Annotated in this window: 52 protein-coding genes; 16 read left to right on the forward strand and 36 right to left on the reverse strand. The window is 64.6% G+C overall.

Annotated features, from left to right (window positions below):
- Positions 1-117: 117 nt before the first annotated feature.
- On the reverse strand, positions 118-465 hold the full coding sequence (locus J8I26_RS18490; protein WP_209608579.1) for a hypothetical protein: 348 nt from the start codon (positions 463-465) through the stop codon (positions 118-120).
- Positions 466-647: 182 nt separating this feature from the next.
- Positions 648-1493, reverse strand: a complete 846-nt coding sequence (locus J8I26_RS18495; protein WP_209608580.1) for a ferritin-like domain-containing protein — start codon at positions 1491-1493, stop codon at positions 648-650.
- Between the two features lie 131 nt (positions 1494-1624).
- Here J8I26_RS18495 and J8I26_RS18500 point away from each other — a divergent pair, with 131 nt between their 5' ends.
- Positions 1625-2149 carry a gamma carbonic anhydrase family protein gene (locus J8I26_RS18500; RefSeq protein ID WP_198981054.1) on the forward strand — a complete coding sequence of 175 codons (525 nt, stop codon included), beginning with the start codon at positions 1625-1627 and terminating at the stop codon, positions 2147-2149.
- Positions 2150-2170: 21 nt separating this feature from the next.
- On the forward strand, positions 2171-3103 hold the full coding sequence (gene hslO / locus J8I26_RS18505; RefSeq protein WP_209608581.1) for an Hsp33 family molecular chaperone HslO: 933 nt from the start codon (positions 2171-2173) through the stop codon (positions 3101-3103).
- 168 nt (positions 3104-3271) lie between these two features.
- Here the strand turns inward: hslO and J8I26_RS18510 are convergent, their stop codons facing one another.
- Positions 3272-3988 (reverse strand): pseudouridine synthase, encoded by a 717-nt coding sequence (locus tag J8I26_RS18510; protein WP_209608582.1) that lies wholly within the window; start codon positions 3986-3988, stop codon positions 3272-3274.
- Positions 3981-4808, reverse strand: coding sequence for an RNA methyltransferase (locus J8I26_RS18515; RefSeq protein WP_209608583.1), 828 nt, complete (start codon positions 4806-4808; stop codon positions 3981-3983). Before J8I26_RS18515 ends, J8I26_RS18510 begins: the two co-directional genes overlap by 8 nt.
- Before the next feature lie 276 nt (positions 4809-5084).
- On the opposite strand from J8I26_RS18515, the gene J8I26_RS18520 reads away from it, so the two are divergent.
- From J8I26_RS18520 to J8I26_RS18535, 4 genes are all read left to right on the forward strand, one after another.
- Positions 5085-5882 (forward strand): inositol monophosphatase family protein, encoded by a 798-nt coding sequence (locus tag J8I26_RS18520; protein WP_209608584.1) that lies wholly within the window; start codon positions 5085-5087, stop codon positions 5880-5882.
- Between the two features lie 139 nt (positions 5883-6021).
- A complete protein-coding gene (locus tag J8I26_RS18525; protein WP_209608585.1) occupies positions 6022-6549 on the forward strand; it encodes a VOC family protein in 528 nt (175 codons plus the stop codon).
- Positions 6550-6771: 222 nt separating this feature from the next.
- Positions 6772-8328 (forward strand): DEAD/DEAH box helicase, encoded by a 1557-nt coding sequence (locus J8I26_RS18530; RefSeq protein ID WP_209608586.1) that lies wholly within the window; start codon positions 6772-6774, stop codon positions 8326-8328.
- Between the two features lie 45 nt (positions 8329-8373).
- Positions 8374-8859: a GNAT family N-acetyltransferase gene (locus J8I26_RS18535; protein ID WP_209608587.1), complete on the forward strand. Its 486-nt coding sequence runs from the start codon at positions 8374-8376 to the stop codon at positions 8857-8859.
- Positions 8860-9105: 246 nt separating this feature from the next.
- On the opposite strand, the gene J8I26_RS18540 is transcribed toward J8I26_RS18535, so the two are convergent.
- The 7 genes from J8I26_RS18540 to J8I26_RS18570 all read right to left on the reverse strand — a co-directional run bounded on the left by J8I26_RS18540 (position 9106) and on the right by J8I26_RS18570 (position 16358).
- Positions 9106-10239: an ABC transporter ATP-binding protein gene (locus J8I26_RS18540; RefSeq protein WP_209608588.1), complete on the reverse strand. Its 1134-nt coding sequence runs from the start codon at positions 10237-10239 to the stop codon at positions 9106-9108.
- Positions 10236-10886: an ABC transporter permease gene (locus tag J8I26_RS18545; RefSeq protein ID WP_209608589.1), complete on the reverse strand. Its 651-nt coding sequence runs from the start codon at positions 10884-10886 to the stop codon at positions 10236-10238. Before J8I26_RS18545 ends, J8I26_RS18540 begins: the two co-directional genes overlap by 4 nt.
- Positions 10887-10899: 13 nt before the next feature.
- On the reverse strand, positions 10900-11790 hold the full coding sequence (locus tag J8I26_RS18550) for a glycine betaine ABC transporter substrate-binding protein (RefSeq protein WP_209608590.1): 891 nt from the start codon (positions 11788-11790) through the stop codon (positions 10900-10902).
- Between the two features lie 102 nt (positions 11791-11892).
- Positions 11893-12606 (reverse strand): ABC transporter permease, encoded by a 714-nt coding sequence (locus tag J8I26_RS18555; protein WP_209608591.1) that lies wholly within the window; start codon positions 12604-12606, stop codon positions 11893-11895.
- Positions 12607-13211: 605 nt separating this feature from the next.
- A complete protein-coding gene (locus J8I26_RS18560) occupies positions 13212-13910 on the reverse strand; it encodes a DUF4197 domain-containing protein (protein ID WP_209608592.1) in 699 nt (232 codons plus the stop codon).
- Between the two features lie 124 nt (positions 13911-14034).
- Positions 14035-15369, reverse strand: a complete 1335-nt coding sequence (locus tag J8I26_RS18565; protein ID WP_209608686.1) for an MFS transporter — start codon at positions 15367-15369, stop codon at positions 14035-14037.
- A gap of 197 nt (positions 15370-15566) precedes the next feature.
- Positions 15567-16358: a helix-turn-helix transcriptional regulator gene (locus J8I26_RS18570; protein WP_209608593.1), complete on the reverse strand. Its 792-nt coding sequence runs from the start codon at positions 16356-16358 to the stop codon at positions 15567-15569.
- A 149-nt stretch (positions 16359-16507) separates the two neighbouring features.
- On the opposite strand from J8I26_RS18570, the gene J8I26_RS18575 reads away from it, so the two are divergent.
- Both J8I26_RS18575 and J8I26_RS18580 read left to right on the forward strand, forming a co-directional pair.
- Positions 16508-17422, forward strand: coding sequence for a DMT family transporter (locus J8I26_RS18575; protein WP_209608594.1), 915 nt, complete (start codon positions 16508-16510; stop codon positions 17420-17422).
- A 63-nt stretch (positions 17423-17485) separates the two neighbouring features.
- Positions 17486-17890: an NINE protein gene (locus tag J8I26_RS18580; RefSeq protein ID WP_209608595.1), complete on the forward strand. Its 405-nt coding sequence runs from the start codon at positions 17486-17488 to the stop codon at positions 17888-17890.
- 199 nt (positions 17891-18089) lie between these two features.
- Here J8I26_RS18580 and J8I26_RS18585 read toward each other — a convergent pair whose 3' ends face one another.
- From J8I26_RS18585 to J8I26_RS18625, 9 genes are all read right to left on the reverse strand, one after another.
- Positions 18090-19085 carry a DNA ligase gene (locus J8I26_RS18585; RefSeq protein WP_209608596.1) on the reverse strand — a complete coding sequence of 332 codons (996 nt, stop codon included), beginning with the start codon at positions 19083-19085 and terminating at the stop codon, positions 18090-18092.
- Between the two features lie 108 nt (positions 19086-19193).
- On the reverse strand, positions 19194-20528 hold the full coding sequence (locus J8I26_RS18590; protein WP_209608597.1) for a hemolysin family protein: 1335 nt from the start codon (positions 20526-20528) through the stop codon (positions 19194-19196).
- Positions 20529-20639: 111 nt separating this feature from the next.
- Positions 20640-22292: a sulfite reductase subunit alpha gene (locus tag J8I26_RS18595; protein WP_245200405.1), complete on the reverse strand. Its 1653-nt coding sequence runs from the start codon at positions 22290-22292 to the stop codon at positions 20640-20642.
- A gap of 7 nt (positions 22293-22299) precedes the next feature.
- The gene (locus J8I26_RS18600) at positions 22300-23319 is read right to left on the reverse strand and encodes an FAD:protein FMN transferase (protein ID WP_209608688.1); all 1020 of its coding nucleotides are present in this window, start codon (positions 23317-23319) and stop codon (positions 22300-22302) included.
- Positions 23320-23440: 121 nt separating this feature from the next.
- Positions 23441-24271 (reverse strand): DUF4198 domain-containing protein, encoded by an 831-nt coding sequence (locus J8I26_RS18605; protein ID WP_209608598.1) that lies wholly within the window; start codon positions 24269-24271, stop codon positions 23441-23443.
- A gap of 64 nt (positions 24272-24335) precedes the next feature.
- Positions 24336-24881: a DUF2271 domain-containing protein gene (locus J8I26_RS18610; RefSeq protein ID WP_209608599.1), complete on the reverse strand. Its 546-nt coding sequence runs from the start codon at positions 24879-24881 to the stop codon at positions 24336-24338.
- A gap of 70 nt (positions 24882-24951) precedes the next feature.
- Complete coding sequence (locus J8I26_RS18615) at positions 24952-25632, reverse strand: PepSY-associated TM helix domain-containing protein (protein ID WP_209608600.1); 681 nt, start codon at positions 25630-25632, stop codon at positions 24952-24954.
- A 163-nt stretch (positions 25633-25795) separates the two neighbouring features.
- Positions 25796-26779 (reverse strand): alpha/beta hydrolase-fold protein, encoded by a 984-nt coding sequence (locus J8I26_RS18620; RefSeq protein WP_348635342.1) that lies wholly within the window; start codon positions 26777-26779, stop codon positions 25796-25798.
- Positions 26780-26908: 129 nt separating this feature from the next.
- Entirely contained in the window at positions 26909-28987 is a 2079-nt protein-coding gene (locus J8I26_RS18625) for a TonB-dependent receptor (RefSeq protein WP_209608602.1), read from the reverse strand.
- A 273-nt stretch (positions 28988-29260) separates the two neighbouring features.
- Here J8I26_RS18625 and J8I26_RS18630 point away from each other — a divergent pair, with 273 nt between their 5' ends.
- Both J8I26_RS18630 and J8I26_RS18635 read left to right on the forward strand, forming a co-directional pair.
- Positions 29261-30049 (forward strand): response regulator, encoded by a 789-nt coding sequence (locus tag J8I26_RS18630; protein ID WP_209608603.1) that lies wholly within the window; start codon positions 29261-29263, stop codon positions 30047-30049.
- A complete protein-coding gene (locus J8I26_RS18635) occupies positions 30046-31395 on the forward strand; it encodes an ATP-binding protein (RefSeq protein WP_245200406.1) in 1350 nt (449 codons plus the stop codon). Before J8I26_RS18630 ends, J8I26_RS18635 begins: the two co-directional genes overlap by 4 nt.
- 20 nt (positions 31396-31415) lie before the next feature.
- Here J8I26_RS18635 and J8I26_RS18640 read toward each other — a convergent pair whose 3' ends face one another.
- The gene (locus J8I26_RS18640) at positions 31416-32087 is read right to left on the reverse strand and encodes a glutathione S-transferase (protein ID WP_209608604.1); all 672 of its coding nucleotides are present in this window, start codon (positions 32085-32087) and stop codon (positions 31416-31418) included.
- Between the two features lie 56 nt (positions 32088-32143).
- Between J8I26_RS18640 and J8I26_RS18645 the strand changes: the two genes are divergently transcribed.
- A complete protein-coding gene (locus J8I26_RS18645; protein ID WP_209608605.1) occupies positions 32144-33586 on the forward strand; it encodes a PLP-dependent aminotransferase family protein in 1443 nt (480 codons plus the stop codon).
- 236 nt (positions 33587-33822) lie between these two features.
- Here the strand turns inward: J8I26_RS18645 and J8I26_RS18650 are convergent, their stop codons facing one another.
- The 3 genes from J8I26_RS18650 to J8I26_RS18660 form a co-directional block, all read right to left on the reverse strand.
- Positions 33823-34125 carry a helix-turn-helix domain-containing protein gene (locus J8I26_RS18650; protein ID WP_209608606.1) on the reverse strand — a complete coding sequence of 101 codons (303 nt, stop codon included), beginning with the start codon at positions 34123-34125 and terminating at the stop codon, positions 33823-33825.
- A 10-nt stretch (positions 34126-34135) separates the two neighbouring features.
- Complete coding sequence (locus tag J8I26_RS18655) at positions 34136-36463, reverse strand: FdhF/YdeP family oxidoreductase (RefSeq protein ID WP_209608607.1); 2328 nt, start codon at positions 36461-36463, stop codon at positions 34136-34138.
- Between the two features lie 395 nt (positions 36464-36858).
- Entirely contained in the window at positions 36859-37347 is a 489-nt protein-coding gene (locus J8I26_RS18660) for an Lrp/AsnC ligand binding domain-containing protein (RefSeq protein WP_209608608.1), read from the reverse strand.
- A gap of 105 nt (positions 37348-37452) precedes the next feature.
- Between J8I26_RS18660 and J8I26_RS18665 the strand changes: the two genes are divergently transcribed.
- On the forward strand, positions 37453-38799 hold the full coding sequence (locus tag J8I26_RS18665; RefSeq protein ID WP_348635343.1) for a D-amino acid dehydrogenase: 1347 nt from the start codon (positions 37453-37455) through the stop codon (positions 38797-38799).
- Between the two features lie 438 nt (positions 38800-39237).
- A complete protein-coding gene (locus tag J8I26_RS18670) occupies positions 39238-40434 on the forward strand; it encodes a DNA topoisomerase IB (protein WP_209608610.1) in 1197 nt (398 codons plus the stop codon).
- Between the two features lie 151 nt (positions 40435-40585).
- Here the strand turns inward: J8I26_RS18670 and J8I26_RS18675 are convergent, their stop codons facing one another.
- From J8I26_RS18675 to J8I26_RS18695, 5 genes are all read right to left on the reverse strand, one after another.
- Positions 40586-41854 carry an MFS transporter gene (locus J8I26_RS18675; protein WP_209608611.1) on the reverse strand — a complete coding sequence of 423 codons (1269 nt, stop codon included), beginning with the start codon at positions 41852-41854 and terminating at the stop codon, positions 40586-40588.
- Positions 41855-41993: 139 nt separating this feature from the next.
- Positions 41994-42647, reverse strand: coding sequence for a DNA oxidative demethylase AlkB (gene alkB / locus J8I26_RS18680; protein WP_209608612.1), 654 nt, complete (start codon positions 42645-42647; stop codon positions 41994-41996).
- Positions 42644-43552 carry an alpha/beta hydrolase gene (locus tag J8I26_RS18685; RefSeq protein ID WP_209608613.1) on the reverse strand — a complete coding sequence of 303 codons (909 nt, stop codon included), beginning with the start codon at positions 43550-43552 and terminating at the stop codon, positions 42644-42646. Before J8I26_RS18685 ends, alkB begins: the two co-directional genes overlap by 4 nt.
- 83 nt (positions 43553-43635) lie before the next feature.
- Positions 43636-44772, reverse strand: a complete 1137-nt coding sequence (gene ada / locus J8I26_RS18690) for a bifunctional DNA-binding transcriptional regulator/O6-methylguanine-DNA methyltransferase Ada (protein WP_209608690.1) — start codon at positions 44770-44772, stop codon at positions 43636-43638.
- A gap of 122 nt (positions 44773-44894) precedes the next feature.
- Positions 44895-45413, reverse strand: a complete 519-nt coding sequence (locus J8I26_RS18695; RefSeq protein WP_079214318.1) for an Lrp/AsnC family transcriptional regulator — start codon at positions 45411-45413, stop codon at positions 44895-44897.
- A 248-nt stretch (positions 45414-45661) separates the two neighbouring features.
- Here J8I26_RS18695 and hppD point away from each other — a divergent pair, with 248 nt between their 5' ends.
- Positions 45662-46756 carry a 4-hydroxyphenylpyruvate dioxygenase gene (gene hppD, locus J8I26_RS18700; protein WP_209608614.1) on the forward strand — a complete coding sequence of 365 codons (1095 nt, stop codon included), beginning with the start codon at positions 45662-45664 and terminating at the stop codon, positions 46754-46756.
- A gap of 229 nt (positions 46757-46985) precedes the next feature.
- Positions 46986-47330 (forward strand): FlxA-like family protein, encoded by a 345-nt coding sequence (locus J8I26_RS18705; protein WP_209608615.1) that lies wholly within the window; start codon positions 46986-46988, stop codon positions 47328-47330.
- 62 nt (positions 47331-47392) lie between these two features.
- Here J8I26_RS18705 and J8I26_RS18710 read toward each other — a convergent pair whose 3' ends face one another.
- The 7 genes from J8I26_RS18710 to J8I26_RS18740 form a co-directional block, all read right to left on the reverse strand.
- On the reverse strand, positions 47393-48775 hold the full coding sequence (locus J8I26_RS18710) for an MFS transporter (protein WP_209608616.1): 1383 nt from the start codon (positions 48773-48775) through the stop codon (positions 47393-47395).
- A 230-nt stretch (positions 48776-49005) separates the two neighbouring features.
- Complete coding sequence (locus J8I26_RS18715; RefSeq protein WP_209608617.1) at positions 49006-49845, reverse strand: transporter substrate-binding domain-containing protein; 840 nt, start codon at positions 49843-49845, stop codon at positions 49006-49008.
- A 150-nt stretch (positions 49846-49995) separates the two neighbouring features.
- Positions 49996-50700, reverse strand: coding sequence for an ABC transporter ATP-binding protein (locus J8I26_RS18720; RefSeq protein WP_209608691.1), 705 nt, complete (start codon positions 50698-50700; stop codon positions 49996-49998).
- Positions 50700-51476 (reverse strand): high-affinity branched-chain amino acid ABC transporter ATP-binding protein LivG, encoded by a 777-nt coding sequence (livG, locus tag J8I26_RS18725; RefSeq protein WP_209608618.1) that lies wholly within the window; start codon positions 51474-51476, stop codon positions 50700-50702. Before livG ends, J8I26_RS18720 begins: the two co-directional genes overlap by 1 nt.
- 8 nt (positions 51477-51484) lie before the next feature.
- Positions 51485-52711 (reverse strand): high-affinity branched-chain amino acid ABC transporter permease LivM, encoded by a 1227-nt coding sequence (locus J8I26_RS18730; RefSeq protein ID WP_209608619.1) that lies wholly within the window; start codon positions 52709-52711, stop codon positions 51485-51487.
- A 42-nt stretch (positions 52712-52753) separates the two neighbouring features.
- Complete coding sequence (gene livH, locus J8I26_RS18735) at positions 52754-53680, reverse strand: high-affinity branched-chain amino acid ABC transporter permease LivH (protein ID WP_209608620.1); 927 nt, start codon at positions 53678-53680, stop codon at positions 52754-52756.
- A 101-nt stretch (positions 53681-53781) separates the two neighbouring features.
- Positions 53782-54903, reverse strand: a complete 1122-nt coding sequence (locus J8I26_RS18740) for a branched-chain amino acid ABC transporter substrate-binding protein (RefSeq protein ID WP_209608621.1) — start codon at positions 54901-54903, stop codon at positions 53782-53784.
- A gap of 481 nt (positions 54904-55384) precedes the next feature.
- Between J8I26_RS18740 and J8I26_RS18745 the strand changes: the two genes are divergently transcribed.
- Positions 55385-56137 (forward strand): phosphodiester glycosidase family protein, encoded by a 753-nt coding sequence (locus J8I26_RS18745; RefSeq protein ID WP_245200414.1) that lies wholly within the window; start codon positions 55385-55387, stop codon positions 56135-56137.
- Positions 56138-56484: the final 347 nt, after the last annotated feature.

Genomic DNA, 56484 nt, shown 5'->3' on the forward strand with positions numbered 1-56484 from the left:
GAGTCCTGTGCAATACAGGACTCAGTCCTTAGCGCCTTAACCGGCTAATGACCGTCCAACTTTATGGGGTCAGTTCAGAGGGGAGGCTTTTTTGCAGATGATGCGCTGCCGAAGAACTTACTTTTTGGAGGCGTCCTGAATCTGCTGACCGGCTTCCTGCACTTTCTCGCCCGCCTTCTGAGTCAGCTCCTTGGCGCCTTCCTTGGTCTTTTCGTAGGCTTCCTTGGCGTCGGCCTTGGCCTTGTCCATCGCCTCGCCCAGCTTGCTGCCGGTGTCAGAGCTCTGCTCCTTGGCCTTGCCGGTGGCGGCTTCGATCTGCTTGCCGGCTTCCTGCACGGCGCCGTCGATCTGCTTGCCCAGCGCTTCCGCCGGGCCCGGCTCTTCCTTCTTCTGGCACGCGGCCAGCAGCGCCGCTGCGGCGCCTGCCATTACCAGGCCGGCCAGCAGTTTGGACATCTTGTTCATGTTGTCATCCTTTCCTGAAAAGCGATCCCCGGTGGATCGAAAACCCGGCGACGATAGCACAGCAGTCGCACAATCCGGCCAGGCAAGAAAAAGCGTTACAAAAATCGCCGCGAGCCCAGCGAGGCCTCGGGATCATGCGAGGACGGCAGCGAATGAAAAAGGCGATTCGAGGAAAGCATGGCCTAGCCGGCAACATCCTTGAACATCAGCAATTCTTCATCCGAGAAACCGGCCGCGCGGCGCGCCTCCAGGTTGAACGGCCCGCGCAGCGGCGGCGCCTTGTAACGCACGCACAGCTCGGCAAAGGTCGAAATGGGATCGAGGCCGCGCTGCTCGCACAGCCAGTTGAACCAGCGGTTGCCGATCAGCACGTGGCCGACTTCGTCACGCATGATGATGTCGAGGATTTCAGCAGCGGCGATGTCGCCGGCCTGGGCCAGTTTGGCGCGCACCGGCGGCGCCGCGTCCAGCCCGCGCGCCTCCAGCGTGCGCGGCACCAGCGCGATGCGGCCCAGCACGTCGGCGCCGGTCTTCTCGGCCATTTCCCACAGGCTGTTGTGGGCGGTGAAATCGCCGTAGGCATAGCCCAGGTGTTGCAGATGGTCAGCCAGCAGCGAGAAGTGGTAAGCCTCCTCGGCCGCGACCTGCAGCCAGTCGGCGTAAAAGTCGCGCGGCATGCCGGGGAAGCGCCACACGGCGTCCAGCGCCAGGTTGATGGCGTTGAATTCGATATGCGCCAGCGCATGGATCAGCGCCGCCCGCCCCTCGGGCGTAGCCATCGAGCGCAGCTTCACCTGCAGCGGCGACACCAGCTCCGGCCTGGCCGGACGGCCGGGAATGCCGGCGGCCGGCACCCCGGCTGCGATATCCGCCTCCTCCAGCGCCAGCTCCCCGGCATGCCAGGCGCGGTGCAAGGCCTTGACCATGGCGCACTTGGCCGGCGGCGCAGTTTCTTTCAGGCAAGCCAGCGCGCCTGCGCGCAGGCCGGCAAATGAAAACTCTTCAACTGGGGAGGGGACGTGATCCAAGGATGCTTCTTTCAAGGGACGGTAAAATATGCGGTTGATGACGCCGGCTTTGCCACCATATACAAGGGCAAGCGGCAAAGGCGGATTGCCAACAGGCAGGAACAAAGGCTGAACAAGGAGACAATTTTATTATGGCCATCTACCAATTGGAGCAGGACATCCCCGAAATCCATGACACCGCGTTCGTGGCCGAATCGTCGACCGTGGTCGGCAAGGTGAAGATGGAGGCACATTCCAGCGTCTGGTTCAACGTTGCCATCCGCGGCGACAATGAGCTCATCACCATCGGCGAGAACAGCAACGTGCAGGAAGGGGCCGTGTTGCACACCGACATCGGCTACCCGATGGTCATCGGCAAGAACGTCACCGTGGGCCACCAGGCGATGCTGCACGGCTGCACCATCGGCGAGGGCGCGCTGATCGGCATTCAGGCGGTGGTGCTCAACGGCGCCAGGATCGGCAAGAACTGCCTGGTCGGCGCCGGCGCGCTGGTGACCGAAGGCAAGGAGTTCCCCGACAATTCGCTGATCATCGGCGCCCCCGCCAAGGCGGTGCGCCAACTGAGTGAAGAAGATATCGCGCGCATGCACGCCGGCACCGACAGCTACGTGCAGCGCGCGCAACAGTTCAAGGCCAAGCTCAAGCGCATTGCCTGAGCCGCCAAGCAAAAGGAAACAATGAAAGACACGCTGCAAAAATTCCTGGTCGACACTGCTCCCGTACGCGGCGAGCTGGTCGAAATCTCCGACACCTGGCAACAGGTGCAGGCGCGCCGCGACTATCCGGTCGCGGTCAAGACGCTGCTGGGCGAAATGCTGGCGGCATCCGCCCTGCTGTCGGCCAACCTGAAGTTCGACGGCATGATCGTCATGCAGATCCACGGCGACGGCCCGGTCAAGCTGCTGGTGGTGGAGTGCGACTCCGAGCTCCAGCTGCGCGCCACGGCCAAGCTGGCCGACGATGTGGTGATTGCCGACGATGCCACGCTGACCGAGCTGATCAACGCCCACGGCCACGGCCGCTTCGTGATCACGCTCGACCCCAAGGAAAAGCTGCCGGGCCAGCAACCCTATCAGGGCATCGTGCCGCTGGACGGCGACAGCGTGGCCACCGTGATCGAGAACTATATGCTGCGCTCCGAGCAGCTCGACACCAAGCTGTGGCTGGCGGCTGACGACAAGGTTTCGCGCGGCCTGCTGCTGCAGAAATTGCCCGGCGAAGGCGGCATCAACGCCCCCACGGCCAAGGCCGAAGGCAGCGACGAGGACACCTGGAATCACTTCGTCATGCTGGGCAACACCCTGCGCCGCGAAGAGCTGCTGTCCACCGACATCGCCACCCTGATGCACCGCCTGTTCTGGGAAGAGACCGTCCGCGTGTTCGACCCGGCGCATCCCAGCTTCCATTGCTCGTGCTCGCGCGAGAAGGTCGGCAACATGCTGAAGATGCTGGGCCGCGAAGAAGTGGAGGACGCGCTCACGCAGATGGACAAGCTGGGCATCAACTGCGATTTCTGCGGCCAGCACTACGAGTTCGACGCCGTGGACTGCGCCCAGCTGTTCGCCGGCGATGTGGCCAGCAGCACCGAGGCCGGCGACGTACGTCACTGAGCATTTCGCTGCCGCAAAAGAAAAACGCCATCGTAAATACGATGGCGTTTTTTATTGCCGGCGAGGTATAGCGAACGACGCTGGGTCCCGGCCTGCGCCGTTATGCGGAGACCGAATCAACCGCATGACAGCAAACCGGGGCAAACCGCGAAAGCCCGAAGACCGTCATCAGTCCGGCACCAGCAACGCCATCTGCTGCGCATCGAGGTAGATCCACTCCCCCTCTTCCAGCTCCAGCGTTTCCAGCTTCAGCCCGCCGATGGCGGTGCGGCTCAAGGCGCTGCAATGGTTGCCGGCGGCGGCCAGCATGCGCTTGACCTGGTGGTACTTGCCCTGCTCCAGCACGATCTCCAGCAGGTTCTCGCCCAGCTTGCGGCAGCGCGTGGCGGCCAGCGGCGCCGGTTCGTCGTGCAGCTGCACGCCGGCCAGCAGCTGCGCCACCAGCGCGTCGGTCACCGGCTCGGCGGTGGTGGCCGCGTAGACCTTGGGCACGTGACGCTTGGGCGAGGACTGGGCGTGGATGAAGGCGCCGTCGTCCGACATCAGCAGCAGGCCGGTGGTGTCGTGGTCGAGCCGGCCTACCGGCTGCACGTCGCGCCAGGTGAACTGTTCCGGCAGGATGGTCAGCACGCCGGGATGGTGGCTGGGCTTGCGCGAGCACTCGATGTTGGGCGGCTTGTTGATGGCGATGTAGACGTGCTCGCGGTACTCCCATTCTTCCTCGAAGATGGTCAGCACCAGGCCGTTGGTGTCGGGCGTGGCGCGGTAGTCGTCGACCACCTCGCCATTGATCGCCACTTCGCCGTCGTCGATCAGTTCGCGGCAGTATTTGCGGGAGCCGAAACCCTGCGATTGCAGGATGCGGTCCAGGGTCAGCTTAGCCATGCTCCGGGCCTCCTTCTTCGTTCTTGCGGGCCTTCGCTTGCTTGGGCTCCAGGATCTGGCGGGCGATGCCGCGCAGGATGTTGACCTCCTCGGTCTCGAGCTGGGCGCGCGCGAACATGCGCTTCAAGCGCGGCATCAGCTTCTTGGGGTTGTCCGGATTGAGAAAATCGATGGCGACCAGGGCCTCTTCCAGATGCGCGAACATGCCCTCGATCTCGGCCACGCCGGCGCTGCTGCCCTGAAAGCCGACCTCGCCCGGCGCGCGCGCATCGCCGCTGGTCTGCATCGGGCCGCCGCGCAGCTCCAGCTCGGTCATGCGGCATTCATAGGCCAGTACCTGCACCGCCTGCGCCAAGTTCAGCGAGGAGTAATCGGGATTGGCCGGGATGTTGATCAAGGCCTGGCATTTCTGCACCACCTCGTTGGGCAGGCCGAAACGTTCGTTGCCGAACAGCAGCGCGGCGTTCAAGCCCTGGTCCTGCGACAGCTGGCCGGCCAGTGCGCGCGGCGCCACCACCGGCGGCGAGAATTCGCGCAAACGGGCGCTGACGGCGGCGGCGTAGTTGCAACCTTGCAACGCTTCTTCGACGCTGTCGACCACGCGTGCGTTTTGCAACACATCCAGCGCGCCGCTGGCGAAGGCCACCGCCTCGTCCTCCTTCACGGCGTCCGGAAAGCGCGGATTGACCAGCACCAGCTCGGAAAAGCCCATGGTCTTGATGGCCCGCGCGGCCGAGCCGATATTGCCCGGACTGCTGGTATTGACCAGCACAAAGCGCAGGCGGCTAAAAAGAGAGTGTTCGGATTCTTGCTTGTTCATTTAAAATAGCGGGATTCGCGCCCGGAAGACCGATGTTGGCAGACCGCCAACCCGCCCTTTCCCGGCAAGCCCGCAAGCATACAGCCTGCGGAGTGCGCATCGCTCATTAATTTCATTGTCGCAATGTCGTTTTACTGCTGTGCTTTCTTTCGCACGCATGGGTTGGCCGTGGCTTCACGACAACGCATTCGCGAAAGGGAGACGGGGTCGACGGTTAGCAACGGTTAGCAAACGCGACGACCTGATCGTCGTCGCAATTTTAACGGAACCATCGGAATGATCATCCCACCCATGCTCAATACGGCGATCAAGGCAGCCCGCCGCGCCGCAACCATCATCAACCGCGCGTCGTTCGACGTGTCGCTGCTGAAGGTCTCCAAGAAGTCCCACAACGATTTCGTCACCGAAGTCGACAAGGCAGCAGAAGACGCCATCATCGACGTGCTCAAGACCGCCTATCCCGACCACGCCATCCTGGCTGAAGAGTCCGGCGCGTCCGACAACCTGCACGATGAAAACGAAAACGTCTGGATCATCGATCCGCTGGACGGCACCACCAACTTCATCCACGGCTTCCCGCAATACTGCGTCTCCATCGCGCTGCAACAGCGCGGCATCATCACGCAGGCGGTGGTCTACGACCCCACCCGCAACGACCTCTTCACCGCCTCCAAGGGCGCCGGCGCCTACCTGAACGAAAAGCGCATCCGCGTGGGCAAGCGCGACAAGATCGCCGACGCCCTGCTGGGTACCGGCTTCCCGTTCCGCGACCTGGACGGCCTGAACGAATACGTCAAGATGTTCAAGGTCATGACCGAGCACAGCGCCGGCCTGCGCCGCCCGGGCGCCGCCGCGCTGGACCTGGCCTACGTCGCCGCCGGCCGCCTGGACGGCTTCTTCGAGAAGGGCCTGAAGCCCTGGGACATCGCCGCAGGCTCGCTGCTGGTGACCGAAGCCGGCGGTATCGTGGGCACCTTCAAGGGCGACTCCGATTACCTCTACAAGGGCGACGTCATCGCCGGCAGCCCGAAGATCTTCGCGCAACAGGTCAACCTGCTGTCCGAATTCGCCTGATGATGCGCGGGCCCGGTCACCGGGTTCGCTGCATCGCGTTCGCTTAATCGGCCGAATTTGCCTAAACTGCTCTCCTGATCATTCGCCGGCAGGCTCCTCCATGTATAGTGAGGCCACCGGCGATGACCGAGGAGACAACATGTCCAGCCCCACCAGCCAGACCGCCCCGCACTCTTCCGACGCGTCCTGCGTCCTGCCCCCGGGCTATCACAGCGTTACCCCTTATCTGATCGTCAACGGCACCGCCGCCGCCATGGACTTCTATCGTCGCGCCTTCGGCGCGGCCGAGATCATGCGTCTGGACGGCCCGCACGGCAAGATCTGGCACGCCGAAATCCAGATCGGCAACGCCCGCGTGATGCTGGCCGATGAATATCCCGAGCTCGGCTTCGTCAGCCCGCAGACGCTGGGCGGCGCCGGCGTCAGCCTGCTGGTCTACGTGGCCGACGTCGACGCCGTGTTCGCCCAGGCCATCGAGGCCGGCGCGGTGCAGCTGCGCGCGGTGCAGAACCAGTTCTACGGCGACCGCTCCGGCACCCTGCGCGACCCGTACGGCCATGTCTGGTCGATCGCCACCCACATCGAAGACCTCAGCACCGAAGAAATCTGCGCGCGCTCGCGCGAGCTGCTGGCGCGGCGTTGCAAGAAAGCCGCCGACCTGTCCTGAACGGCGACGCAAGACACTCCTTTCCCGATGCCAGCGCCGGCCGCCAGCGCGCGCCACGGCCGAGCCGGGAAAATAATTTCCAATCCGGCCCCGGACGACTGTTATACTGCGGCCAGCGCGGCACACCACCAGTCAAGTCCGCCGCCCTCTTCAAGTTTCAACCCCGTCTGCCTGCGACTGGCGCCCACTGCGGCGACAGGCCGAACCCATTTTCAGAGTCTCATGTCATTTTCCGCGCTCGGCTTGTCCGACGAAATCGTTCGTGCTGTTTCCGAACAAGGCTATACCTCGCCCACTCCGATTCAATCCCAGGCCGTTCCTGCCGTGCTTACCGGCGGCGACCTGTTGGCCGGCGCCCAGACCGGCACCGGCAAGACCGCCGGCTTCACGCTGCCGGTGCTGCAACGCCTGTCGGCCATGCCGCGCAACAAGGTCAACGGCCAGATCCCGATCCGCGCGCTGATCCTCGCCCCCACCCGCGAACTGGCGGCCCAGGTTGAAGAAAGCGTGCGCCAGTACGGCAAGTACCTGCCGCTGACCTCAGCCTGCATCTTCGGCGGCGTCGGCATCAACCCGCAAATCGCGCTGTTGAAGCGCGGCGTGGACATCCTGGTCGCCACACCGGGCCGCCTGCTGGACCACATGCAGCAAGGCACGGTCAACCTGCAGAACATTCAGATCCTGGTGCTGGACGAAGCCGACCGCATGCTGGACATGGGCTTCATCCGCGACATCCGCAAGGTGTTGGCAGCCCTGCCGCCCAAGCGCCAGAACCTGCTGTTCTCGGCCACCTTCGCCGACGAGATCAAGAAGCTGGCCGACAGCCTGCTGAACAACCCGGCCCTGATCGAAGTGGCGCGCCGCAACTCCACCGTGGAAGTGATCGCGCAGAAGCTGCACCCGGTCGACCGTGACAAGAAGCATCCGATGCTGGCGCACCTGATCAAGACCCACCAGTGGAAGCAGGTGCTGGTGTTTACCCGCACCAAGCACGGCGCCAACAAGCTGGTCGAACAGCTGGCGCGCGACGGCATCACCTCCATGGCGATCCACGGCAACAAGAGCCAGTCGGCGCGCACCAAGGCGCTGGCCGAGTTCAAGGACGGCAAGCTGACCGCCCTGATCGCCACCGACATCGCCGCGCGCGGCATCGACATCGACCAGCTGCCGCACGTGGTCAACTATGACCTGCCCAACGTGCCGGAAGACTACGTGCACCGCATCGGCCGCACCGGCCGCGCCGGTGCCACCGGCGAAGCGGTATCGCTGGTGTGCATCGACGAGCGCGACATGCTGTACGACATCGAGCGCTTCATCAAACGCGAGATCCCGGTGGAAGTGATCCCCGGCTTCGAACCCGACCCCACCGCAAAGCCGCAGCCGATCCAGCTGCGCAGCGGCCAGGGTCGCCACCAGAACGGCGGTCGCGGCGGCCAGCGCAACGCATCGCGCGGCGGCAACGGCGGCCAGGCGTCCAAGCCCGCGCAGGGCCAGGCCAAACCCGCCCAGGGCGGCCAGGCGCGCAACGCCGGCAACAACGGCGGCGCACGCCAGGGCGGCAACGGTAACGGCAATGGCCAGCAACAAGCCAAGCCCCGCGCTCCCGGCAACGGCGGTCCGAACGGCGGCAACCCGCAGCGCAAGCCTTCGCGTCCGCAAGGCGCGCATGCCGGCGCAGGCAATGGCGGCGGTGGTCAACAGCGCGGCCATGGCCAGCAGCAGCAACGCCAGGGCGGCCCCAAGCCGTCGGCGCTGACGCACAGCGGTCCGCGCAAGTAATCCGCACAGCGCAGTCCTTATCCACCGACAAGAAGAAAGGAAGACATGGGTATTGAAATCATCAAGGCTGACCTCGGCAATGCGGCGCACGCCGAGGCACTGTTCGAGACGCTCAATACCTATGCTTCCGATGCCATGGGAGGCGGCAAGGCACTGCCGCAGTTCGTGCGCGAGAACCTCGCAGCCGAACTGCGGAAGCGCCCCACCGCCCATGTCTTCCTCGCCTTCGATGGCGCAGCGCCGGCCGGTCTTGCGACCTGCATCGAGGGCTTTTCGACCTTCGCCTGCAAGCCGCTGCTCAACATCCACGACCTGGCCGTGATGCCGGCATATCGCGGCCAGGGCATCGCCCGCCGCCTGCTGGCGCGGGTCGAGGAAGAAGCCCGCGCGCTGGGCTGCTGCAAGATCACGCTGGAAGTCCTGGAAGGCAATACCGTGGCGAGCGCGCTGTATCGCTCCTGCGGCTTCGACGGCTATGAACTCAAGCCCGAGACCGGCAAGGCGATGTTCATGCATAAGGTATTTGCCTGAGGCATTGCGCTGCGACTAGGCTGCTGCAGAATAAAAAACGCCCGCATCATCGATGCGGGCGTTTTTCTTTTGCGGACCGGAGCTCCTGACGGCTAACGACGCTGGGTCCCGGCCTGCGCCGGGACGACACGGAGGAGAGAACTGGAACCTTCGGCTGTGCGAGGCCATCCCCAGCCTGTCATCCCGGCGCAAGCCGGGACCCAGTGTCGTTGCACGGCCGTGGTGACACACGCCACGCCAGCAGTATCAAGCCGCCAACGCCATCCCGCGCGACTTGCCCGAGCTGAGGTAACTGGCGATGGAGTCCTGCGTGACCTCGCCGACGTAGCTGCCGTCATTGTCGATCACCGGCATCCAGCTGGTGCTGTGCTTGTACATCTTGGACAGCACCACGCGCAGGTTCTCGTCTGGCGCGGCGTTCATGGTGAACGGGCGCACCTTGTCTTCGGCCACGCCCGCGTTGCCGCGCACGTCGCGGCGGGTCAGGTAGCCCACAGCCCGATTGTCGGCGTCGGTGATGGTCAGGTAGCGCGCATCCTGGTCATCCATCAGCGCCAGCGCCTGGTCGCAGGAGACGTCCGGACGCGCGGTGGCCGGGGTGGTCGCGGCTTCGCCGGCACGCACCAGCAGCAGGCGCTTCAGGGTGCTGTCCTGGCCGACGAAGGCGCCCACGAATTCGTCCTTGGGACGCGCCAGCAAGGTGTCCGGATTGTCGAACTGCACCAGCTTGCCGGCACGGAACACGGCCACCTTGTCGCCCAGCTTGATGGCTTCGTCGATGTCGTGGCTGACCATGATGACGGTCTTGTTCAGCTGGCGTTGCATCTGGAAGAACTCGTTCTGGATCGATTCGCGGTTGATCGGGTCGACCGCGCCGAAAGGCTCGTCCATCAGCAGCACCGGTGCGTCCGCCGCCAGTGCGCGGATTACGCCGATACGCTGTTGCTGGCCGCCGGACAACTCGCGCGGATAGCGCTTGAGGAATTTCTTCGGGTCCAGCGCGACCATCGCCATCAGCTCGGTAGCGCGCTCGTGGCAACGCTTCTTGTCCCAGCCCAGCAGGCGCGGAACGATGGTGATGTTTTCCTCGATGGTCATGTTGGGGAACAGGCCGATCTGCTGGATCACGTAGCCGATATGGCGGCGCAGCTCGACCTCGTCGATGCCGGAAGTATCCTTGCCGTCCAGCAGCACGCGGCCGGAGGTCGGGCGGATCAGGCGGTTGATCATCTTCAGCGTGGTGGTCTTGCCGCAACCCGAGGGGCCGAGGAAGACGCAGATCTCGCCTTCAGCCACCTTCAGGCTGACGGAATCCACCGCCTTGACCTGGGTGCCGTCCTTTTGAGTGTAGGTCTTGCTCAGTTGGTCCAGTTCGATCATTTTTGTACTCCTTTCGGTGTCAGGATTTTCTGCAGTCGCTGCAGCAGGGTGTCGGCGATGATCGCGAGCACGCTGATCAATACCGCGCCGACCACGAGTTTTTGCATATTGCTTTGGCTGATGGCATGCAGGATCAGCACGCCCAGGCCGCCGGCGCCGATCACGGCGGCGATCGCCATCACGCCGATGTTCATCACCACGGCGGTGCGCACGCCGCCCAGGATCACCGGCACCGCCAGCGGCAGGTCGACCATGCGCAGTCGTTGCCAGAAGGTCATGCCGATACCGATGCCCGCCTCCTTGACGCCGGCCTCGATGTTGTCCAGCGCCAGGTAGGTGTTGCGCATGATGGGCAAGAGCGAATAGAGGAACACTGCGGTGATCGCCGGCAAGGGGCCGATGCCGGCGCCGAACTTGGAGAACATCGGGATCATCAGGCCGAACAGCGCGATGGACGGCACCGTCAGCACCACGGTGGCCAGTCCCATCAGCGGGCCGGCCAACCAGCGCACGCGCACCACCAGGATGCCCAGCGGTACGCCGATGATGATCGCCAGGCTGACCGCGATGCCCACCAGCTTCAGGTGCTGCAGCGTCAGCTCGAGGATGTTCTGCCAGTCGGATTGGAGGTAGTCGAAGATATTCATGTCCCTGCCCTCCTCACATCAAGCCTTGTTGTTTCAGGAAATCCTCGGCCACCTTGCTGACCGGCTCCTGGTCGATGTCCACGCGCTTGTTCATCTCGGTCATCTTCTCGGTGTCGATCTTCGCGGCCAGCGCGTTGAGCTGCTCGGCCAGCTTGGGGTTCTTGTCGAGGATTTCCTTGCGCACCACCGGCGTGGCCTTGTAGGGCGGGAAGAAATTCTTGTCATCTTCCAGCAGCTTCAGGTTGAAGCCCTTGATGCGGCCGTCCGACGCGTAGGTCAGGCCGACGAAGAGCTGGTCGTTCTTCAGCGCGGTGTAGACCAGGCCGGGGTCCATCTGCTTGATCTCGCTGCGCTTCATGCTGAAGTCATACAGCGCCTGCATCGGGCCCAGGCCGTCGGGACGCGAGGCGAACTCGTAGTCCACACCCATCAGGTGGGCCTTGTCCTCGTCCTTGTATCGCGCGGCCAGGTCGCTCAGGGTATGGATGCCATATTCCTCGGCGGTCTTCTCCGGCATGGCGAAGGCATAGGTGTTGTTGAGCGCGGATTCATTGAGCCACACCAGGTTCTTGGGCGCGTCGAGTTCTTTGACCTTGGCGTAGATCTGCTCCGGCGGCAGTTTTTCTTCCACGTGGTGGTACACGATCAGCGCGGTGCCGGTGTACTCCCAGACCATGTCGAGCTGGCCGCTTTCCAGCGCCGAGCGCATCAGCGTGGTGCCCAGCCCGTTCTTGAGATCGACCTCATAGCCCTTGGCGCGCAGGTATTGCGCGGTCAGGTCCGACAGCAGCAACTGCTCGGTGAAGTTCTTGCCGCCCACGACGATCTGCTGGGCTTGCGCCGACACGCCGGCGAACAAGCCCGCAGCCAGCGCCAGGGCATATGCGAAATATCTTGGTTTCATGATGATTCCTCTCTGCCGCTTGGCCGCATCGTGTGCGGCCCGCAGCCATTCTTTTTGATGAAAAGGAGGGATGGGCGGCGCCGTTGCCGCCCGCGCATGCCCTCAGGCGCGCAATCCGCGGCGGGCCAGGTAGATGCCCGAGAGCGTCGTCACCAGCGCATCCAGCACCAGCGCCAGCAGCGCCGTGGCGGCCGCGCCCAGCAGCAGCTGGCCGTGGTTGTTCAGGTAGATGCCGGGGAAGATCAGGCCGCCCAGGCTCTCGCCGCCGATCAGCATCGACAGCGGCGCGGTGCCGACGTTAATCGCCAGCGCGGTGCGCACGCCGCCGCCGATGATGGGCAGCGCATTGGGCAGTTCAACCTTGAACAGGATCTGGTGCGGCTTCATGCCGATGCCGCGCGCCGCTTCCTTCATGGAGGCCGGCACGTTCTTCAGGCCTTCGTAGGTATTGCGCACGATGGGCAGCAGCGAAGCCAGCCACAGCGCCAGGATGGTCGGCCAGTTGCCGATGCCGAAGAAGGCCAGCGCCAGTGCCAGCACCGCGATCGACGGAATGGTGTTGCCGATGTTGAAGAACTGGATGAAGGTCTCGGCGGTGCGCTGGGCCGAGGGCCGCGAGAGCGCAATGCCGGCCGGGATGCCGGCGGCCAGCGCCAGCGCCATCGAACAGAACACCAGTTCGAGATGCTTGCCGGTGTAGTACACCAGGTCGTCCCTGTATTGCCGGATGACGTCGGGACCGATCCACCAGACCAATCCCGCGATGACCAGCGCGAAACCTAACGCGCCGGCGAAGACGTGACGAACACGTGTCATGTTACCCCCTGTTGGTATAGCCGGCACGACATGACGCCGCGACGACGGGTTATTGAATTGAGTTGTAATTGGTTCGCTTGCCCTTCGAGGGCGAATCATTTGGATGCGAACCGAAAGCTGCCGGGCAGCGATGAAACCGAAGAAAGCTTCGGCAATGGTGCATACCGGACAGGGATGGGATGTCGTGGAGACGATCGCGCTGCCAGCCGGAAATTTTGGACAACCCGCTAACGGGTCTGGAACTGCTGAGAGTCGTTGTTGAACAAGTTATGTCGCGAAGACAAACGATAGTTTAACGCAATCGCTTAAGACAGTCCAGCAATGTTAAAAAATGAATCCATAACCTGCAGATCTTAAGACCGAGTTTTAGTTCCAAAAAACAATGAAAATGATACAAAACAATCAACAAATTACCATTTCAGATCCGCCGCAATCCCTTGCTCAGCAAGGCATTTCCCAAACGTGTCCAAGCGGCAAGACGAAAAAAACGCCGGCTCCATTGCTGGAACCGGCGCCTCCGATCGCACCGTGCGGAAGGCGCGGATATTGCCGCGCGTATGCCTGAATCTTCCTTGGGTAGTCCTTGGATCGTTCCTAAATCACGCTCATTTGATGGCGCCGAACACCTTGCCGATGATGGCGCTGCCGCTGCCCACCGGATCCTTGCGGATGGCTTTTTCCTCCTCACCGATCATCAGGAACAAGCCATCCAGCGCGCGCTGGGTGACATAGCCTTCGACCGTGCTCTGGTCGCCCGACACCAGGCCGGTCTTGGCGACCTGGCCCATGGTGGCGTTGTAGCGCGCCGAGAGGCCGTTCTTGTCGGTGATCTGCTTGACGATGGGCAGGAACTTGGCCGCCAGCTCACCCGAGGTCTTCTGGCGGAAGAAGTCGGTCACCGAGGTGTCGCCGCCGGAGAGGATGTTCTTGGCGTCGCTCACCGACATCGACTTCACCGCGTTGACCAGGAGCGGCTTGGCCATCGGCACGGCGGCCTCGGCGGCGTGGTTCATGTCCACTACCAGATTGTCGACCTTGTCGCCCTGCCCGGTCATGCGGATGATCGGCATGGCCTGCTCCAGCGCACCGGGCAGCTTGATCTTGACCTTGTCGTTGTTGAGGAAGCCGTTCTGCTGGCCCAGCTTGGCCACGACGGTATTGGCGCCCTTCTCCAGCGCCGCCTTCAGGCCGCTGGTGGCGTCCTGGTTGCTGATGTCGGCGAGGGAAAAGGCGAAGGCGGAACAGCTCGCCAGCATGAGCGCGCCCAGCGTGAGGCGGCGCAGCGGGGAAGAAATCTTGGACATGGAAAACTCCGGTCGATGAAGAAACGGCGTCGCAAACCATGCGACGCCGCTGCGATGATACCGGGCTTGGACGTTGCCGGCCAAGTCCGGTTCAAGGTCGCCGGAATCGGCCTGATTGATTGGCCTACTTGCCTTGCGAGAGTTCGAGGCCGGCGTTGCGCGGCAGCCTGCCGCTAATCGGCACCGAAGCGATCGAGAACAGGCCGATCACCAGGAAGGCCGGCCAGAAGTCGGCTTCGACAATGGTGGCGTGGCCCTGCACATAGCTCGACGCCTGCAGCACCAGGCCGGCGATGGTCACGCCCATACCCAGCGAGAGCTGCTGGATCACGCTGGCCAAGCTGGTGACGCGGCCGGCGTCGCGGGCGTCGATATCGGCGTAGGCGATGGAATTGAGGCAGGTGAACTGCAGCGCCGGGAACACGCCGCCCATCAGCACGATCAGCGCGATCAGCAGGTAAGGCATGTTGATGCTGAACACGCCATACGCCGCCAGCGCGATACCGGCGAACACCGCATTGACCATCAGCACCGTGCGAAAACCGTAGCGGCGCAGCACGCGGGTGGCGATCAGCTTCATGAACAGTGAGCCGAAGGCCGAGGCGCACGTGATCATGCCGGCCTGGAAGGCGGTCATGCCCAGGCCTTCCTGCAAGGCCAGCGGCAGCAGGAACGGCACCGCGCCCAGGCCGATGCGAAACATCGAGCCGCCCACCACGCTGGCATGCAGCGTGGGAATGCGCAGCAGGCGAAAGTCCAGCAGCGGGAAGGCGATCTGGGTCGAATGGCGGTAGTACATCGCCAGTGCGATGACGCCGATGCCGCACATGGCGATCGGCGTGGCGCCGTCGACCAGGTGATTGCCGAACAGCGACAGGCCCAGCATGATCATGGACGCCCCCACCGAGGTCAGCACGAAGCCCTTCACGTCCAGCGGCGCCGGATCGTCTTCGGTGAAATTCTGGATGTAGCGGCCGGCCAGGTAGAGGCCGAGGAAGCAGAACGGGATGTTGATCAGGAACACCCAGCGCCAGTGGAAGTAGGTGGTGATGAAGCCGCCCAGCAGCGGGCCGACCACCGGCCCCAGCAACGCGGGCAGCGTCAGGTAGCTGACCGCCTTGACCAGCTCGGACTTGTCGACCGAACGCGCGATGATCACGCGCCCCACCGGCACCATCATGGCGCCGCCGATGCCCTGCAGGAAACGCGCCGCCACGAAGGTCACCAGCGAGCCCGACACCGCGCACAGCAGCGATCCGCCCATGAACACGATCATGGCCGCGCGAAACACCTTGCGCGCGCCCAGCTTGTCGGCCATCCACCCCGAGATCGGGATGAACACGCCCAGCGCCGCGACATACGCGGTGATGGCGAGTTTCAGGGTGACCGGGTCTTGATTGAGGTCGCGCGAAAGCGCGGGAAGCGCGGTGGCCAGCACCGTGGCGTCCATGTTCTCCATGAACAGGGAACAGCCCACGATCAGCGGAATGAGCAGCGAAGGTCGCACGATTGCAACGGGATGTAGTGGATTTGGCGTGGAGGTCTGCGCCTCCGATGAGCGTCACAGTTTACACCAGTTGACCTTTCCTTGCGGGAAGGCCGCCGCTTGCCGCGGCGAATCGGGCCTGCGGCGTGGCGCACGCGCATCGCTCATGTTCACGGCGCGGGAATTTCATCGTTCCGGAAGAAGCGGCTGGGAACGCTGCCGAAATGCTTGCGAAACATCGCCGCGAAAGCGCTCTGGCTGGTATAGCCGTGGGCCAGCGCGACATCGATCACCTTGTCGCCGCGCGCCAACTGCTCCAGCGCCAGCAGCAGCCGCGCCTGCTGACGCCAGTGTCCGAAACGCATGCCGGTGCCGGCCTGAAAGCGCCGGTGGAAGGTGCGGGTGGCGATCGCCAGGCGCTGCGCCAGCTGCTCCACCGTGACCAGTTGGTCTGGCTCGCGCATCAGGTCTTCGCAGATCCCGCGCAGGCCTGCCTCCGCCGGCAACGGCAGGTACAGCGGCAACACCGGCACCGTACGCAGCTCCAGCACCAGCAGGCGCAGCAGGTGCCAGGCGCGTGAGTCAGGCTCCAGCTGCGCGCCCAGCCCCAGGCCGACGGCCGAGACGATCAGCTCGCGCAGCAGCGGCGGAATGTCCAGCACGCAGCTTTGCTGCGGCAGATTGGGCAACTCGGGGGTATTGATGAAGACGGTGCGCATCTTGACGTCGCCGCGCATGCGCACCTGGTGCTCGACCTCCGGCTGCAGCCAGACGCCGCGGGTGGGCGGCACCACCCAGCGGCCGTCGGCAGTCTCCACGCACAACACGCCCTCGATGGCGTACAGCAGCTGGGCGTGCGGGTGGCGGTGCGGCGCGATCACGTGGCCATGCGGATAGTCGATGGCCAGGGCGCCGCAAGGAGCATTGGCGGCGATCAGGTCCTGGTAGTGGTCGGTGTCCACGTGAATGGTAATGTCACTTTCAAGATAAGAATCGGCATCTTAGCACGCGAAGGACTCCCCAAAGACGGGCAGGATGAGATCCGATGGCGCATGCCCCGAGCCGCGCCATCGCCCTCATCCACTGTTCTCAACGCTCTTTATTCAATGCCATGCCACTGACCTCTTATTTCTACCCCTTCCTCGCCATCGTGCTGTGGGCCGGCAACGTCATCGTCTCCAAGCTGGCCGCCTCGGCCATCTCGCCGGTGGCCATCACCTTCTATCGCCTGATCCTGCTGCTGGCGCTGATGAGCCCCTTCGTGCTCAAGCCGCTGTGGAACAACCGCGCGCTGATCCGCCGCCACTGGTGGAAGCTGGCGCTGTCGGGCCTGCTCGCGATGGCGTTTTTCCAGAGCCTGTCGTACCGCGCCGCTGAAAGCACCACCGCCACCAACATGGCCATCGTCACCGCGCTGATCCCGCTCCTGACGGCCCTGCTCTCGGTGCTGGTGCTGGGGGAGGCGGTGACGCTGGGCATGGCCGCGGGCGGCGTGCTGTCGTTTGCCGGCCTGCTGTACCTGGTCGGGCAAGGCGACATCGCGCAAGCGCTGCGCGGCGGCGTGCATATCGGCGACGCGCTGATGCTGCTAGCGGCGCTGTCGTACTCGCTCTATGGCGTGCTGCTGAAGCACTGGAAGCTGACCGTGCCGGCCTGGCAGGCGATTTACGTGCAGGCCATCGCGGGCCTGGCATTCATGCTGCCGCAGTTCCTGCTGCTGCCGGCCGGCGCCGCGGCGCTGGATGCGCGCACGCTGCCGCTGATCGGCTACTCCGGCATCGGCTCGTCAATCCTGCTGTCTTACCTGTGGATCGAAGGCGTGAAGCGCCTGGGCCCCAGCCGCTGCAGCATCTTCATCAACCTGCTGCCGGTGATGACGGCGGGTTGCGCCATCGTCTGGCTGAACGAGCAAATGCATGCTTACCACCTCATCGGTGGCGGCGTCAGCCTGGCCGGGGTACTCTTGACGCAGATGGTGCAAAAGCCGCTGTTTGGCGCGCGCCACCTGCCGGCCGGGCGCACCTGACGGAACCTGTCAGGCGCATTGCGGCTCTGAAGGCTGTTTCTTTTTATCGACCACGGAGTCCGGATGACCCACGACACACACAGCAAAACCCTCGGCTACCTGCTCTGGATCTTCGGATTCACCGGCGCGCACCGCTTCTACTACGGCAAACCGGTGACCGGCACCATCTGGTTCTTCACGCTGGGCCTGCTGGGCATCGGCTGGATCATCGACCTGTTCCTGATCCCGTCGATGGATCGCGAGGCTGACCGACGCTTCGTCGGCGGCGACGCCAACTACTCGGTGGCCTGGCTGCTGCTGACCTTCCTCGGCCTGTTCGGCGCGCACCGCATGTACATCGGCAAGTGGATCAGCGGCGTGATCTACCTGCTCACCGGCGGCCTGTTCCTGCTGGGCGTGCTGTACGACTTCTGGACGCTCAACGCGCAGATTTCCGAGCGCAACCACGGCCGCGGCCAGGCGGCCTGATCCGGCGCGCATAAAAAAAGCCCGCATCCTTTCGGATGCGGGCACCCCACTCCATTGCTACAACTGCTGCGTCGCCTGTCCCCCACGAGTACAGCAATCTGCGACAAGCGACGAGTAGAAGTATGCTTGTACCGAACTCGTCTGGGTATAAGAAAAGTCTCGAATTAATTCGATTTTTCTCAGCTTTTCCTGACCGCGCTCATTCGCTTCTCTCCCGCAGCAGCACTGCAAAGCGCGGTCTCCCGCCAACATGCAAACCGCGATAGCGATACGTGACCACGCTGCCCAGCGGCGGCGGATCGCGACGCTGGGCGTCGGACAGGCCGCTGCCGATATGAAAGCGCAGCCCCTGGGGCGTCTCCAGCACCAGGGCGCCGACCATGCCCTGATATTTCCCCTTGCCGGCGAGGTACTCGATCACCCTGGCCTCGGCATCCAGGTGCGACTTGAGCTTGAGCAAATCATCGCTGCGCCCGACGCTGTATGACGAGGCGCCGCGATGCAGCACCAAGCCCTCGCCGCCGCGCCGTTCCACGTCTTCCAGCAAGCGTTGCAACGCCTGATGGTTGCTCACTTTGCGCTGGCGCACCGCCACCACCCACGGCTGGCCTATCGTCTCCACCAGCGCTTGCAGGCGCAGCAAGCGCTGGTCGAACGAGCCTTGTTCGGCCGGCATGTCGAACGCCATGAAGCTGATGTCGTGCCAGGCTTGTTCATCCTGGACTTGCCGACGCACCGTGGAGAGCGTCGCCTCGAATTGCCCGCGGCCGCCCCACAACTCGCCATCCAAGGGCCGCGCCGGCCAATCCTGCGTGAACCAGGATGGCGCCTGAATCGTTTCACCACCGCGCCTGTACAGGCGACGGCCGTCCCAGTAGGCGCGAATGCCGTCGTATTTTTCGCTGACCCAGAAGTCGATCAGCGCGATGCCTTCCCGGTAAAGACCGGCCAGCATCAGCGGCGGCCTGCCTGACGCCCATGCCGATGGCGCGCCCTCCACGCCCAGCGCCAGCAAAGCCGGCAGGCGGCGCAGCCAGAGGCGCCGCGCCGGCTCGCCGGCGAGTGCGGATGCGAGCGACGGGGATGGAGATAAAAGACGGAAAAGCCGACGCGAAAGCCGGCTGGAAGATTGATGCGGGTGCTCCGGGTACGTTGGCTGGCCTGTCAGCCGGCGTGGTGCGCGGCGAAGATACATGGCGGACTCCGTTTCATGAAGGTTCCCGCCCTGAGCAGGCCGTCTCATGCGGCCTGCCTCGCCTGTCGTGATGCTGGTGCTGCCGTTGCCTTGGATGTCGCCGACGACTCAGACGCCGGCCGCGTCCCTGGCCGCTGCCGATTCGCCCTTGTCTTGTTTGAAGCGCGTCACCAGCAACTGGTTGATTCTATTGCCCTCGATGTCGACCACCTCGAACTTGAAATCCGAAAACAGCACAAAGTCGGTTTTCTTCGGGATCTTGCGCATCATGTACATGATGAAGCCGGCCAAGGTCTCGTAGCCCACCGGATTGGGATACTCCTCGATGTCCAGCTCGTTCATCACATCGTTCAGGGGCGTCAGGCCGTCCATTAGCCAGGAGTTTTCGTCGCGCCGGACGATCTGCTGCTCCTCCTCGGCCATCGCCAGCAGGTTGCCCATCAGCACGCTGGTGACGTCGGTGATGCTGATGATGCCCACCACCAGCGCGTACTCGTTGACCACGATGGCGAGATCCTCGTCCATCGCCTTCATGCGCTCCAGCACTTCCCACAGGTTCAGGCTGTCCGGAATCGACAGCGGGCTATGCACCAGGCCCTTGTCGGCCAGCGAAAACTGCTCGCCCTTGAGCAGGCGTTTCAGCACGTCCTTGCTGTCGATGTAACCGAGCACGGCGTCGATATGGCCGTCGCACACCAGGAAGCGCGAATGCGGATGGTCGATGATCTTCTGGCGGATGGTGGCTTCGCTGTCGGTCAGCAGGAAGTAGACGATGCTCTCGCGCGCCGTCATGGCCGACGGCACATAGCGGCTTTCCAGCTCGAACACGTTCTCGATCAGGTGATGCTCCTGCGTCAGCAGCACGCCGGCCTGGGCGCCGGCATCGACGATGGCGTGGATCTCGTTGGGAGTCATCACTTCCTGGCGCACCTGCGGCAGGCCGAACAGGGTGAAGATCGACTTCGACAAATTGTTGAAGAACCACACCAGCGGCTTGAACAGCGACTCCAGCAGCAACATCGGCTTGACCAGCGCCACCGCCGCGCGCTCGGGCGCCACCATCGCCAGGCGCTTGGGCATCAGGTCGGCGAACAGGATGAAGAAGCTGGTCACCACCAGGAAGGACATGGCGAAGCTGATGTTTTCCAGCCACGGGCCCTGGTAGAACGGGGAGACCAGCTCGCGCATGTGCGGCGTCAGGGCCGGTTCGCCCACCACGCCGCCCAGGATGGCGACGGCGTTCAGGCCGATCTGCACCACCGTGAAGAAATTGCCGGGCTGCGCCTGCAACGCCAGCACGCGGTCGGCGTTGGACTCGCCCTCCTTTGACATCATCTCGAGACGGATCTTGCGTGCGGCGGCAATGGAGATCTCGGCGCAGGAAAGGAAGGCGCTGACCACGACCAGCAGCAGGATCAGCAAAAGGCTGGTGAATAGGCTCATGTTGTTCTTATCTCTTTGATTTGACGCCCTATTTTCTCGTGCAACGGGGAGAAAACGCAAATCCGGGACAAGAACGGCGGCCGGCGCGGGATAAGCCGCCGCCGGGATGGCTCAATAGACGTCGCGCCGGTAACGTCCCTGCTCGGCCAGCGTGATCAGCGCCTCGTCGCCGAGGATCTCCTGCAGCGCGGCGGCCACGCCCGCGGCCATCCCCTGCAGGCTGCCGCAGACATAGATGGACGCCCCCTGCTCCACCCAGCGGCGCAGCTCGACTGCGGCCTCGCGCAGCTTGTCCTGCACATAGACCCGTTGCGGCTGATCGCGCGAGAAGGCCAGGTCCAGCCGCGCCAGCAAGCCCTGCGCCTGCCAGGCCTCGATTTCTTCGCGGTGGAAATAATCGTGTGCGCGGGAACGCTCGCCGAACAGCAACCAGTTGCGCCTGCGCCCGGCCGCCGCCCGCGCGCGCAGGTGAGCGCGCAAGCCGGCCAGCCCGGTGCCGTTGCCGATCAGGATCAAGGGGCCGGCGTCGGCCGGCGGGTGGAACGCGCTGTTGGCGCGCACCCGCAAGGCGATCTCGCCGCCCTCCTGCGCATGCAGCGTCAGCCAGCCGGAACCGATGCCCGGCCGACCGTCGGCCTGGCGCATGCGACGCACCAGCAGCTCCAGCGCGCCATCCTCGGGCAGCGAGGCAATCGAGTATTCGCGATGCGGCAGCGGCTTCAAGCGCGCCGGCAATTGCTCCGCGGGCAGGCCGCGCAAGGCGGCAAGCGCATCGGCCTCGCGCGGCAACTGGCGATCGGCCAGCGCCTGCGCCAGCGCTGCATCGGCCAACAATCCATCATCCAGCGTCAGCTGCTGCAGGAAGGCCTGCACCTCGGCCCCGCTGTTGCGCGGGCCGATCTCGGCGATGTCGCCGGCCTGCCAGTGCGGCACCGGCAAATCCAGCGGCGTCAGCGCGAGATGGAAGGCCGGATCACCCGCGCTGCCGGGATTCAGGCAGCGTCGCTCGGACAGGCGCCAGCGGGTGTAGGCCGGCGCGCTCCAGTCGGCGTCGTCGCTGCGGCCACACAGCACGCCCAGCTGGTGCTGCCAGTGGCGCAGCGCGCCTTCGTCGCCGTTGTCCACTTCCACCGGGTCGAACATGGGCTGGGCATGACGGCGGCGCAGCCAGGCGTCGATGGCATGGCCGAAGGCGCAGTACTGCGCATAGCTGCGGTCGCCCAGCGCCAGCACGCCGTAGCGCAAACCGGCCAGCGATGCCTGACCGGGTGCCGCCATCCGGCGCGCGAACCCCGAGGCGGCATCCGGCGCATCGCCCTCGCCGGTGGTGCTGGCGATGAACAGCGCCTGCGTCGCCGACTGCAGGTCTTGGTCGCTCACCCGCACCAGCGGCAGCACACGCGCCGCCATGCCGGCCTTGCGCAGGCTTTGCGCCGATTGCAGCGCCAGTTGCTCGGCAAAGCCGGTCTGGCTGGCGAAGGCGATCAATACGCCGGCATCGCCGACGCTGGACGCCGGATCGGCATCCCCCGTCCACAGGGCCTCCTGCCGGCGCTGCGCGCGTTGGTAGTTCACGACGGTGAGCACGCAAAACACCAGGTAGGCCAGCGCCACCAGCGCCGCCAACAACCAGCGGCCCTGTGCATGGTCGGCCAGGTGGCTGCGCGCCACGCCCCAGCTCGCCAGCGCGGCAACGGCCAGCGACAGCAGCCACTGCGACCAGGCGGAAGACATCAGCTTGTCGAGCTTGCCCTGCTTGTTCATCCCGTCCTCACTCCAGCATCGCGGCCATGGCCGGCGTCATGCTTTCGCGGAAATGAGCAGCGCCATCGGCACCGCCGCAGATGAACAGCGCGGCAATGTTGCGGCTGCGTGCGAAGGCCATGCCCTGCTCCTCGCCCAGCACCGTCAGCACCGTGGCCAGTGCGTCGGCCACCATGCACTGCGGGTGCAGCACCGTGACCGAGGCCAGGTCATGCGCCACCGGCCGGCCGCTGCGCGGATCGATGGTGTGGGCGTAGCGCCGGCCGTCCTGTTCGAAATAATGGCGGTAGTCGCCGGAGGTGGCGATGGCCAGCCCGTGCAGGGCAACCAGCATGCCCTCGCCGTCATCCTGCGGCGGCCGCTCCAGCGCCACCCACCACGGCTGGCCGTCGGGCTTCACGCCCAGGCCGGACAGCTCGCCGCCGATCTCGACCAGCCAGCTCACGCAGGCAAGCTCGCGCAAGGCCTGCGCCACCAGGTCCACCGCATAACCCTTGGCGATGCCCGAGAAATCCAGATAAGCACCACCCGGCTGCAGCAGGCTGCGCGTGGCACGGTCCAGGCCCAGGCGCTGCCAGCCGCAGCGTGCTCGCACCTGTTCCAGTTCGGCCGCCTCGGGCAACGAGCGCACGCGATCTTCCCCTTCAGCGACAGGGCCGAAGCCCCACAGGTTAACCAGCGGCCCGATGCTGGGATCGAAGGCGCCGTCGCTGTCCACGGCCATGGCCAGCGCCGCGTCGAGCACGGTGTAGAAGGCGTCGGGCAGTGCATGCCAGCTGCCGGCGGTGGCCCGGTTGAAGCGCGAGAGATGGGAGTCAGGCTCCCAGGTGCTCATCTCGCGGATCACCCGCGCCAGTTGCACCTGTACTGCCGCCTCGATGGCGTCGCTCCTCACGCCCTTGGGCGCCAGCGCATGCACGCGCCAGGAAGTCCCCATGGCGGCGCCGGCCAAGTGATGCTCGGTCACACCCGGCGGCAGCGTGGGCGGGGCATCCATGGAGAGCGGGATCAGTACGCGGTTGGACATCGTCATGCACATTCAGGAGTGGAAGATTCAGGGATGAACATACACAGGCAGGCAAAGGCAGGCCCTGAAAACAAAAACGGCACCCGCAGCGCGGGTGCCTGTGTTCACGTCATGCCGCCGTTCAGGGCAGCACTTCCAGCGTAGCGATGTAGGTCGCGCGGCGCTGGCCCGCCTGCGGCAGCGTGGTCTTCTGGTCGCTCACGCTGGCCTCCAGCCAGTACATGCCGGGGCCGCCCCACTTGACGCTGAACTTGCCCTCGGCGTCGGTCTTGACCTTGGTGTCCAGCAGCTTGTCGCGGTAGCGGATGCCGCCCGGCACCACCTCCACCTCGACGTTGGCGGCCGGCTTGCCGTCGAGCAGCAACTGGAAGTTGGCCGCGTCACCGGCCACCAGGTCGGTGGGATGGGTGATCGGCTGCAGCTCCAGACCGGTGCCGCTGACGGTCAGCGCGGTCCTGGTCGGCTTGCCGGCGGTGGCGAAGGTTTCCACGCGGCTGTTCATCTGGGTCACCTTCAGGTCCTGCGCGTTGGCCGGGATTTCCTTGGCCAGTGCGTCGGCCGCGCCGCGCCAGCGCTTCTGCTGGCCGTCGACCTTGTAGCTGGCGAACACGCCGTTGTTCACCACCGCGATCTTGTAGGTGCCCTGCTGCGACAGCTGCACGTCGAAGCTGCTGCGGTACTTGCCGGTGAAGGCGTTGGCGGCCTGCACGAACTTGCCGTCCGGTGCGGTCACCTGCAGGCCGTCCAGGCGCAGCGGGAAGTGTTCGAAGTAAAACAAGTCGTTGGACACGGCCGCGTCCACCGTGACCCAGGCTTCATTGCCGGACAGCACGGTGGCCGAGGGCAGCAGCCATTGGCGATGGGCGTGGGCCGACAGCGGCAGGCTGATGGCCAGGGCGAGTGCGGCGATCTTCATCGATTTGCCGGCGATGCGTTGCAGGGAGAAAGTCATGTGGGTTCCTCTGGTCTGTGTTCTATGGTTGGTATTGCGCGAATGCTTGCGGGCCGGATCAGGCTCAGGGCTTCAGTTCCAGCGACACCGCGCCGAGCTCGCTGCCGCCTTGCGCCTTGGCGGTCTGGACCGACTTGGGCGGCCACTGGAACGGCAGCTTCACCAGTTCGCGGCCGCCGACTTCGCGCGCGGCTTCCACCATCAGCACGTAGTCGCCCGGCGCCAGGTTGGCGATCGGGCCCTTGCCGGAACCCAGGTTCAGCTTCTGCTCACCGGCCGGGCGCGTTGCGCCGCTCACGCCGTCGACCGGCATCTGCAGCTCGCGACCGCTGCGGCGCCACCACTGGCGCATGTCCTTCAACCACTTCTCGCCCTCCTTGTCCTTTTTTTTGACGTCGTACCAGACCGCCAGGTTGGCCGCCACGCTCTGGTCGGCGCGCTCGATCCAGGCCGCCAGGTAGGGACGATGGTATTCGGCTACGTTCAGCGTGGGGATCTCGATCTTCAGGTTCATCTCGGCCGCGCCGGCCGGGGCCGCCGAGGCGAACAAAGCGGCCATGGCCAGCGCCAGGACGGTGGGTTTCAGCAGTGCGGACTTCTTGTGTGTCATGTGACCTCGCTAAGGGATGCAGTCGATACGGATGAAAACAAATGGCGGCGGCTCGGAAAAATCAACAATCTCAATGGATGAACAGCAGCGCCAGCAACAGCGGCGCGACCAACCCCAGCACCACCAGCGGCCAGGTCGCCGGGCGCTTGCCGGCATGCATCTGCAGCAGGAACAGGCCGGTGATGCAAAACACCAGGCAGGCCACGGCGAACACGTCGATGAACCAGCTCCACGCCGCACCGGTATTGCGTCCCTTGTGCAGGTCATTGAAGTAGGAGATCCAGCCGCGGTCGGTCTTTTCGTACTCGACATGGCCGTCTTCCAGCTCCACCCGCAACCAGGCGTCGCCGCCCGGGCGCGGCAACGAGACGTAGACCTCGTCGGCCGACCACTCGGCCGGCCGCGCGCCCACCGTCACCGACAGCTGCTGCGCGATCCAGTCGCGCACCGCGCCGGGCAGCGGATCCTTGGCCGCGCTCTTGCCGTCGGCCGCCTTGGCCTGCGCCTTCAGCGGCGCCAGCAGCGGCGGCGGCAACTGCGCCTCCTGATGCACGACCTGCGGATGCGCCTCGATCTGCGCGGCGTGGTTCAGCGTCAGCCCGGTCACGGCGAAGGCCAGCATCGCCACCAGGCACATGCCGGAACTGATCCAGTGCCACTGGTGCAGATGCTTGAGCCAGAAGGCGCGGCGCTTCTGGTCAGGAAGTGGACCGGCCCCCTGGCCAGGACCGGCGGCGTTGAGATCCTTCATGGCTTGGCGAGCATGGCGATGGCGTCGACCACCTGTCACAAATAATAATAATTCTCAATTATAACGTCGAGATTGATCAACGCGTCGACTGCGTCGGCTGTTTTACTTTGCGATACATAACGATACAAAGCGCCTCCACACGCGGCCCTGCGTCGAGCACAGCTCAATCAGAAAACGGCGACAAGCCGGCGACAATGCGCAAAGCCGGCTCCAGCGAGGCCGGCAACATCGGTCCGTGCGCCATGCCGGGGAAGATGCGCAACGTCACCTCCAAACCATCGCGCTGCTTCAGCCTGGCGGCAAGATCCGACAGGGCTGAGGGCGGCAGCGATGCGCGCGCGGCGATCGCCGGCGGCGGCGCGGCCTGTGCATTGGCGCCGGGCGCGGCACGATGCTCGCGCCGCTCGGCGTCGCCCGCCATCAGCCACAACCTGACCCCGGCTGCCTTCGCGGCCCGGGCCGGCGCGCCGGCAAAGCGCTTTTCCTCCCCCAGCACCACGCCCTGCTGCCACCATAGCGACGGACTGGCGGCGATGTAGGTCGAGAACAGGCGCGCACGAGTGAACAGCGTATGCAGCACGAACAATCCGCCGTAGGAGTGCCCCCACAGCGCCAGGCGGGCGGGGTCGAGCGGCGCCATCGCACGCGCGCGCGGCAGGATGGCTTGCTCGATCAGATCCAGGAACACATCGGCGCCGCCGCCCTTGCGCCCGCGCCCTGCCTCATCGTCGGTTTGACCGGCGGGAATCGGCGGCGTGTAGTCGTAAGCGCGTGCGTTGACGTCGAAGCGCAGTTCGGTGTCGTAGCCGATGGCCACGATCACCGGCGGGCTGCCGGCATCCAGCGCCTGCAACTGGCGCTCGTCGATGGAGGCCAGTGCGGCATTGCCGTCAAGCGCGAGGATGGCCGGGTAGCCGGACGCCGGCGCCGCTCGGCGCGGGATCGCCAGCATCACGCGGTAGCCGCGTTCGCCGTCGGCCGAGCGCAGCGCGAATCGTTCAAAACGGTAAAAGGCCGAGCCGGTGTCGGCGATGGTCGGCCCCAGCTTGCGCGACAGGTCGGGTTGCGCATCGGCGATCGCCGGCGCGAAGGCGCACAGCAAGGCGGCCGCCAACAGGCGGCGGCGCGGAGTGAAAATGTCGGTCACGGCAATATCGTCAGCGGTGAAAGAGATGGAGCAGCACGGAGCAACATGGAACAACGAGGTGCGGCTTTGGGCATGCCATGCCGCTCCGTGCGGATGGGCCGACCGCATGATTGCGTCAGCCCCGCCGGATCAGAAGCGTTGCGTCAGGCTCACCCACAGGCGACGGCCGTCGCCCACGGTGTTGAAGCTCTGCTCGTCCAGGCGCTTGTCGGTGATGTTGTAGATCGCCGCGGCGACGCTGGTCATCTTGCTGATGTCGTAGGTGGTGCCGATGTCAGCCAGCGTGTAGGCCTTGTATTCCTTCACGCCCGAAGACGAGATCGTGGTGCCGGCGGTGCCCACGCGCGCCGCGGCGTTGACTTCCTTGCCGTGGTAGTTGAGCGCGCTCCACAAGGTCCAGGCGTCTGACTGCTTCCAGTCCGCACGCACGTTGAACATGTGCTTGGGCGTACGGGCCAGCGCGTAGCCGTCATAGTTGCCGCCCTTCTGGCGCGAGTCGGTATAGGTGTAGTTCGACTTCAGCGCCAGGCGGCCGGTGGCCTGCCAGCGGCCCGTCAGCTCCAGGCCCTTGATGGTGGCGCGGTCGACGTTGTAGCTGTACCAGAGGCGATAGTTGTTGTTGGCCGACCAGCGCGCGATGGAGCCGTCGGCGTTGTACACCAGCGCGTTGCTGACCTTGTCCTTCAGGTCGGTATAGAACAGCGTGGCGCCGCCGGACAGGCCGGACTTGTTGTCCCACAGCGCGGCCAGCTCGTAGCTGGTGCTGGTTTCCGGCTTCAGGTTGGGGTCGCCGATGATCACGCCGCAGGTGCCGGTGGGGCCGACGGTACAACCGGCGCCGCCGGTGGTGTAGGCGTAACCCGGGGCGATGGTGCGGATTTCAGGCGCACGAAAGCCGCGCGACACGCCGCCCTTGATGGTCAGCTGGTCGGTGCCGTGCCATACCGCATACAGGCGCGGGCTCCAGTGGTTGCCGTAGATCTCGTGGTTGTCCAGGCGCAGGCCGCCGGTCAGCGCCAGCTTGTCGGTCAGCTTCCATTCGTCTTCCACGAACAGCGCCTTTTGCGTGATCTTGAAGTCGCGCACGAGGGTCGAGCTCACGCCCGGATTGACGTCGGTCAGCGTGGCCTCGTTCCATTGGCCGCCCATCACCAGCCAGTGCGCGCCCAGCGGCACCGAGAGCTTGCCGTCCATGACCAGGTTTTCGATCTTGGGCGAGCGCGTAGCCTGGGTAAAACGGTCGCTGCCGACCGGGCTTTCGGTGAAGCTGCGGCGCTGCGCCTTTTCAAACGAGATCGACACATCCGACGTGGCCCAGCCGTAACGGCCGGTGTGCGACAGCGACATGTGGTCGCGCGGGTTCTCGGTATAGGTGTCGGCGGTGGTCGCGGTGGAGGCCAGCGTGTGATAGGACGAACCGTCCCGGCGCACCTGCGAGGTGCCGATCTCGGCCAGGATGTCGTGGTCCTTGTTGGGCGTGAGCGACAATCGCGCGGTGAAGTCGGTGTCCAGCGCCTTGGTGTTGCCGTTGAGGATGCGGTCTTCCTGGCGCTTGTAGACCTTGCCCCACATCTGCAGGCCCAGCACGTCGGTGGCGATCGGGCCGTTCACGTAGAACTGGCCCTGGTAGGAGTCGCCGGAATTGTCGTGCTGCTGCAGCGTGGTGTCGGCCGTGACCGAGCCGCCCCACTTGCCGGCGACCTTCTTGGTGATGATGTTGATCACGCCGCCCATAGCGTCGGAGCCGTACAGCGACGACATCGGCCCGCGCACCACCTCGATGCGCTCGATCGCCTCCAGCGGCGGGATGTAGCTTTGCTCGAAACCGGCGTTGCCGTTGGTGCGCGCGTCACGCGTGCTCTGGCGCTTGCCGTCCACCAGGATCAGGGTATAGGCGCCGGGCATGCCGCGGATGAAGATATCCTTTTCGGCCGACGAGCCGGTGATGGTCACGCCTTCCACATCGGCCAGGGCGTCGGTCAGGTCGCGGAATTGTTTCTTCTTCAGCTGCTCCGGCGTGATGACGCTGATGCTGGCGGGCGCATCGACGACTTCCTGTTCGAAGCCGGTGGCGGTCACCACCACTTCCTTCAATCCCTCCGACGAAGCGGCCTGCGCCAGCGCGCCGCCGGCCATCATGGCCAGGGCGACGGCCACCGCTGCTGCGGCAGCTGCGCGCGCCGGCTTGAATTCCTGTTTCGATTGCATGTTGCTATTCCCCAAGGTGTTGGTCTGATGTCGCCCTTCCTGCCAACACCACGTTTTTCATGGGCGCAGCCATACCCTCACGGGACGCGCAAGTCGCCCGCAAAGCCGCGCCGGTATTGGGTTAGAGGCAGGAAGGAATTTTTCTGAAATTTGCAAATGAGAATTATATTCATTTAAAATTGGAAAAAGTTTGTCAAAGTGTGGCAAGCGGTCCATGTGACTGGAGACAGCGGACCGCCCCAAGCCGCCGGACGCAATACGGGAAGGAACATCATGCAAGCGCAACGTCATATCCTGGTGGTGGACGACCATCTCGACATCTGCGAGCCGCTGGCCGCCTATCTGCGCCGCCAGGGCATGCAGGTCAGCATGGCGCTCAACGCCGCCCAGGCGCGCCGCCTGCTGCAACAGCAAAGCTTCGACCTGGCCGTGCTGGATGTGATGATGCCGGGCGAGGACGGCCTCTCGCTGTGCCGCCATATCGGTGAACAGTTCGGCACGCCGGTGATCCTGCTGACCGCGATGTCTTCCTCGGCCGACAAGGTCAACGGCCTGGAAACCGGCGCCGACGACTACATCGTCAAACCCTTCGACCCGCAGGAACTGGTAGCGCGCATTCGCACCGTGCTGCGTCGTATCCGGCGCAGCCTGCCGCATGCGGCCCCGGCCGCCGAGGCGGTTGCCGGCGCTGTCACGTCGCATGCCGCGCCGGCGCAAGGGCTCGACCAGGCGATCCGCCGCTATGTCTTCGACGAGTGGACGCTGGACGTCGAGCGACGCGAGCTGCGTGACCGCGAGGGTGCGGCCGTGACCTTGTCCAGCGTCGAGTACCGCCTGTTGCGCGTGCTGGTCGAACATCCCAACACCGTGCTCTCGCGCGACAAGCTGCTGGACCTGACCGCCGGCGCCGACGCGCTGGCCTTCGACCGCAGCATCGACAGCCAGGTCAGCCGCCTGCGCAAGAAGCTGGAGCCGGACCCGCGCCACCCCAGCCTGCTCAAGACCGTGTGGGGCAACGGCTACCTGTTCGCCGCCCAGGTCAGCGCCGAGTGCGCCTCATGAAACTGTGGCCGCGCACCATGGCAGGCCAGCTGATCGGCCTGCTGTTGCTGGGACTGGTGGCGGCGCATGCGATCGGCCTGTCGATCTCGCTGACCAATGGCGAGCACATCCATTCCATTTCACGCGACCAGATGATCGAGCACGCCGCCGTCGCCTGGCGCCTGGCCCGCTTGCCCGAAGCGCAGGCCCGACAGGCGCTGGCCAGCGCGCGCGACGACAACGCCGACTACCGCCTGGGGCAGCAGCCCGACGTCAGCGAAGGCAGCGAACAGGGTTACGACCAGGACGTGATCACCGCCAAACTGGGCAAGTTGCTGGCGCTGCCGGCCGAATCCATCCGCGTGAGCCTGGTGCGCCACGATGCGCGCAACGGCGACCTGCGCATCGCCATGCGCACGCCGGACGGCCGCTGGCTCAACACGCTGCAGCATCCGGTGATGTCGCAGGCGTGGATGCGCCCGCTGCGCTTCTCGGTGCCGGTCAGCACCTTGCCGGTGCTGGTGATCGTGTTCCTGTTCGTGCGCCGCATCCTGCGCCCGATCAAGGCGCTCACCCATGCCGCCGAGCGCGTCAGCCGCGGCGAGCAGGTCGATCCGCTGCCCGTCACCGGTCCCGCCGAGGCGCGCGAGGTCACCATGGCCTTCAACCTGATGCAGGAACGCCTGCGCCGCTTCGTGGAAGACCGCACCCGCATGCTGGGCGCCATCAGCCACGACCTGCGCACGCCGATCACCTCGCTGCGCCTGCGCGCCGAACTGGTGGACGATCCGGCATTGCGCGCGGCGATGGTGCGCACGCTGGAAGAGATGCGGGTGATGGTGGAAGAAACCCTGCGCTTTGCGCGCGACGACGCCCGCAATGAAGACACGCGCGAGATCGACCTGCAAGCGCTGCTGCGCGACGTGGTGGAAGAGCAGCTGGCCCAGGGACGCGACGTGCAGCTGCGCAGCGATGTGACCGGCGCCCTGCCCTACCGCTGCCGCCCGGTGAACCTGAAGCGCGCCTTGTCCAATCTGGTCGACAACGCCGTGCGCTACGGCCAGCGCGCGCGGCTGGCGCTCTCCCGCGGCGATGGCCTGGCCTTGCAGATCCATGTCGACGATGACGGCCCCGGCATCGCCGTCGACAAATTGCAGGAGGTGTTCAAACCCTTCGTGCGGCTGGATCCCTCGCGCAGCCGCAACGGCGACACCGGCAAGGATGGCAAGGATGGCGGGAGCGTCGGCCTCGGGCTGGCCATCGCGCGTTCCTGCGTGGAAGCGCACGGCGGCCGGCTAGAGCTGGAAAACCGCGACGGCCGGGAACGCCCGGCCGGCCTGCGCGCGGTGATCAGCCTGCCGGCCTGAGGCGGGAGTGCATCAGTACATCAGCGCAGCAGCTCGTACGGGCCGCCACGCTCCAGCGCACGTTGATAGGCGGGACGCGCGTGGATCGCTTCCAGGTATTTCAGCAAGTTGGGATAGCGACCATCCAGCCCGCCGCGCGAGCGCAGCCCCTCGACCGGGAAACTCATCTGGATATCGGCAGCGCTGAAGTCCTTGCCCGCGAACCAGCCCTCACGCCCCAGCTCATCTTCCATGAAGCGCAGGTGGCGCTCCAGCTGCGGCGCGATGAAGCGCCCCTTGAAGCCGCCCGCGATCAGCTTGGCCACCGGCCGGATCAGCGCCGGCACCGCCATGGGCAGGCGGCTGAAGATCAGTTGCAGCAACAGCAAGGGCATGGCCGACCCCTCGGCGTAATGCAGCCAATAGCGATAGCGCAGCCGCTGCGGCGTGCCGGCCGCGGGCAGCAGACCGCTGGCCGCGCCGTAGCGCTCCAGCAGGTATTCGACGATGGCGCCGGACTCGGCCACGGTCAGCTCGCCATCGGTGATCACCGGCGACTTGCCCAGCGGATGCACCGCGACCAACTCCCGGGGCGCCAGCATGGTCTTGGGGTCACGCTGGTAGAACTTGATCTCGTATTCCAGACCCAACTCTTCCAGCAGCCACAGCACCCGCTGCGAGCGCGAGTTGTTCAGATGATGCACGGTGATCATGGTCGGCGTCCTTTTTTGTAAAATGCGGGCTACAACTCTAACACCAGCCCCTCGCTATGGCCGTCACGCCCCTTTACAAGCTCTTCGCCGACCAGTTGGCCGCCTCCATCCGCGAGGGCGTGCTGCAGCCGGGAGAGCGCATCGCCTCCGTGCGCATCGCCAGCCAGCAGCACAAGGTCAGCGTGACCACCGTGGTGCGCGCCTATGAGCTGTTGGAAAGCCGCGGCATCATCGAGAGTCATCCGCAGTCCGGCTACTTCGTGCGCGAGCAGGCGCAGCCGGTCGACAAGCCCGCGGCCAAACGCGAAGTCCACCAAAACAACCCTGCCTGGCAACAGTCGACCGAGGTCGATGTCAGCCGGCTGGTGCTGGCCACGCTGAAGACCATCCAGCAGGACGGTACCGTGCCGCTGGGTTCGCCCTACCCCAATCCGGCCCTGTTCCCCTCGCAACGGGTGGCGCAATACGCCGGCAAAATCACCCGCAACGCCAGCCAGTCCAGCGTGTTCGATGACCTGCCGCCGGGCCATCCCGACCTGCTGCGCCAGATCGCGCGTCGCTATCTGGAAAACGGCCTGAAGGTCGACCCCGAGGAAATCGTCATCACTGTCGGCGCCACCGAGGCCATCAACCTGTGCCTGCAGGCGGTGGCGCGCCCGGGCGACACGGTGGCGGTCGAGACGCCGACCTTCTACGCCATGCTGCACGCAATCGAGCGCCTGGGCATGCGGGCGCTGGAGATCCCCACCGATCCGCAGCGCGGCATCGACGTCGACGCGCTGGAAGAGCTCACCCGCACCCAGCCGGTGGCGGCCTGCATGGTGATGCCCAATTTCCAGAACCCGCTGGGCTTCCAGATGCCGGACGCCAACAAGGAAAAACTGGTGCGCCTGGCCGAGCGGCTGCAGATGCCGGTGATCGAGAACGCCGTCTACAGCGAGCTCTACTACGGCAACGCGCATCCGTCCTCGCTGAAGAACTACGACCGCGAGGGCCTGGTGCTGCACTGTTCCTCGTTCTCCAAGAGCCTGACCTCGGCCTACCGCATCGGCTGGGCCATGCCGGGACGCTTTCGCGAGCAGGTGGAAAAGCTGAAATTCCTCAACACCCTGGCCACGCCCACCGCGCCGCAACGCGCGATCGCCGAGTACCTCACGCAAGGCGGCTACGAGCGCCATCTGCGCCGCGTGCGCCGCGCCTTTGCGCAGCAGCGCGACCTGATGCGCCACTTCGTGCTGCGCTTCTTCCCGGCCGGCACCAGTGTGTCGGAGCCGGAAGGCGGTTATGTGTTGTGGGTGGAATTGCCGTCCGGAGTGGACGCGATGGAGCTGTACCGCCGCAGCCTGGCGCTGGGCATCACGGTGGCGCCGGGACGCATCTTCGCGGCGACCAACCGCTACAGCCATTTCATCCGGCTCAACTACAGCTACCCGTGGTCGCGGGAGATCGAGCAGGCCTTGAAGCTGGTAGGGAAACTGGTGGAAGAACTGGCGGGATGAATATCAAGCGCCGCAACTAATCGAGCTTGATCAAGGAGCAAGCTCCTATAACGACGCTGGCTCCCTGCTTTCGCAGGGACGACATTTCGGGGCGTACTTGAACCGCTTGCGGTGAAAGCTTCTCCTGCTTGTCGTTCCTGCGAACGCAGGAACCCGGTGTCGTTCGTCGCAAGCAACTCCGGCCAACCAGCACCAAAGTGCTCACGAAGCTGGAGCATCGTCTACAACGGTTAAAATCAGCCGCCAGACGAAGGCATCAACAACTGCGCGCGGCCCGTACCATCCTCATTCAACTCCACCTTGACGACACCCGCCTCCTCCAGCGCGGAGAGAAAGCGGCGCAACGTGCTCATGCGCAGCTGGGTGCGTTTGGACAGCCGCGCCAGCGACAACGGCGCACCGTCGTTGCGTTCGTAGTCGGCTTGCAGCTCGTTCAGGATGGTCAGCACTTCGGCCGGCAAACCCAGCCCGGCCGCATCATCGCCCTCGCCTTGCAATTCGGCGTCGGCGGGATGCAGTGGATGGACGTCGCCGGCCATGATCAGGCGATCAGGCTGCGGCGCGCTGCACCGCCGAGCGGGACAGCAACACCGGGATGGACTTCGAGGTCGGCGTGCGGGCCTTGTCGGCGAAGCTTTCCAGCGGCACCAGCGGATTGGTTTCCGGATAGTAGCTGCCGATGCAACCACGCGGAATGTCGTACTCGACCAGCAGGAAACCGTCGGCGCGACGCTCGATGCCGTCATCCCAGACGCTGACCATGTCGACCCACTCGCCATCCTTCAGGCCCAGCATCTGCAGGTCTTCCTTGTGGATGAAGACCACGCGACGCTGGCCGAACACGCCGCGGTAGCGGTCGTCCATGCCGTAGATGGTGGTGTTGTACTGGTCGTGCGAACGCGTGGTCATCAGCGTCATCAGCTTCTCGCCGTGGATCGCGCGGGCGCGATGGATGGGCGTGTCCTTGGGAATGGCGTGGACGATGAAGTTGGCCTTGCCCGACGCCGTCTTCCAGACGCGGTCGCGCGAGGCGACGCCCAGGTGGAAGCCGCCCGGGTTGGCGATGCGCTCGTTGTAGCCCTTGAAGGCGTCGTACACCTTCTCGATGGCGTCGCGGATGCGCGAGTAGTCTTCGGCGTACCACAGCCAGTCGATCTTCTTGCCGTTGTTGCGCGACTTCATGGTGGCTTCGGCCATGTGGGCGACGATGGCGGTCTCCGACATCAGCTGGTCCGAGGCCGGCTTGTTGATGCCGTAGGACACGTGCACCATGCTCATCGAGTCTTCCACGGTCACGCCCTGCGGGCCGGACTTCTGCACGTCGATCTCGGTGCGGCCCATGGTCGGCAGGATCAGCGCATCCTTGCCGTGCACCAGGTGGCTGCGGTTGAGCTTGGTGGTGATGTGCACGGTCAGGTTGCACGAACGCATGGCGTCGAAGGTGCGGTAGGTGTCGGGCGTGGCCATGGCGAAGTTGCCGCCCAGGCCGATGAAGACCTTGGTCTTGCCTTCCAGCATGGCCATCACGGAGCCGACCGTGTCGTTGCCGTGGTGGCGCGGCGCCTTGAATTCGAACACTTGCTCCAGGCGATCGAGGAAGGCCGGGGTCGGCTTTTCGTCGATGCCCACGGTGCGGTCGCCCTGCACGTTGGAGTGGCCGCGCACCGGGCACAGGCCGGCGCCGGGACGGCCGATGTTCCCGCGCAGCATCATCATGTTCGACAGCAGCTGGATGGTGCCCACGGCATGCTTGTGCTGGGTCAGGCCCATGCCCCAGGTGGCGATGACGGCCTTGCCGCGCACGTAGACCTGGGTCAGCTTTTCGATGTCGTCGCGCGAGACGCCGGATTCGCCGATGATGTCGTCCCAGCTTTCGGCGCGCACTTCGGCGGCGAAATCTTCGAAGCCGGAGGTGTGCTCTTCGATGAATTTCACGTCCAGCACGCGCTCGGCGTTGGTGAACACGGCCACGTCATCGAGCTCGATGGTGCGCTTGATGACGCCCTTGATCAGGGCCAGGTCGCCGCCCAGTTTCGGGTGGATGAACATGGAGCTGATCTGGGTGCTGCCCAGGGTCAGCATCTCGACCTTGCTTTGCGGGTCGGCGAAGCGCTCCAGGCCGCGCTCCTTCAGCGGATTGATGGCGACGATGGCGGCGCCGCGCTTGGAAGCGTGACGCAGCTCGCCCATCATGCGCGGGTGGTTGGTGGCCGGGTTCTGGCCGAACAGCAGCAGCGTGTCGCACAGGTCGAAGTCGTCCAGCAGCACGGTGCCCTTGCCGATGCCCACCGTGCCCGGCAGGCCGACGCTGGTCGGCTCGTGGCACATGTTGGAGCAGTCGGGGAAATTGTTGGTGCCGTACTGGCGCACGAACAGCTGGAACAGGAAGGCGGCTTCATTGCTGGCGCGGCCGGAGACATAGAAGTCGGCCATGTCCGGGTCGGGCAAGGCGTTCAGGTGCTTGCCGATCAGGTCGAAGGCGCCCTGCCAGTCGATGGTCTTGTACTTGTCGGTGGCTTCGTCGTAGACCATCGGGTGGGTCAGGCGGCCGTGCTCTTCGAGCTCGTAGTCGGACTGTTGCATCAGTTCGGCCACGGTGTGCTGGGCGAAAAATTCCGGCGTGACGCGCTTCTTGGTCGCCTCGGCGGCCACGGCCTTGACGCCGTTTTCGCAGAATTCGAAGGTGGAGGTGTGCTCGCGGTCAGGCCATGCGCAACCCGGGCAGTCGAACCCGTCGGGCTGGTTCTGCGACAACAGGGTGCGGATGCCCTTGCCGTCGGCCACGTGTTCCTTGACCAGGTTCAATGCGACGTATTTCAGTGCGCCCCAGCCGCCGGCGGGTTGGTTGTACTGCTCGATTCTTGGTTTAGAAGGCATGATCTCGTTGCGCTCGCGGCGCTCTGTGCGGATTGATTCCAGTGTTCAAAGTCTAGAATAGGCAATCCCCGGCAGGTATGCACAGAAACCCCGGCAGCCACAGAGTACAGTGCGGCGCAAGCGCTCTGCTCAACCGCACTTGTCATTTAGGCATGCCCGCGCGATGAATTTTCGCTTCCGATGCGCGTATCAGCCTTGGTATCCGGTCATTGGCCGTCCAACAAAAGTGGCGCCATCCCTCGCAACCCTCTGCGTCGTTCCGGCGCAGGCCGGTGTCGTTGGTGGCACGAGATTGGCAGCGGAGAAGCGCGGCGAACGACGCTGGGCCCTGACCTTCGTCAGGACGACGTCGAGACCAAGTCCAGCACCTCCTCCTGAGGGGACCGCAACGGAGATCAATCATCCAGCGGCAGCGCCAGCGTCTCCTTGATCTCCTCCATCACCACATAGCTCTTGGACTGCGCCGCCCCCGGCAGTTGCAGCAGGATGTCGCCCAGCAGCTTGCGGTACTCGGCCATGCCGCGGATGCGCGCCTTGATCAGGTAGTCGAAGTCGCCCGAGACCAGGTGGCATTCCTGCACCTCGGGAATGCGCAGCACCTCGCGTCGGAACTGCTCGAACATGTTGCCCGACTTGTGGTTCAGCGTGATCTCCACGAACACCAGCAGCGTCGCCCCCAGCGCCTCCGGATTGACCCGCGCGTAGTATCCGGTGATGACGCCGTCGCGCTCCATGCGGCGCACCCGCTCGATGCACGGCGTGACCGACAGGCCGACCTGCTCGCCCAGCTCCTTCATGGAGATGCGGCCGTCCTTTTGCAGGGCGGCGAGGATGCGGTGATCGAGCTTGTCCAGGGTGCGGACGGACTGCTGCTGGGTTCTCATGGCTTTTTCTCGTCAAAAGGAATTTCGCAATATCATCCGCTGAAATAGAAGACAAATACGCGAACAAACACTGTTTAATCACCAATATCATAGCTGAATCTTCTATTGCAGCATCGCCATCGGGCGCATCAACATCAAACGGGGGTTTTCATGCGGGTTGTCATTCTCGGAAGCGGCGTCATCGGCGTCACCAGCGCCTGGTATCTGGCCCGCGCCGGCCATGAAGTGACCGTGCTGGAGCGCCAGGACGGCCCGGCGCTGGAAACCTCGTTCGGCAATGCCGGCCAGATCTCGCCCGGCTACGCCTCGCCATGGGCTGCGCCCGGCATTCCCCTGAAGGCCATGAAGTGGATGTTCCAGGAGCATGCCCCGCTGGCGATCCGCCCCGACGGCACGCTGCGCCAGCTGCGCTGGATGTGGCAGATGCTGCGCAACTGCAATGCCGCCAGCTACGCCGTCAACAAGGAACGCATGGTGCGCCTGGCCGAATACAGCCGCGACTGCTTGCGCCAGTTGCGCGCCGACACCGGCATCCCCTATGAAGGCCGCCAGCAAGGCACGCTGCAGCTGTTCCGCACGCAGGAGCAACTGGACGGCGCATCCAAGGACATCGCCGTGCTGAAGGAAGCGGGCGTGCCCTACGAGCTGCTGTCCGCAGACGAGCTGGCCCGCGCCGAGCCGGCGCTGGGCAAGGTGCGCAGCAAGCTGACCGGCGGCCTGCGCCTGCCCAATGACGAAACCGGCGACTGCCAGCTGTTCACCACCCGTCTGGCGAAAATGGCCGAGGATCTGGGCGTGACCTTCCGTTACGGCGTCTCCATCGATGCGCTGGCCATGGCCGGCGGCAAGATCGGCGGCGTGGTGTGCGGCCGTGAACTGGTGCAGGCCGACGCCTATGTGGTGGCGCTGGGCTCCTACTCGCCGCAACTGCTGCGCGACGTGCCGGTGCTGCCGGAGATCCCGGTCTATCCGCTGAAGGGCTATTCGATCACGGTGCCCATCACCGACGCTGCCGCTGCGCCCGTCTCCACCATCCTGGACGAGACCTACAAGATCGCCGTGACCCGCTTCGATGACCGCATCCGGGTGGGCGGCATGGCCGAGATCGTGGGCTACGACAAGACGCTCAAGACCAAGCGCCGCGCCACGCTGGAACTGGTGGTCAACGACCTGTTCCCGGGCGCCGGCGACACCACCCGGGCCAGCTTCTGGACCGGCCTGCGCCCGATGACGCCGGACGGCACGCCGGTGGTCGGCGCCACCCCGGTTCCGAACCTGTACATCAACACCGGCCATGGCACGCTGGGCTGGACCATGTCCTGCGGCTCGGGCCAGTTGCTGTCCGACCTGATCTCGGGACGCCGCCCGGCGATCGCCTCCGACGACCTGTCGGTGGCGCGTTACATGGACGGCTTGGGCAGCAGTCAAGCGCCGCGGCTGGCCGGGGCATAAGCCCCGGGGTTCATTTTTTCATCTGGTTTTATCTCTTCTGCATCCCTCGCAGAATGCTTGGCCGGAGCGCAACCCGCTCCGGCCTTTTTTCTTTCGGCGTTCCCGCCCCGCTCCTCCCAAACCACCTCATCGGCCCGCGTCCACATGGCAAGCGGGGTTGCGCCGGCTTGCCGCAGCGACAGGCTTGGCCTACCAGCCGCCGTAGGACAATTCCTACAAGGTTTCCGGCGCGTGGCTGACTTCCTGCACGGCGCGATTTCACAATAATCAGCTTAACCAATAGTCACCCAACATTCATGAGCTTGCGTAATCCCAGCCATGGAACTTCAGCGATCACGGAGCAGCACACCACAGTAAGCGTCCATCACCCACTCGCATTGCCAACCGAACAACAAAAAAACGTGCCGCTGCGAGGTCCAACAAGGAGGAAGCTGCAACATGGAAAATTGCGCCATCGAACGCGACGGCTATCACGAGGAAGCGGCCGACATCGCACGCCAGAACGGCCTGCGCTACATGAGCGATGACATGCCCGGCATCACCCGCCGCCGACACGGCAAAGGCTTTTCCTATCATGATGCCAAGGGTCGCCTGATCGACGATAAGCAAGAGCTGGCGCGCCTGCATGCGCTGGCGATACCTCCCGCCTGGGAAGAGGTATGGATCAGCCCGCACCCCAAGGGCCATATCCAGGCCACCGGGCGCGATGCGCGCAACCGCAAGCAATATCGCTATCATCCGCACTGGCGGCTGGTGCGCGACGATGCCAAGTACGAACGCATGCTGGCCTTCGCCCAAGCGCTGCCGGCGATCCGCCGCGCAGTGCATGAAGATCTGCACCGGCCGGGCTTGCATCGCCAGAAGGTGGTGGCTTCCGTCGTGCACTTGCTGCAAGCCACGCTGATGCGGGTGGGTAATGACGAATATGCGCGCAGCAACAAGTCCTTCGGCCTGACCACGCTGCGCAACCGCCACGTGCGCATCGACGGCAGCGACGTGCTGTTCCGCTTTCGCGGCAAGAGCGGCGTGCAGCACGAGATCAAGCTGCACGACCCCTACGTGGTGCGGCTGATCCGCAAAATGCGCGACTTGCCCGGGCAAGAGTTGTTCCAGTACGTGGATGACGAGGGCGAGGTGCACAGCATCGACTCGGGCGACGTCAACGCCTATCTGCGCGAAGCGACGGGGGAGGATTTCAGCGCCAAGGATTTCCGCACGTGGGCCGGCACCGTGCTGGCGACGCTGGCGCTCCAGGCGTTCGAGGCCGTCGATTCGCACGCCCAGGCCAAGAAGAACGTCGTGCATGCCATCGAGAACGTGGCCAAGCGGTTGGGCAATACGCCCTCGATCTGCCGCAAGTGCTACGTGCACCCGGCGGTGGTGGAAAGCTATCTGGATGGCCGCTTCGCCGAGCTGCTGGAAGAGCGCGTGCAATCACAGCTGGTGCAAGAGCTGCACGCGCTCACGCCGGAAGAAGCGGCCGTGCTGGCCTTGCTGCAGCAGCGCCTGCAGGAAGCGGATGACGATGCCGGTCGCACCCGTCGCCGGTCGGCCCCGTCGCAGCCAAACAAGACGACCGGAGAAAGAAAGCGTCACGCTCCTTCTCATCCAGCCGCGCAGCGTTCTCACGCCTGATTCTAACGATGCCGGGACGACATGTGGAAGATCGACTCCAGCAACGGCGGGTCAAGTGCCGGCGACGGCGATGTCCCGACGCCATATGGAACCCAGCGTCGTTGGTACTACATTCCGATCACCTGAACGGCGTCCGGGCGCACTGCCAAGATCAGGCAGTCCCGGCCGCCTCCTTCTGCATCTTCGGCAAGAACGCCGCCAACAGGCCGATCAGCGGCAGGAATGCGCACACCTGGTAGACGAAATAGATATCGGTCAAGTCGGCCAGCTTACCCAACAAGGCAGCACCGATGCCGCCCATGCCGAACGCAAAACCGAAGAACAACCCGGAAACCGTGCCGATCTTGCCCGGCATCAGCTCCTGCGCAAACACCAGAATGGCGGAGAAAGCCGACGCCAGAATCAGGCCGATGATCACCGAGAGCACGCCGGTCCAGAAAAGGTTCGCGTACGGCAGCATCAGCGTGAACGGCGCGACGCCGAGAATCGAGACCCAGATCACCGCCTTGCGGCCCACCCGGTCGCCGATCGGGCCGCCGGCAACGGTGCCGACCGCTACCGCGAACAGGAACGCAAACAGATGCAGCTGCGCATCCTGCACTGACAACTGGAACTTGCTGATCAGGTAGAACGTGAAATAGCTCGACAGGCTGGCCATGTAAAAGTACTTGGAGAAGATCAGCAGCAGCAGGATGGACACCGCCTGCGTCACCTTGGACTTGGGCAGCGGCACGTAGGCCGCGCCCTTCTTCTTCGGTTTTCCTTTGGCGGCCGCCTGCTGGCGAGCATACCAATGACCGATCTGGCGCAGCACCACGATGGCGACCAGCGCTGCGATGGCAAACCAGGCCACGCTGCCCTGACCGCCGGGGATGATGATCCATGCCGCCAGCAGCGGCCCCATCGCGCTGCCGGCATTTCCGCCAACCTGGAACAGCGATTGCGCCAGGCCATGCCGTCCACCCGATGCCATGCGCGCCACTCGTGATGCCTCCGGGTGAAACACCGATGAGCCGGTCCCCACCAGCGCTGCTGCCAGCAGCAGGACGCCGAAGTTGGGCGCCACGGACAACAGCAGCAAGCCGCACAGGGTCGAGCCCATACCGATGGCCAGCGAATATGGCCTGGGATGCTTGTCGGTGTACAAACCGACCAGCGGCTGCAGCAGCGAGGCCGTAACCTGGAAGGTCAGCGTGATCAGGCCGATCTGGGCAAAGCTCAAATGAAAATTGCTTTTCAACAGCGGATAGATGGCCAGCAACAGCGACTGGATCATGTCGTTGAGGAAGTGCGAAAAGCTGATCGCGCCCAGTACGCGAAAGCCGGTCTTCTCGGCAGGCTGCGGCGCCGACGGCGTGGAAAGCGGGGATTGCGGGGGCGTGGACGGGCTGTCCGGCACGTCGTTGAGTGCTGTCTCCATGGTTCTTCTAGGTGATGTGGCAGGTGGGATGAATTCCGTCGCAGGCTGCATGGGCCGTGGATCGGAGGCAAGCCGCCATTGTATGCCTGCGCGGGACGGCTGTCTTTTGGCGCTCAGCCCCTCCCTCTTTTGCCGGCCTTCAGCGTGCGCGGCGCAACGTCAGGTTGTAGCGGCAGCGGCCGGTGAGCCGGTGATGTCCATCGGGCAAGGTATCGACGCCGTGGAACAGCAAGCGCGCCGGCCCGCCCCAGACCACGACGTCGCCGCTTTCCAGTCGCATGCGGCGCGGCTTGTCGGCGCGCTCCCTGCCGCCGAAGAGAAAGGTGGCTGGCAGACCCAGCGAGATCGAGACGATGGGTTGGAGCATATCCAGCTCGTTCTTGTCCTGATGCAGCGACATGCGCGCGCCCGGCTCGTAGCGATTGATCAGGCAGGCATCCGGCGCGAAATCCCGGAAGCCTGCGGCCTCGGCAGCACGCGCCGCCAGTTCGGCAAGGAACGCCGGCAGCGCCGGCCACGGCCGCCCCGAGAGCGGATCCTCGGCCTGGTAACGATAACCGCGGCGGTCGGTCACCCAGCCGTATTGCCCGCAGTTGCTCATCGCCACCGACATGCGAAAGCCGCCCGGCGTCTCCATATGGCGCAGCGGCGCCGCCGCCAGCACAGACTCGATGGCCGCCACCAATTGCACGGCCGTGGCCTCGTCGACGAAGGCGCTCAGCAGATGCGCGCCCTCCACGATCATCTCCTGCACGGGCGTGCGCTCCAGCGCGGCAAACAGATCGCCCGTCATGGCTTGCCCTCCCCGCCCATCGGCGGTGGCGCGTTGATGAATGCGGCCACCTCGTCCAACGTCGGCGCGATGCCGCGGAAGTGCTTTGCCAGGCTCAGCACCAGCGAGGCGTGCGAAGTGTTGTCGTGATACAGCTCGGCCACCGGGATATCCTTCTCGCGCAGCAGGCGCGCCAGGCCGCCGGTGTTGCGATCGGCCTCCACCAGTTTGTCCTTGTGCGAGGCAATCAGCAGCGCCGGCGGCGCAGCGGCGCTGAGGTGATGGATGGGCTGTGAGTCGGGCGGCGAATCGGGAAACCAGAACACCGGCTTCACGTCGGGGTTTTCAATCGGCAGGAAATCGTACGGCCCGGCCAGGCCGATCCAGCCGCGCAACTGCTGCGGCGAGGCGCCGGCGGCACGCAGCCAGCGGCCGTCCAGCGCCACCATCGCGGCGTTGTAAGCGCCGGCGCTGTGGCCCATGACAAACACCTTCTTCGGGTCGCCGCCGTAACGTGCGATCGAGCGCAGCGTCCAGGCCACGGCCGCTGCGCTGTCCTTGACGAACTCGGGGTAGCGTACCTCCGGATACACGCGGTAATCCGGCAGCACCGCGATGAACCCGCGCGAAGTCAGCGCCTCGCCGACGAAGGCGTAATCCTTGCGGCTGCCGTCGTTCCAGCTTCCGCCATAGAAGAACACTACCACCGGCAAGCCGTCTGCGGCCGTGGGCGAGCGCGGCTGATAGATATCCAGCTGCTGGCGCGGATGCTCGCCGTAGGCGATGCCATCGGTGCGCGTATAGCCCGAGGCAGGCGTGATGGCATTGAGCGCCGTCAGCGGCGAACAGGCGACCAGGCCGCCCAGCAGCACGATGGCCGCTGCAATGGCCGTTGCAGCCAGGCCGGCCTTGCCGGGGAATGTCATGTGCGGCTCCGTGTGTTCATATCGATGGGCAGGCCCTAGAGCCTGTTCAGATTGAATCTGTGAGAGGCGCCGCCCCGGGAAGTTCAACGCTTGCGCGGCTGGCCCGGCGGACTCTCGCGCTCCAGCAGCGCCTGCTTGCGTTCCACGCCCCAGCGGTAACCGGACGGCGAACCGTCCAGCCGCACGATACGGTGGCAAGGGATCAGCAGCGCGATCTCGTTGTTGGCGCAAGCGCTGGCCACCGCCCGCACCGCGGCCGGGCTGCCGACGCGCTCGGCCAGCTGGGAATAGCTCAAGGTGACGCCAGGCGGCACACTGCGCAGCGCCTGCCAGACACGCTGCTGGAAGGCCGTGCCGCGCACATCCAACGGCAAGTCGATACCGCGCTGCGGATCTTCGATGGCGCCCACCACCTGCGCCAGCGTCTGCTCGAACTCCACATCGCCGCCCACCAGTTCTGCCTGCGGGAAGCGGTCCTGCAGCGCCTGCACCAGCACCTCCGCATCCTCGCCCAGGGTGACCGCGCAGATGCCCTTGTCGGTGGCCGCCACCAGCAACTCGCCCAGCCAGCAATGTGCCACCGCGAAGCGGATGCGTTCGCCGTTGCCGCCGCGTCGATAGGCGCCGGGCGTCATGCCCAGGCGCTCGCCGCTGTGCGCGTAGAAACGACCGCTGGAGTTGTAGCCGGCGTCGTACATGGCCTCGGTCACGCTGGCGCTGCCGGGCAGGCGCTCACGCATGCGCTCGGCGCGACGGGCGTCGGCATAGGCCTTCGGCGTGAGCCCGGTGTGGGCCTTGAAGATGCGGTGAAAGTGGTACCGACTCAGGCCCACGGCCTCGGCCAGAGTGGCAAGATCTGGAGCGCCGTCAGCGGCGTCGATCAGGCGGCAGGCCTGCTCCACGGCCTGCGCCTGGCGTTCTTCCAGCGACGGCTGGTCGGGCTTGCAGCGCTTGCAGGCGCGAAAGCCGGCGGCCTCGGCGGCGGCGCAGCTGTCGTGGAAGGCGACGTTCTTGCGCAAGGCCGGGCGCGCCCCGCACGAGGGCTTGCAGTACACGCCGGTGCTGCGCACGGAATAGTAGAACTGGCCGTCGGCTGCCTTCTCGCGTTGTTGCACGGCGGCCCAGCGCGCTTCGTCGCCGGCGTAGCCACTGGCAGGCAAAGCAGGCGCCGCCGCGGGCGTCGGCAAGCGGGCGGAACGGCGTGAGTTCGGGTTGGTCATGGTGTGCATGATGCGCTCCTTTGTTCATTGACGCTTGCAGTCTACGAAGCAGGGAGCGACGCCGCACTCCGGCGCTTGCTTTCGAATTGTCGGATCCGAAGCGACGCCGGGGCGCGGGCGGCTTATTGCGAGAAGCGGATGCGCTGGCGCGACTTGACCGGCTGCATCACGTGCTCCAGCGGCAGCTCATGGGACTGCTTGACCTTCTTCAGGGTAATGTTGGACTTGACGTTGGTCACGCCCGGCAGGCGCAGCAGCTGGGTCATCATGAACTCGGAAAAGGTCGCCAGGTCGGGCGCGACGATGCGCAGGATATAATCAGCCTCTCCGGTGATCGAGAAGCACTCGGTCACCTCGGGCATGGCCTCCACCGCCTTTTCAAACAGCTCGCCGCGGGTCTCACCCTGACGATCCAGCGTCACGGTGGTGAAGGCGGTCACGCCCAGGCCCACCACCGCCGGATCCAGCACGGCGGTATAGCGTTCGATCACGTGGGCTTCTTCCAGGCGCTGCACCCGGCGGCTGATCTGCGAAGTCGACAGATGGACCTTCTGTCCCAGCGCGCTGTTGGTGATATGGCCGTCGCGCTGCAACTCGGTCAACAGGGCCAGGTCGAAGCGATCGACATTGATGATGCTCATTTTTATCTCCAATTTCCCTATTTAAGAATTATTTGTGCATATTATCTATGATATCGCGCAAAAAACAATCACATATTGCGCGTTCAGCACAATAAACTCTGCTCACGAGCTGGGAAGTTTGTCGAACTCCCCGATTCCCACATCGATAGCAACAAGGATCAGCCGGCCGCACCCGCCAGTCCATGCCCAAAAGGCAAGCCTGCGCCCGTCGCGGCGGCATTCCTCCACCCGAGAACGAGGAGACACGCATGGGCCACGCAGACACCAATTTCGCCCCCGCCGCAAGCCGGGATCTGTTCGACAACCCCATGGGCACCGACGGCTTCGAGTTCGTCGAGTATGCCTCCAAGGATCCCACCGCCATCGCCGCAGTGCTGGAGCTGATGGGCTTTACCGCCGTGGCAAAGCATCGCTCCAAGAACGTCACGCTGTACCGCCAGGGCCAGATCAACTTCATCCTCAACGCCGAGCCCGACAGCAATGCCTCCGCCTTTGCCCAGGTGCATGGCGCCTCGGTCAACGCCATGGCGTTCCGTGTCAAGGATGCGGCCTTCGTCTACAAGCGCGCGCTGGAACTGGGCGCTGAGGGCGTGGCCGCCAAGCTGGGCCCGATGGAGCTGAACATCCCGGCCATTCGCGGCATCGGTGGCTCACTGCTGTACCTGGTGGACCGCTACGGCGATGACGGCTCGATCTATGACGTGGACTTCCAGTTCCTGCCCGGCGTCGAGCGCAATCCCAAGGGCGTAGGCCTGACCTACATCGACCACCTGACCCACAACGTGGTGCGCGGCGCGATGGATACCTGGTCCTCGTTCTACACCCGCCTGTTCAACTTCCGCGAGATCAAGTACTTCGACATCGAAGGCAAGCTGACCGGCCTGAAGTCGCGCGCCATGACCAGCCCCTGCGGCAAGATCCGCATCCCAATCAACGAAAGCTCAGACGACAAGTCGCAGATCGAGGAATTCATCAAGCAGTACAACGGCGAAGGCATCCAGCACATCGCGCTGGGCACCGACGACATCTACCAGACCGTGCGCGAGCTGCGCGCGCGCGGCGTGCCGCTGCAAGACACTATCGACACCTACTACGACCTGGTGGAGCGCCGCATCCCGGGCCACGGCGAGGATCTGGAGGCGCTGCACCAACTGAAGATCCTGATCGACGGCGCCCCGACCGCTGGCCAGGGCCTGCTGCTGCAGATCTTTACCCAGAACGTGATCGGCCCGGTGTTCTACGAGATCATCCAGCGCAAGGGCAACGACGGCTTCGGCGAGGGCAATTTCAAGGCCCTGTTCGAGTCCATCGAGCTGGACCAGATGCGCCGCGGCGTGATCTGAGCCTGCAAGGGCCTCTCCCCAGCAAAGGCGGCAACCCGGTCGGGTTGTCGCCTTTTTCACATGTTTCAGGGATTTTTTGCGCTGCCTCAAGGAATCCGGAAGCCTGCCGTTAAACAATCCACGGTTTGAAATTTGGCTGCAAGCGATGCCCGCGCCGGTAGTGCGTGCAGCGCCTGTGTTTGTGCTGTGTTTGTGATTGACCTGCGCCTTCATGCAGGCTGGAGTTGTTATGGCAATCCTTTCCGAACTCGCGGAAAACGAAATGGCAGTGGAACATCCGGTCACCGATACCCTGGACAACGATCCGTCGGAGCTGATCGCCGAATTGAGCAACCGCATCGTCATCCTGCAGCAGCAGGCGCAATCGCTGGCCCGCTTTCCGTCCAACAAGGACGGCAAGCAGCAGCGCAATCTGCTGCAACAGCAGATCCGCTCGCTGTATCAGCAGATCTTCCTGCTGGAACAGCAACATGCCCGCAGCCGCAACCATGGCGACAACTACTTGAGCATGGCCCTGTCGGTCGCCGCCCACACCGCGCACGCCTACAGCCGCGACGTCTTCACCGCCGGCTGAGTAAGCCGCAGCGCCCGAAAAAAAAGCGATCCTGATGGATCGCTTTTTTCATTTCCCACCGCTTACGCCGCGCGCGCGTGATAACGCAGCCGCGACAAGCTGACCACGCAGGCCGCGCCCGCCAGCACCGCCGCGCACCACAACACCATCGCATACGGCTGCGCGTAGAGCGTGAGCATCAGCGCCACCACCGACGCGCCCAGGGTCTGGCCGGTCAGGCGCGCGGTGCCCAGCATGCCGCTGGCGCCGCCGGTGCGCGAGCGCGGCGCCGAGCTGATCAGGGTGCGGTTGTTGGGCGACTGGAACAGCCCGAAGCCCAGGCCGCACACCGCGAACAACAGGCCGATCGTGCCGTCCGACGTGGCGCGGTCGATGCTCAGCAAGGACAGCAGGCCGACGCACATGATCCCCAGGCCGATGCCGCCCAAAAGACCCGACGACATGCGATCCGACAGCTTGCCGGCCACCACGCCGGTCAGCGCCACGGCGATCGGCCAGGCCGTCAGCAGCAGGCCGGCGCGCGCAGCGCTCATGCCGAGGTGATTCTGCAGCATGAAGGGCAGCATCACAAAGGTCGCCATCTGCGCCGCGAAGGAGCAGAACGAGGTGCCGATGGAGAGAGCAAACAGCGGGATGCGCAACAGGTCCAGCGGCAGCATCGGCGCATGCGTGGACTGCAGCTTCAGCAGCACGAACAGGCTGGCCGCGGTCGCCAGCGCGCAGACCAGCACCACGCCCCAGCCCTGCACGTGGCCGACGGCGTCCACCGTATAGAGCAACAGGCCGATGAAGAGCATGCACACCAGCGCGCTCTTCATGTCGTACTTGCGGTTCGACAGCGGGTTGGTCGGCAGCGCCTTCCAGCCGATCAGCAGCGAGACCAGGCCCAGCGGAATATTGATCAGGAACAGCCAGTGCCAGGACGCGAAATGCAGGATGAAGCCGGCCACGGTCGGCCCCAGCGCGGTTGATGCGCCCGCCACCAGCGCGTTGTAGCCGATCGCCCGGCCCAGCAGCCGGGTCGGGTAGATGAAGCGGATCAGGGCGGTGTTCACCGACAGGATGCCGGCCGCGCCCAGCCCCTGCATCACCCGCGCCAGGCTCAGCTGCAGCATGTCGGCGCTGACGGCGCAGGCCAACGACGAGAGCGTGAACAGCACCAGGCCGGTGAGATAGACCCGGCGGTAGCCGATCACCTCGCCCAGCGAGGCCAGCGGCAGCAGGCACACCGCCATGGCGATCTGATAGCTGTTGATGATCCAGATGGCGTCAGCGTCGGTGGCCTTGAGGTCGGCCGCAATCGAGGGCAGCGCGAGGTTGGCGATGGAGCCGTCCATCACGGCGATGACCACCGCCAGTACGACGGTGGCGATGGCAAGGATGCGTTGGTCCGGAGGAAGGCCGTCGGCGTCTTCGTGAGCGCCGTTAGGGGGCTGAACTTGCACTGTCTGCTTTCGGGGGCGGATTTCTTGGGGTGTCACGGAAATGGGCGCGTTGCGCGCTCAGAAGGCTTCTATGCTAACACCGCCGGCTGATGGGTAGCTGACGGCTTCCCACGCAAAGGCGAGCCCGTCCGCCATTCCCGCCCCGGCATTCACTTGCAGGGCAGCGATGGCGCGCCCATGAAAAAGGCGACCCGGAAGAATCGCCTTTTTTCGTTTTTCGCCGTTCCGATTTACTGGAAGGCGGAGATGGGCGTGAGCTTCTTCTCGCGCGGGATGTTGAATTTGGTCTTGGGGCCGAACCACTTTTGCCACAGCGCATCGATCTCGCCCGCCTTCTCCAGCTTCACCAGCGCGGCATTGACCGCCGCCAGCAACGCCGGCTCGCCCTTCTTCACCCCCATGGCCGTCGGCTCCCAGGCCAGGGCGCCTTCAACGAACTTGAAGCGGCCACCGGACTCGTTGACGAAGCGGATACCGGAGGGCATCGAAATGGCCATGGCGTCCACCTTGTCCTGCGCCAACGCGAGGAAGGCGCCCGGGGTATCGGAGAAGGTTTGCAGGACCGCGCGCGGCATCACGCGGCGCACCGCCTGCTCGGGCGTGGAGCTGCGGTTGGCGCTGATGCGCCGCTCCAGCAGATCGCTGATCATGTAGAAACCGGCGTCGGAGCGCACCACCAGCTTGATCGGGTTCTGATAATGCGATGCCGTGAAATCGATCTGCTGGGCGCGCTCGCGGGTATAGCCCAGCGCCGCCACCAGGAGATCGGCGTGCCCCTGCATCAAGGTGGGGATGCGCGCCTCCACGGTGACGCTCTTTTGCTCCATGTTCACCCCGATCTCGCGCGCGACCGCCGCGCACATGTCGACGTCGAAACCGACGATCTGCTGGCTTTGGGGATCCATGAAGCCCAATGGCTCGTTATTGGCCAGCGTGGCGCAGACCATCGATCCGCCGGCCTTGATATCGGCCAGGCGATCGGCATGCGCCGCGGAGGAAACGATCAGCAAGGTCACGGCCAGCGCCGCTCCCCCACCGATTGTCCTGATGCGCCGCAAAATCATTTTCATCCTTTAATTGGTTGAATCACGAGAATAACTTGAAACAAATTTGGATGCCACTTTCGATGATAAACCTCGGCTCCCGGTACGCGAAAAAAAAGCGCATCGTACGATGCGCTTCCTTTCCTGAACCTTACAACCTGAACGACGGCAAGCCGATCAGCCGTGCCCCAGATAAGCCTTGCGCACGTCGCTATTGGCCAACAGGTTGGCGCCCGTGTCGGACAGCACCACGTGGCCGTTCTCCAGCACGTAACCGCGGTCGGCCACGCCCAGCGCCTTGTTGGCGTTCTGCTCCACCAGGAATACGGTGACGCCGCTTTCCCGGATGGTGCGAATGATCTCAAAGATCTGCGCGATCACCAGCGGCGCCAGGCCCAGCGTCGGCTCGTCCAGCAGCAGCAGCCGCGGCTTGCTCATCAGCGCGCGGCCGATGGCCAGCATCTGCTGCTCTCCGCCGGACATGGTGCCGGCGCGTTGCGCCGCGCGCTCCTTCAGGCGCGGGAACAGCCCGAAGACGTATTCCACGCCTTCGTCGATTTCCTTGTCCTTGGCAAAGAAGGCGCCCATCTTCAGGTTCTCCAGCACGGTCAGGCTGGGGAACACGCGACGGCCTTCCGGGGAGATCGCCAGCCCCTTGCGCATGATCTCGTGCGTGGGCAGCTGGGTGATGTCGTTGCCCTCGAAGAGAATGCGTCCGCTTGATGCGCGCGGACGGCCGCACAGCGTCATCAGCAAGGTGGTCTTGCCGGCGCCGTTGGCGCCGATCAGTGTCACGATCTCGCCCTTCTCCACGTTCAGGGACACGCCGTGCAGCGCCTCGATGGCGCCGTAGTGGGTATGCACCTTGTCAAACTGCAGCATCATTCTTCTCCCAGATAAGCCTTGATCACGCGCTCGTCGCTGCGCACCTGCTCCGGCGTGCCGGTGACGATGGGCTTGCCGTGCTCCATCACCAGGATGCGGTCGGAGATGCCCATGATCAGGCTCATGTCGTGTTCGATCAGCAGCACCGCAACGCCGTGCTCGCGACGCAGGCGGTCGATCAGTTGCGAGAGCTCCTGCTTTTCCTGCGGGTTGAGGCCGGCGGCCGGCTCGTCCAGCAACAGCAGGCGCGGCTTGGTGATCATGCAGCGGGCGATCTCCACGCGGCGTTGCAGGCCGTAGGACAGCGTGCCCGCCTCGCGGTTGGCCAGCGCGGTCAGGCCCAGCTGGTCGAGCCAGTAGGCGGCGCGCTGCAGGGCTTCCTTCTCCGAACGGCGATAGGCCGGGGTCTTCAACAGGCCCGACAGCAGGTTGGTGTTGACCTGGTGGTGTTGCGCCACCAGCAGGTTTTCCACCACCGTCATCGACTTGAACAGGCGGATGTTCTGGAAGGTGCGCACCAGGCCGTGCTGCGCCACTTCGTGGCTGGGCCGGCGGGCGATCGAGCGGCCGTCCAGGCTGATGTCGCCGCTGGTGGGCTGGTAGAAGCCGCTGATACAGTTGAACACGGTGGTCTTGCCGGCGCCGTTGGGGCCGATGATGGCGAACACTTCGCGATCCTTGACCGACAGCGACACGCCGTCCACCGCCAGCAGGCCGCCGAAGCGCATCGACAGGCCGGATACCTCCAGCAGGGTTTTCACTTGGTCGCTCATTGCTTGATTCATTGTGGTAACTCCACATGCGGACGGGTGGCAGGCAGCAGTCCTTGCGGACGCCACATCATCATCAACACCATCACCAGACCGAAGATCAGCATACGGTACTCGGCGAAGCTGCGCGCCACTTCCGGCAGCACGGTCAGTAGGATGGCGGCCAGGATCACGCCCAGCTGCGAGCCCATGCCGCCCAGCACCACGATGGCCAGGATCAGCGCAGACTCGATGAAGGTGAAGGACTCCGGCGTCACCAGACCCTGGCGGGCGGCGAAGAAGGAGCCGGCCAGACCGGCGAAGGCCGCGCCCAGCGTGAAGGCGGACAGCTTGACCTTGGTCGGGTTGATGCCCAGCGAGCGGCAGGCGATCTCGTCTTCGCGCAGCGCCTCCCAGGCGCGGCCCATTGGCATGCGCAACAAGCGGCTGGTGACGAAGTAGGTGAACAGCACCATCAGCAGCGCCAGGAAGTACAGGAAGATCACCATGTGGCCGCCCTGGTAATTCAGGCCGAACAACTGGTGGAAGGTGGTGCCGCCCTCGGTCACCGGATTGCGCGCCATCACCAGGCCGAACACGGTCGGCTTGGGGATGCCGGACACGCCGTCCGGACCGCCGGTCAGGCTGGTCATGTTGTTCAACAGCAGGCGGATGATTTCACCGAAGCCCAGCGTGACGATGGCCAGGTAGTCGCCGCGCAGGCGCAGCACCGGGAAGCCCAGCAGGAAACCGAACAGCGCCGAAGCCGCCGCCGACAGCGGCACGCATTCCCAGAACGACATGCCGAAGTACTGGTTCAGCAGCGCGTAGGTGTAAGCGCCCACGGCGTAAAAGCCGACGTAGCCCAGATCCAGCAGGCCGGCGAAGCCGACCACGATGTTCAAACCCAGGCCCAGCACCACGTAGATCAGCGCCAGCGTCATCACGTCGACGTAACCGCGCGAACCGAAGAACGGCCACACCAGCGCCGCCACCAGCAACAGCATCACGGCCGCGCGCTGTTGGCGCGGCTGCATGCTCGGCAGCGCCGGCAGCTTGATACCGGCCGAGGTGCGCGACAGCGTCGGCCTGGCCAACTGGAACAGGAACACGGCGGCCATGGCCACCAGCACCGGCGTCCAGTGCGTGTTGAGCACCACGCGGTAGCCTTCGAGCTGCAGCTGCATGCCCAACAGCGGGATAGTCAGTACGGCGGTCACCAGTGCCGCCGCCACGGCGTTTTTAAAAGTCTCAGGCATCATGCCTCCTTGAATATTTCGTTGTTCCGTACCGGCGCGACGTCAGACCTTCTCGACGTCAGGCTTGCCCAAGAGGCCGGTCGGACGGAACAGCAGGATCAGCACCAGCAGGCCGAAGGACACCACGTCCTTGTACTCCGACGGCAGGTAGCCTGCGGCGAAGGTTTCGGCCAGGCCCAGCAGCACGCCGCCCAGCATCGCGCCGGGAATGCTGCCGATGCCGCCCAGCACCGCCGCGGTGAAGGCCTTGATGCCGGCGATGAAGCCGATATACGGGTTCAGCTTGCCGATGGTCAGCGCGATCAGCACGCCGCCCACCGCCGCCAGCATCGCGCCCAGCACGAAGGTGAAGGAAATCACGCGGTTGGTGTCGATACCCAGCAGGTTGGCCATGCCCATGTCTTCTGCGCAGGCGCGGCAGGCGCGGCCCATGCGCGAACGCGCGATGAACAGCGTGAGCGCCACCATCAGCAGCAGCGTGACGCCGACGATGACCATGCGCGAGTACGGCACGGTAACGGTGAAGTCGCCGCCCATGGTGAACTCGAGCGCGCCCGAGATCAGCACCGGCACCGACATGTCGCGCGCGCCCTGGCCGATCTGGACGTAGTTCTGCAGGAAGATGGACATGCCGATGGCCGAGATCAGCGGCACCAGGCGCGGCCCGCCGCGCAAGGGCCGGTAGGCCACCCGTTCGACGGTCCAGCCGTACAGGCCGGTCACCAGCACGGACACCACCAGCGCGCCGCCCAGCAGCAGCGGCAAGGGATAACCGGACTGCACGCCGATCGCGGTCAGGGTGACCAGGCCGACGTAGGAGGCGATCATGTAAATCTCGCCGTGGGCAAAGTTGATCATGCCGATGATGCCGTAGACCATCGTGTAACCGATGGCGATCAACGCATAGATCGCGCCCAGCGAGAGCCCGTTGACGAGCTGCTGGGTCAGTTGTGGGAGCAATTCATTCATAGGAGGGGAACGACTAAATGTGGAAATGCCCCATTCGTACAGCAATGGGGCATTTCGTGGGTTGACGTCAGGTCAGACGATCGCGCCACCGAGAGCGCTAATTACTTGGCCTCGGTCTTGGTGGCATCCTTGTGCCAGGTGAAGACCACGAACTTGAAGGCCTTCAGGTCGCCCTTCTTGTCGTATTCGACGTTGCCGATCGGGGTCTTGAAGCTGTTGGCGTGGATGTACGCGGCAACCTTGTCCGGATCGGTGGACTTGGAACCGGCAATCGCGTCGGCAATGATCTTCACGCCCGAGTAGGCAGGCATCTGGAACGGACCGTTCGGGTCACGCTTCTGCGCCTGGAAAGCCTTCACCAGAGCAGCGTTGGCCGGGTCGGCGGCGAAGTCGGCCGGCAGCGTCACCAGCATGCCTTCCGAAGCGGGGCCGGCGATGGCGGTGATGTCCTTGTTGCCCACGCCTTCAGGACCCATGAACACGGCCTTGACGCCCTGCTCGCGCGCCTGGCGCATGATCAGGCCCATTTCCGGGTGGTAGCCGCCGAAGTAGACGAAGTCCACGCCCTGCGACTTCAGCTTGGTGACGATGGCGGAGTAGTCGCTGTCGCCGGCGTTGATGCCTTCAAACACCACGACCGGCACCTTGGCCGCGTCCAGCGCCGACTTCACCGAGGAAGCCACGCCCTGGCCGTACGACTGCTTATCGTGCAGTACCGCGACCTTCTTGGGCTTCAACTTCTCGATCACGTAACGGGCAGCGGCAGGACCTTGCTGGTCGTCGCGGCCGATGGTGCGGAAGATGTATTTGTGCGGCTTGGCTTCGGTCAGCTGGGGAGCGGTCGCCGACGGGGTGATCATCACCACGCCTTCGTTTTCATAGATGTCGGAAGCCGGAATGGTGGAACCCGAGCACACGTGACCGATCACGTACTTGATGCCCTGGCTGACGATCTTGTTGGCCACTGCCACGGCTTGCTTCGGCTCGCAGGCGTCGTCCATCAGCACGACTTCGAACTTGTTGCCATTGGCGCCGCCGGCGGCGTTGATCTGCTCCACGGCGGTCAGCGCACCGGCCTTGACCATATCGCCATACTGGGCGACGGCGCCGGTCATCGGGCCGGCGATCGCGATCTTGACGGTTTCGGCGTGTGCGGCGCCCGCGAAGGCGGCAACTGCGGCGGTGGCCAGAGCGATCTTGGTCAGACGGATTGCGGATTTCATTGACGTTTCCTCCAGGGTGTATTCGTTTCAAAGAACGCCGGAGCGGGGTGAAACGCCCGGCGCACATTGGGCTCCGGTTCTCTGGCCCCGATTATTTTCGGGTCCGGCCGGCGCATGGGGGCAGAGTGTAACACCACCGTCATACTCAACAACTTTTTTTTGGAAAAACGGCAAACCTCGTCATTTCCGCCCCATCAGGTTTGATTTTCCGCACATTTTTTGCTGTTTTTCTTCTGATTTGAAAATTTCATGCTGATTCGCACTGCACAAATCGCGCGCCATTATCGCCTCGCGGGAACGCCCGCCGCAAACGGCTTTGCGCCGCACGGCACACCCAGCTGGCAAAGCTGCGCGCCTGCCATTTACAATAGGCGCCCGCCCCGCTCTGCAGATGTCCTTCCGAGCGTGCCGGCGCAGAAATGAGTCCCGACAAAAGAAGATGCGTATTTTATCCACGCTGCTGCGCCCTCTACTGGCCCCCATGCTCGTCGCCGGCGCCCTGCTCCCCGCGATGACGCTCAACGCCATCCCCGCCCACGCCGTGGAGATGAAGCAATACCAGTACCGCCAGACCTTCATCAGCACCTGCCGCGCAGATCCGCGCGCCGACGCCATCCGCACTTACTGGAAGGATCCCAACGGCAATCCGCTGGCCACCTTCGTGCGGCTCGACGCCATGCTGCGCGGCCAGGGCCAGGAGCTGCTGTGCGCCACCAATGCCGGCATCTACGACAAACAACTGCAGCCCCTGGGCCTGTACGTGGAAGGCGGCAACGTCCTGCGCAAGCTCAATACGCGGCAGAACGCCTACGGCAACTTCTACATGCAACCCAACGGGGTGTTCGTGCTCAGCGAGCACAATGCCTACATCGTGGAAACCTCGGACTACGCCGCCGAGACCGGCCTGTGGAGCAGCACCGTGCGCTATGCCACGCAATCCGGCCCGCTGATGATCGTCAATGGCAAGATCAACAAGCGCTTCGACCCGGACTCGCTCAATGTCGTCGTACGCAACGCCGTTTGCCTCGACGCCGCCGGCATGGTGACGCTGGCCATCGCCCGCAACCCGATCAGCTTCTATGATTTCGCCGTGTTCCTGCGCGACGAAATCAAATGCACCGACGCGCTCTATCTCGACGGCAGCATCTCGCGCATGTATCCCACTCTGGAAGCAAACATCGGCCCGGCCTTCGGCGCCATGATCGCGATCGTGCGACCGGCGGCGGCCAAATGAGTCGTTGATTTGCTATTGGAATTGCCGCGCTCGATCTGCCCTGCCTTCTGATCATCGTCCAAAGGCGGTCGCCTGCTCTCTTGAAACGTGAACGGCCGAGCGTCGCCATGGCCGCCAAACCGCTCAACCGTCGCAGAATAAAAAAAGCCCGCAGCCAATAAACCGCGGGCAAGTTCCCTATCAAGAGGGAGGTTGAAGGAACAGTTCAACCACCTGTAGGAGTCAGCCGCCGGAAAAAAAGTTCGGTGATATTTCAACATCGTCTCGAAGGTTATGCGCCTGCGCCCGTCAGCGCGCCGTGACTTTCCCGCTCGCGCTGCCGACGCACAAAAGAAAACGCCGCAACG

Origin of the sequence: Herbaspirillum sp. LeCh32-8 (assembly GCF_017814915.1) — a bacterium.
Lineage (GTDB): Bacteria > Pseudomonadota > Gammaproteobacteria > Burkholderiales > Burkholderiaceae_D > Herbaspirillum.

Coding starts and splice junctions, on each gene's coding strand:
- J8I26_RS18625 (WP_209608602.1), bottom strand. CDS start 28,987: ATGCAATCGAAACAGGAATTCAAGCCGGCGCGCGCAGCTGCCGCAGCA.
- J8I26_RS18595 (WP_245200405.1), bottom strand. CDS start 22,292: ATGAACAAGCAGGGCAAGCTCGACAAGCTGATGTCTTCCGCCTGGTCG.
- ada (WP_209608690.1), bottom strand. CDS start 44,772: ATGACCAACCCGAACTCACGCCGTTCCGCCCGCTTGCCGACGCCCGCG.
- J8I26_RS18510 (WP_209608582.1), bottom strand. CDS start 3,988: ATGGCTAAGCTGACCCTGGACCGCATCCTGCAATCGCAGGGTTTCGGC.
- J8I26_RS18635 (WP_245200406.1), top strand. CDS start 30,046: ATGAAACTGTGGCCGCGCACCATGGCAGGCCAGCTGATCGGCCTGCTG.
- J8I26_RS18490 (WP_209608579.1), bottom strand. CDS start 465: ATGAACAAGATGTCCAAACTGCTGGCCGGCCTGGTAATGGCAGGCGCC.
- J8I26_RS18520 (WP_209608584.1), top strand. CDS start 5,085: ATGATCATCCCACCCATGCTCAATACGGCGATCAAGGCAGCCCGCCGC.
- alkB (WP_209608612.1), bottom strand. CDS start 42,647: ATGACGGGCGATCTGTTTGCCGCGCTGGAGCGCACGCCCGTGCAGGAG.
- J8I26_RS18580 (WP_209608595.1), top strand. CDS start 17,486: ATGACCCACGACACACACAGCAAAACCCTCGGCTACCTGCTCTGGATC.
- J8I26_RS18705 (WP_209608615.1), top strand. CDS start 46,986: ATGGCAATCCTTTCCGAACTCGCGGAAAACGAAATGGCAGTGGAACAT.
- J8I26_RS18575 (WP_209608594.1), top strand. CDS start 16,508: ATGCCACTGACCTCTTATTTCTACCCCTTCCTCGCCATCGTGCTGTGG.
- J8I26_RS18585 (WP_209608596.1), bottom strand. CDS start 19,085: ATGTATCTTCGCCGCGCACCACGCCGGCTGACAGGCCAGCCAACGTAC.
- J8I26_RS18605 (WP_209608598.1), bottom strand. CDS start 24,271: ATGACTTTCTCCCTGCAACGCATCGCCGGCAAATCGATGAAGATCGCC.
- J8I26_RS18555 (WP_209608591.1), bottom strand. CDS start 12,606: ATGACACGTGTTCGTCACGTCTTCGCCGGCGCGTTAGGTTTCGCGCTG.
- J8I26_RS18670 (WP_209608610.1), top strand. CDS start 39,238: ATGGAAAATTGCGCCATCGAACGCGACGGCTATCACGAGGAAGCGGCC.
- J8I26_RS18550 (WP_209608590.1), bottom strand. CDS start 11,790: ATGAAACCAAGATATTTCGCATATGCCCTGGCGCTGGCTGCGGGCTTG.
- J8I26_RS18545 (WP_209608589.1), bottom strand. CDS start 10,886: ATGAATATCTTCGACTACCTCCAATCCGACTGGCAGAACATCCTCGAG.
- J8I26_RS18695 (WP_079214318.1), bottom strand. CDS start 45,413: ATGAGCATCATCAATGTCGATCGCTTCGACCTGGCCCTGTTGACCGAG.
- J8I26_RS18630 (WP_209608603.1), top strand. CDS start 29,261: ATGCAAGCGCAACGTCATATCCTGGTGGTGGACGACCATCTCGACATC.
- J8I26_RS18720 (WP_209608691.1), bottom strand. CDS start 50,700: ATGCTGCAGTTTGACAAGGTGCATACCCACTACGGCGCCATCGAGGCG.
- J8I26_RS18645 (WP_209608605.1), top strand. CDS start 32,144: ATGGCCGTCACGCCCCTTTACAAGCTCTTCGCCGACCAGTTGGCCGCC.
- J8I26_RS18515 (WP_209608583.1), bottom strand. CDS start 4,808: ATGAACAAGCAAGAATCCGAACACTCTCTTTTTAGCCGCCTGCGCTTT.
- J8I26_RS18650 (WP_209608606.1), bottom strand. CDS start 34,125: ATGGCCGGCGACGTCCATCCACTGCATCCCGCCGACGCCGAATTGCAA.
- J8I26_RS18655 (WP_209608607.1), bottom strand. CDS start 36,463: ATGCCTTCTAAACCAAGAATCGAGCAGTACAACCAACCCGCCGGCGGC.
- J8I26_RS18640 (WP_209608604.1), bottom strand. CDS start 32,087: ATGATCACCGTGCATCATCTGAACAACTCGCGCTCGCAGCGGGTGCTG.
- J8I26_RS18715 (WP_209608617.1), bottom strand. CDS start 49,845: ATGAAAATGATTTTGCGGCGCATCAGGACAATCGGTGGGGGAGCGGCG.
- J8I26_RS18600 (WP_209608688.1), bottom strand. CDS start 23,319: ATGTCCAACCGCGTACTGATCCCGCTCTCCATGGATGCCCCGCCCACG.
- hppD (WP_209608614.1), top strand. CDS start 45,662: ATGGGCCACGCAGACACCAATTTCGCCCCCGCCGCAAGCCGGGATCTG.
- hslO (WP_209608581.1), top strand. CDS start 2,171: ATGAAAGACACGCTGCAAAAATTCCTGGTCGACACTGCTCCCGTACGC.
- J8I26_RS18610 (WP_209608599.1), bottom strand. CDS start 24,881: ATGACACACAAGAAGTCCGCACTGCTGAAACCCACCGTCCTGGCGCTG.
- J8I26_RS18740 (WP_209608621.1), bottom strand. CDS start 54,903: ATGAAATCCGCAATCCGTCTGACCAAGATCGCTCTGGCCACCGCCGCA.
- J8I26_RS18535 (WP_209608587.1), top strand. CDS start 8,374: ATGGGTATTGAAATCATCAAGGCTGACCTCGGCAATGCGGCGCACGCC.
- livG (WP_209608618.1), bottom strand. CDS start 51,476: ATGAGCGACCAAGTGAAAACCCTGCTGGAGGTATCCGGCCTGTCGATG.
- J8I26_RS18525 (WP_209608585.1), top strand. CDS start 6,022: ATGTCCAGCCCCACCAGCCAGACCGCCCCGCACTCTTCCGACGCGTCC.
- J8I26_RS18530 (WP_209608586.1), top strand. CDS start 6,772: ATGTCATTTTCCGCGCTCGGCTTGTCCGACGAAATCGTTCGTGCTGTT.
- J8I26_RS18660 (WP_209608608.1), bottom strand. CDS start 37,347: ATGAGAACCCAGCAGCAGTCCGTCCGCACCCTGGACAAGCTCGATCAC.
- J8I26_RS18675 (WP_209608611.1), bottom strand. CDS start 41,854: ATGGAGACAGCACTCAACGACGTGCCGGACAGCCCGTCCACGCCCCCG.
- J8I26_RS18730 (WP_209608619.1), bottom strand. CDS start 52,711: ATGCCTGAGACTTTTAAAAACGCCGTGGCGGCGGCACTGGTGACCGCC.
- J8I26_RS18540 (WP_209608588.1), bottom strand. CDS start 10,239: ATGATCGAACTGGACCAACTGAGCAAGACCTACACTCAAAAGGACGGC.
- livH (WP_209608620.1), bottom strand. CDS start 53,680: ATGAATGAATTGCTCCCACAACTGACCCAGCAGCTCGTCAACGGGCTC.
- J8I26_RS18500 (WP_198981054.1), top strand. CDS start 1,625: ATGGCCATCTACCAATTGGAGCAGGACATCCCCGAAATCCATGACACC.
- J8I26_RS18560 (WP_209608592.1), bottom strand. CDS start 13,910: ATGTCCAAGATTTCTTCCCCGCTGCGCCGCCTCACGCTGGGCGCGCTC.
- J8I26_RS18685 (WP_209608613.1), bottom strand. CDS start 43,552: ATGACATTCCCCGGCAAGGCCGGCCTGGCTGCAACGGCCATTGCAGCG.
- J8I26_RS18565 (WP_209608686.1), bottom strand. CDS start 15,369: ATGGAGAACATGGACGCCACGGTGCTGGCCACCGCGCTTCCCGCGCTT.
- J8I26_RS18745 (WP_245200414.1), top strand. CDS start 55,385: ATGCTCGTCGCCGGCGCCCTGCTCCCCGCGATGACGCTCAACGCCATC.
- J8I26_RS18590 (WP_209608597.1), bottom strand. CDS start 20,528: ATGAGCCTATTCACCAGCCTTTTGCTGATCCTGCTGCTGGTCGTGGTC.
- J8I26_RS18615 (WP_209608600.1), bottom strand. CDS start 25,632: ATGAAGGATCTCAACGCCGCCGGTCCTGGCCAGGGGGCCGGTCCACTT.